The 55,285-nt window shown below is 72.7% G+C and carries 56 protein-coding genes and 1 riboswitch (2 of these 57 only partly in view); of the genes, 32 read left to right on the forward strand and 24 right to left on the reverse strand.

Translation table 11 applies throughout. From position 1 onward, the window contains the following. From AB4091_RS19760 to AB4091_RS19780, 5 genes are all read left to right on the forward strand, one after another. A protein-coding gene (locus AB4091_RS19760; RefSeq protein WP_442294199.1) for a toxin-antitoxin system HicB family antitoxin crosses the window boundary here: on the forward strand, window positions 1-249 show its final stretch. The gene continues 303 nt to the left of window position 1, outside the view; only the last 249 of its 552 coding nucleotides appear in the window; its start codon lies beyond the left edge, outside the window; it ends in the stop codon at window positions 247-249. A gap of 90 nt (window positions 250-339) precedes the next feature. Beyond that, window positions 340-1,209 carry a DUF4097 family beta strand repeat-containing protein gene (locus AB4091_RS19765; RefSeq protein WP_442294201.1) on the forward strand — a complete coding sequence of 290 codons (870 nt, stop codon included), beginning with the start codon at window positions 340-342 and terminating at the stop codon, window positions 1,207-1,209. Next, a complete protein-coding gene (locus AB4091_RS19770) occupies window positions 1,206-1,541 on the forward strand; it encodes a hypothetical protein (RefSeq protein WP_442294203.1) in 336 nt (111 codons plus the stop codon). The genes AB4091_RS19765 and AB4091_RS19770 overlap by 4 nt, the downstream gene beginning before the upstream one ends. Window positions 1,542-1,627: 86 nt before the next feature. Continuing rightward, complete coding sequence (locus AB4091_RS19775) at window positions 1,628-2,251, forward strand: FMN-binding negative transcriptional regulator (RefSeq protein WP_442294205.1); 624 nt, start codon at window positions 1,628-1,630, stop codon at window positions 2,249-2,251. 100 nt (window positions 2,252-2,351) lie between these two features. Further along, window positions 2,352-2,660, forward strand: a complete 309-nt coding sequence (locus tag AB4091_RS19780; RefSeq protein ID WP_442294207.1) for a hypothetical protein — start codon at window positions 2,352-2,354, stop codon at window positions 2,658-2,660. 6 nt (window positions 2,661-2,666) lie between these two features. Here the strand turns inward: AB4091_RS19780 and AB4091_RS19785 are convergent, their stop codons facing one another. Both AB4091_RS19785 and AB4091_RS19790 read right to left on the reverse strand, forming a co-directional pair. Continuing rightward, window positions 2,667-4,352, reverse strand: a complete 1,686-nt coding sequence (locus AB4091_RS19785) for an FAD-dependent oxidoreductase (RefSeq protein WP_442294209.1) — start codon at window positions 4,350-4,352, stop codon at window positions 2,667-2,669. A gap of 57 nt (window positions 4,353-4,409) precedes the next feature. Then, the gene (locus AB4091_RS19790) at window positions 4,410-5,237 is read right to left on the reverse strand and encodes a phosphatase PAP2 family protein (RefSeq protein WP_442294211.1); all 828 of its coding nucleotides are present in this window, start codon (window positions 5,235-5,237) and stop codon (window positions 4,410-4,412) included. A 196-nt stretch (window positions 5,238-5,433) separates the two neighbouring features. Here AB4091_RS19790 and AB4091_RS19795 point away from each other — a divergent pair, with 196 nt between their 5' ends. Next, window positions 5,434-7,095: an HNH endonuclease signature motif containing protein gene (locus AB4091_RS19795; RefSeq protein ID WP_442294213.1), complete on the forward strand. Its 1,662-nt coding sequence runs from the start codon at window positions 5,434-5,436 to the stop codon at window positions 7,093-7,095. A 17-nt stretch (window positions 7,096-7,112) separates the two neighbouring features. Here the strand turns inward: AB4091_RS19795 and AB4091_RS19800 are convergent, their stop codons facing one another. Both AB4091_RS19800 and AB4091_RS19805 read right to left on the reverse strand, forming a co-directional pair. Continuing rightward, window positions 7,113-7,616: a CAP domain-containing protein gene (locus tag AB4091_RS19800; RefSeq protein WP_442294215.1), complete on the reverse strand. Its 504-nt coding sequence runs from the start codon at window positions 7,614-7,616 to the stop codon at window positions 7,113-7,115. Window positions 7,617-7,736: 120 nt separating this feature from the next. Further along, window positions 7,737-8,237 (reverse strand): DUF4385 domain-containing protein, encoded by a 501-nt coding sequence (locus AB4091_RS19805; protein WP_442294217.1) that lies wholly within the window; start codon window positions 8,235-8,237, stop codon window positions 7,737-7,739. A gap of 60 nt (window positions 8,238-8,297) precedes the next feature. On the opposite strand from AB4091_RS19805, the gene AB4091_RS19810 reads away from it, so the two are divergent. After that, window positions 8,298-8,876, forward strand: a complete 579-nt coding sequence (locus tag AB4091_RS19810; RefSeq protein ID WP_442294219.1) for a GNAT family N-acetyltransferase — start codon at window positions 8,298-8,300, stop codon at window positions 8,874-8,876. A gap of 10 nt (window positions 8,877-8,886) precedes the next feature. After that, window positions 8,887-9,474, forward strand: a complete 588-nt coding sequence (locus AB4091_RS19815; protein ID WP_442294221.1) for a DNA-3-methyladenine glycosylase I — start codon at window positions 8,887-8,889, stop codon at window positions 9,472-9,474. On the opposite strand, the gene AB4091_RS19820 is transcribed toward AB4091_RS19815, so the two are convergent. Then, on the reverse strand, window positions 9,471-11,027 hold the full coding sequence (locus AB4091_RS19820; protein ID WP_442294223.1) for a phytoene desaturase family protein: 1,557 nt from the start codon (window positions 11,025-11,027) through the stop codon (window positions 9,471-9,473). The genes AB4091_RS19815 and AB4091_RS19820 overlap by 4 nt on opposite strands. A gap of 73 nt (window positions 11,028-11,100) precedes the next feature. Then, entirely contained in the window at window positions 11,101-12,180 is a 1,080-nt protein-coding gene (locus tag AB4091_RS19825) for an SGNH/GDSL hydrolase family protein (RefSeq protein ID WP_442294225.1), read from the reverse strand. A 265-nt stretch (window positions 12,181-12,445) separates the two neighbouring features. Between AB4091_RS19825 and AB4091_RS19830 the strand changes: the two genes are divergently transcribed. From AB4091_RS19830 to AB4091_RS19845, 4 genes are read left to right on the forward strand one after another with little or no spacing between them, the layout of a single operon-like run. Beyond that, a complete protein-coding gene (locus AB4091_RS19830; protein ID WP_442294227.1) occupies window positions 12,446-12,895 on the forward strand; it encodes a DUF6325 family protein in 450 nt (149 codons plus the stop codon). Next, window positions 12,892-13,197 carry an SHOCT domain-containing protein gene (locus tag AB4091_RS19835; protein ID WP_442294229.1) on the forward strand — a complete coding sequence of 102 codons (306 nt, stop codon included), beginning with the start codon at window positions 12,892-12,894 and terminating at the stop codon, window positions 13,195-13,197. Before AB4091_RS19830 ends, AB4091_RS19835 begins: the two co-directional genes overlap by 4 nt. Before the next feature lie 49 nt (window positions 13,198-13,246). Continuing rightward, entirely contained in the window at window positions 13,247-13,981 is a 735-nt protein-coding gene (locus AB4091_RS19840; RefSeq protein ID WP_442294231.1) for a PH domain-containing protein, read from the forward strand. Window positions 13,982-14,024: 43 nt separating this feature from the next. Further along, complete coding sequence (locus AB4091_RS19845) at window positions 14,025-15,725, forward strand: AMP-binding protein (protein ID WP_442294334.1); 1,701 nt, start codon at window positions 14,025-14,027, stop codon at window positions 15,723-15,725. 3 nt (window positions 15,726-15,728) lie between these two features. Here the strand turns inward: AB4091_RS19845 and AB4091_RS19850 are convergent, their stop codons facing one another. After that, on the reverse strand, window positions 15,729-17,366 hold the full coding sequence (locus AB4091_RS19850) for a metallophosphoesterase family protein (RefSeq protein WP_442294233.1): 1,638 nt from the start codon (window positions 17,364-17,366) through the stop codon (window positions 15,729-15,731). Window positions 17,367-17,469: 103 nt separating this feature from the next. On the opposite strand from AB4091_RS19850, the gene AB4091_RS19855 reads away from it, so the two are divergent. Together AB4091_RS19855 and AB4091_RS19860 are read left to right on the forward strand one after the other, a co-directional pair. Beyond that, window positions 17,470-17,709, forward strand: a complete 240-nt coding sequence (locus AB4091_RS19855; RefSeq protein ID WP_442294235.1) for a hypothetical protein — start codon at window positions 17,470-17,472, stop codon at window positions 17,707-17,709. A gap of 9 nt (window positions 17,710-17,718) precedes the next feature. Next, a complete protein-coding gene (locus AB4091_RS19860) occupies window positions 17,719-18,402 on the forward strand; it encodes a histidine phosphatase family protein (RefSeq protein ID WP_442294237.1) in 684 nt (227 codons plus the stop codon). On the opposite strand, the gene AB4091_RS19865 is transcribed toward AB4091_RS19860, so the two are convergent. The 8 genes from AB4091_RS19865 to AB4091_RS19900 all read right to left on the reverse strand — a co-directional run bounded on the left by AB4091_RS19865 (window position 18,399) and on the right by AB4091_RS19900 (window position 26,802). Beyond that, complete coding sequence (locus AB4091_RS19865) at window positions 18,399-19,049, reverse strand: bacterial proteasome activator family protein (RefSeq protein WP_442294239.1); 651 nt, start codon at window positions 19,047-19,049, stop codon at window positions 18,399-18,401. The two genes, AB4091_RS19860 and AB4091_RS19865, sit on opposite strands and share 4 nt — an antisense overlap. A 100-nt stretch (window positions 19,050-19,149) precedes the next feature. Beyond that, a complete protein-coding gene (locus AB4091_RS19870; RefSeq protein WP_442294241.1) occupies window positions 19,150-22,059 on the reverse strand; it encodes an FtsX-like permease family protein in 2,910 nt (969 codons plus the stop codon). A 1-nt stretch (window position 22,060) separates the two neighbouring features. Beyond that, window positions 22,061-22,798 (reverse strand): ABC transporter ATP-binding protein, encoded by a 738-nt coding sequence (locus AB4091_RS19875; RefSeq protein ID WP_442294243.1) that lies wholly within the window; start codon window positions 22,796-22,798, stop codon window positions 22,061-22,063. Continuing rightward, window positions 22,795-23,415, reverse strand: a complete 621-nt coding sequence (locus tag AB4091_RS19880) for a PadR family transcriptional regulator (RefSeq protein ID WP_442294245.1) — start codon at window positions 23,413-23,415, stop codon at window positions 22,795-22,797. Before AB4091_RS19880 ends, AB4091_RS19875 begins: the two co-directional genes overlap by 4 nt. 103 nt (window positions 23,416-23,518) lie before the next feature. Then, the gene (locus AB4091_RS19885) at window positions 23,519-24,130 is read right to left on the reverse strand and encodes a hypothetical protein (protein ID WP_442294247.1); all 612 of its coding nucleotides are present in this window, start codon (window positions 24,128-24,130) and stop codon (window positions 23,519-23,521) included. 168 nt (window positions 24,131-24,298) lie between these two features. Beyond that, complete coding sequence (locus AB4091_RS19890; protein WP_442294249.1) at window positions 24,299-25,276, reverse strand: NAD(P)H-quinone oxidoreductase; 978 nt, start codon at window positions 25,274-25,276, stop codon at window positions 24,299-24,301. Window positions 25,277-25,285: 9 nt separating this feature from the next. Continuing rightward, entirely contained in the window at window positions 25,286-25,996 is a 711-nt protein-coding gene (locus AB4091_RS19895; protein WP_442294251.1) for a Type 1 glutamine amidotransferase-like domain-containing protein, read from the reverse strand. Window positions 25,997-26,022: 26 nt separating this feature from the next. After that, entirely contained in the window at window positions 26,023-26,802 is a 780-nt protein-coding gene (locus AB4091_RS19900; protein WP_442294253.1) for an IclR family transcriptional regulator, read from the reverse strand. A 93-nt stretch (window positions 26,803-26,895) separates the two neighbouring features. Between AB4091_RS19900 and hutH the strand changes: the two genes are divergently transcribed. Together hutH and hutU are read left to right on the forward strand one after the other, a co-directional pair. Further along, complete coding sequence (gene hutH / locus AB4091_RS19905) at window positions 26,896-28,461, forward strand: histidine ammonia-lyase (RefSeq protein ID WP_442294255.1); 1,566 nt, start codon at window positions 26,896-26,898, stop codon at window positions 28,459-28,461. Between the two features lie 168 nt (window positions 28,462-28,629). Then, a complete protein-coding gene (gene hutU / locus AB4091_RS19910) occupies window positions 28,630-30,285 on the forward strand; it encodes a urocanate hydratase (RefSeq protein ID WP_442294257.1) in 1,656 nt (551 codons plus the stop codon). Between the two features lie 90 nt (window positions 30,286-30,375). On the opposite strand, the gene AB4091_RS19915 is transcribed toward hutU, so the two are convergent. Next, window positions 30,376-30,753: a DUF3253 domain-containing protein gene (locus AB4091_RS19915; RefSeq protein WP_442294259.1), complete on the reverse strand. Its 378-nt coding sequence runs from the start codon at window positions 30,751-30,753 to the stop codon at window positions 30,376-30,378. Window positions 30,754-30,871: 118 nt separating this feature from the next. Continuing rightward, window positions 30,872-31,381: an aminoacyl-tRNA deacylase gene (locus AB4091_RS19920; RefSeq protein WP_442294261.1), complete on the reverse strand. Its 510-nt coding sequence runs from the start codon at window positions 31,379-31,381 to the stop codon at window positions 30,872-30,874. A 35-nt stretch (window positions 31,382-31,416) separates the two neighbouring features. On the opposite strand from AB4091_RS19920, the gene AB4091_RS19925 reads away from it, so the two are divergent. The 3 genes from AB4091_RS19925 to hutI are packed head-to-tail and all read left to right on the forward strand — an operon-like array spanning window position 31,417 to window position 35,242. Continuing rightward, the gene (locus AB4091_RS19925; RefSeq protein ID WP_442294263.1) at window positions 31,417-32,709 is read left to right on the forward strand and encodes an allantoate amidohydrolase; all 1,293 of its coding nucleotides are present in this window, start codon (window positions 31,417-31,419) and stop codon (window positions 32,707-32,709) included. Then, window positions 32,706-34,040, forward strand: coding sequence for a formimidoylglutamate deiminase (locus AB4091_RS19930; RefSeq protein ID WP_442294265.1), 1,335 nt, complete (start codon window positions 32,706-32,708; stop codon window positions 34,038-34,040). Before AB4091_RS19925 ends, AB4091_RS19930 begins: the two co-directional genes overlap by 4 nt. Further along, a complete protein-coding gene (hutI, locus tag AB4091_RS19935; protein WP_442294267.1) occupies window positions 34,037-35,242 on the forward strand; it encodes an imidazolonepropionase in 1,206 nt (401 codons plus the stop codon). Before AB4091_RS19930 ends, hutI begins: the two co-directional genes overlap by 4 nt. Here hutI and AB4091_RS19940 read toward each other — a convergent pair. Continuing rightward, window positions 35,239-35,448, reverse strand: coding sequence for a DUF1918 domain-containing protein (locus tag AB4091_RS19940; RefSeq protein ID WP_045191200.1), 210 nt, complete (start codon window positions 35,446-35,448; stop codon window positions 35,239-35,241). The two genes, hutI and AB4091_RS19940, sit on opposite strands and share 4 nt — an antisense overlap. A gap of 120 nt (window positions 35,449-35,568) precedes the next feature. Continuing rightward, the gene (locus tag AB4091_RS19945) at window positions 35,569-36,999 is read right to left on the reverse strand and encodes an MBL fold metallo-hydrolase RNA specificity domain-containing protein (protein WP_442294270.1); all 1,431 of its coding nucleotides are present in this window, start codon (window positions 36,997-36,999) and stop codon (window positions 35,569-35,571) included. A 160-nt stretch (window positions 37,000-37,159) separates the two neighbouring features. Between AB4091_RS19945 and AB4091_RS19950 the strand changes: the two genes are divergently transcribed. Together AB4091_RS19950 and AB4091_RS19955 are read left to right on the forward strand one after the other, a co-directional pair. Beyond that, window positions 37,160-38,353 carry a sensor histidine kinase gene (locus AB4091_RS19950; RefSeq protein ID WP_442294272.1) on the forward strand — a complete coding sequence of 398 codons (1,194 nt, stop codon included), beginning with the start codon at window positions 37,160-37,162 and terminating at the stop codon, window positions 38,351-38,353. Continuing rightward, window positions 38,350-39,027, forward strand: coding sequence for a response regulator (locus AB4091_RS19955; RefSeq protein WP_442294274.1), 678 nt, complete (start codon window positions 38,350-38,352; stop codon window positions 39,025-39,027). The genes AB4091_RS19950 and AB4091_RS19955 overlap by 4 nt, the downstream gene beginning before the upstream one ends. Window positions 39,028-39,048: 21 nt before the next feature. On the opposite strand, the gene AB4091_RS19960 is transcribed toward AB4091_RS19955, so the two are convergent. Continuing rightward, window positions 39,049-39,516, reverse strand: a complete 468-nt coding sequence (locus AB4091_RS19960; RefSeq protein ID WP_442294276.1) for a DUF4235 domain-containing protein — start codon at window positions 39,514-39,516, stop codon at window positions 39,049-39,051. Window positions 39,517-39,578: 62 nt separating this feature from the next. Next, window positions 39,579-39,694: riboswitch (TPP riboswitch) on the forward strand. An 84-nt stretch (window positions 39,695-39,778) separates the two neighbouring features. Here AB4091_RS19960 and AB4091_RS19965 point away from each other — a divergent pair. The 7 genes from AB4091_RS19965 to AB4091_RS19995 all read left to right on the forward strand — a co-directional run bounded on the left by AB4091_RS19965 (window position 39,779) and on the right by AB4091_RS19995 (window position 47,460). After that, complete coding sequence (locus tag AB4091_RS19965; protein WP_442294278.1) at window positions 39,779-40,393, forward strand: ECF transporter S component; 615 nt, start codon at window positions 39,779-39,781, stop codon at window positions 40,391-40,393. Window positions 40,394-40,415: 22 nt separating this feature from the next. Continuing rightward, the gene (locus AB4091_RS19970) at window positions 40,416-42,743 is read left to right on the forward strand and encodes an ATP-binding cassette domain-containing protein (protein WP_442294280.1); all 2,328 of its coding nucleotides are present in this window, start codon (window positions 40,416-40,418) and stop codon (window positions 42,741-42,743) included. Window positions 42,744-42,798: 55 nt separating this feature from the next. Then, a complete protein-coding gene (locus AB4091_RS19975) occupies window positions 42,799-43,317 on the forward strand; it encodes a hypothetical protein (protein ID WP_442294282.1) in 519 nt (172 codons plus the stop codon). A gap of 2 nt (window positions 43,318-43,319) precedes the next feature. Next, window positions 43,320-43,916, forward strand: coding sequence for a histidine phosphatase family protein (locus AB4091_RS19980; protein WP_442294284.1), 597 nt, complete (start codon window positions 43,320-43,322; stop codon window positions 43,914-43,916). Then, a complete protein-coding gene (gene mptB / locus AB4091_RS19985; RefSeq protein WP_442294286.1) occupies window positions 43,909-45,504 on the forward strand; it encodes a polyprenol phosphomannose-dependent alpha 1,6 mannosyltransferase MptB in 1,596 nt (531 codons plus the stop codon). Before AB4091_RS19980 ends, mptB begins: the two co-directional genes overlap by 8 nt. A gap of 66 nt (window positions 45,505-45,570) precedes the next feature. Then, the gene (locus AB4091_RS19990; protein WP_442294288.1) at window positions 45,571-46,107 is read left to right on the forward strand and encodes a hypothetical protein; all 537 of its coding nucleotides are present in this window, start codon (window positions 45,571-45,573) and stop codon (window positions 46,105-46,107) included. A 138-nt stretch (window positions 46,108-46,245) separates the two neighbouring features. Continuing rightward, window positions 46,246-47,460, forward strand: coding sequence for a pyridoxal phosphate-dependent aminotransferase (locus AB4091_RS19995; RefSeq protein WP_442294290.1), 1,215 nt, complete (start codon window positions 46,246-46,248; stop codon window positions 47,458-47,460). Between the two features lie 55 nt (window positions 47,461-47,515). Here AB4091_RS19995 and AB4091_RS20000 read toward each other — a convergent pair whose 3' ends face one another. Further along, the gene (locus AB4091_RS20000; RefSeq protein ID WP_442294292.1) at window positions 47,516-47,797 is read right to left on the reverse strand and encodes a hypothetical protein; all 282 of its coding nucleotides are present in this window, start codon (window positions 47,795-47,797) and stop codon (window positions 47,516-47,518) included. Between the two features lie 15 nt (window positions 47,798-47,812). Here AB4091_RS20000 and AB4091_RS20005 point away from each other — a divergent pair, with 15 nt between their 5' ends. The 4 genes from AB4091_RS20005 to AB4091_RS20020 all read left to right on the forward strand — a co-directional run bounded on the left by AB4091_RS20005 (window position 47,813) and on the right by AB4091_RS20020 (window position 53,049). Next, entirely contained in the window at window positions 47,813-48,262 is a 450-nt protein-coding gene (locus AB4091_RS20005) for a hypothetical protein (RefSeq protein ID WP_442294294.1), read from the forward strand. Window positions 48,263-48,419: 157 nt separating this feature from the next. Further along, a complete protein-coding gene (locus AB4091_RS20010; RefSeq protein WP_442294296.1) occupies window positions 48,420-51,464 on the forward strand; it encodes an FG-GAP repeat domain-containing protein in 3,045 nt (1,014 codons plus the stop codon). Between the two features lie 81 nt (window positions 51,465-51,545). After that, window positions 51,546-52,556, forward strand: a complete 1,011-nt coding sequence (locus tag AB4091_RS20015) for an LLM class flavin-dependent oxidoreductase (RefSeq protein WP_442294298.1) — start codon at window positions 51,546-51,548, stop codon at window positions 52,554-52,556. A 73-nt stretch (window positions 52,557-52,629) separates the two neighbouring features. Further along, a complete protein-coding gene (locus AB4091_RS20020; RefSeq protein WP_442294300.1) occupies window positions 52,630-53,049 on the forward strand; it encodes an OsmC family protein in 420 nt (139 codons plus the stop codon). A gap of 144 nt (window positions 53,050-53,193) precedes the next feature. Here the strand turns inward: AB4091_RS20020 and AB4091_RS20025 are convergent, their stop codons facing one another. The 3 genes from AB4091_RS20025 to AB4091_RS20035 all read right to left on the reverse strand — a co-directional run. Further along, entirely contained in the window at window positions 53,194-53,424 is a 231-nt protein-coding gene (locus AB4091_RS20025) for a hypothetical protein (protein WP_442294302.1), read from the reverse strand. Between the two features lie 147 nt (window positions 53,425-53,571). Further along, the gene (locus AB4091_RS20030) at window positions 53,572-54,918 is read right to left on the reverse strand and encodes a L,D-transpeptidase family protein (protein WP_442294304.1); all 1,347 of its coding nucleotides are present in this window, start codon (window positions 54,916-54,918) and stop codon (window positions 53,572-53,574) included. A 147-nt stretch (window positions 54,919-55,065) separates the two neighbouring features. Continuing rightward, window positions 55,066-55,285, reverse strand: partial view of a thioesterase family protein gene (locus AB4091_RS20035; protein ID WP_442294306.1) — the 3' portion only. 611 nt of this gene lie beyond the right edge of the window; 220 of the gene's 831 nt are visible here — the last part of the coding sequence; its start codon lies beyond the right edge, outside the window; it ends in the stop codon at window positions 55,066-55,068.

Consider the following 55,285-nt stretch of genomic DNA (forward strand, 5'->3'; position numbering starts at 1 on the left):
GCCGACGAGGAAGGCCCCGAGACCTCCCGCATCACGCTCCGGCTCCCCGAGGTCCTCAAGGCCCGCGCCGAGGAGCTCGCGACCGGCCGAGGCCAGTCGCTCAACACCTGGATCGTCAACGCCGTGCGGGCGGCGACCTCGTCCGGCATCACCGTCAACATCGGCGCCCAGCTCGGCCCGCAGTTCGGGCCCGGCGCACCGGGGCGCAACCGCTCCTCCAACAAGCGGGTCCAGGGCTGGGTCCGCTGACGCGAACCCGCACACGACCCCGGCGCGACAGCACCGGCACCTCAGCACCAGCCACACGGCAAACGCCCTCTTCGAGACAAAGGACACCCCATGAGCACCAACCTCGAGACCCGCTTCGACACGACGGGTCCGATCAACCTCAAGGTCGAGCTCCTCGTCGGCGACGTCACGCTGACCGCGGGCGAGGCAGCGACCACCACCGTGCGGCTCGTCCCGCACGGCCGCAACGGCAGCGAGATGGCCGAGAAGTTCACGGTCGAGGCGCGCGGCAACGACGTCGTCGTCATCGCCCCCAAGATGCGCGAGGGCTTCTTCGCCCTGGGCACCAAGGGGTCGGTCGACGTCGAGGTCGAGCTGCCGGCGAGCAGCACCGTCGAGGCCAAGACCGGCGCCGGCGACGTCGCCGGCACCGGGCTGCTCGGTGACGTGCGGGTCAGCACCGGCGCCGGCGACCTCAGCTTCCACGAGGTCGGCTCGGCCCACCTCAAGTCCGGGTCGGGCGACCTGACACTCCAGTCGAGCCGCGGCGACGTCAACGCCAAGACCGGCTCGGGCGACGTCTCCATCGGCTCGGCCGGCGGGCGCCTCGACCTCATCTCGGGCAGCGGCGACATCGCGATCCGGCGCACCGACGCCGGCGTCAAGGCCCGCACCGGCTCCGGCGACCTGCACATCGACGCGAGCACCGGCGACCTCGAGCTGATGACCGGCACCGGCGACGTCGTGCTCGGCGCCGTGCACGGCGGCCAGATCCAGGCCAAGACCGGCACCGGCGACGTCAGCATCGGCATCGCCAACGGCGTCGCGACCTACCTCGACCTCAACAGCGTGACGGGCGACGTCGACGTCGACCTCGAGAGCGCCGACGGCCCCGGTGAGTCCGAGGCCCGCGCCAGCCTTTCCGTCAACTCCGGCAGCGGAGACATCCGCGTCAAGCGAGCGAAAGTGACCCTCTCATGAGCACCTACCCCGGCACCCTCAGCAGCACCCTCAGCAGCCCCCTCAGCAGCCCACTCAGCAGCACCGTCAGCCTGTCTCCCCAGGAGACCCTCGCCCGCGACCTGATCGTCGAGCGGGTCGCCGCGCGACACCACGCCCCCAGGGCCGCGCGCGTGCGTCGCACCGCCCGGGCCGCGATGCTCCTGCGCAGCCTGGCCGAGCGCCTCGACCCCTCGTCGGCGCGCGAGGCCACCGCGTCTGCGGCGCCGCAGCCGCCCCACGCGGGCAGCCCGCGGCCGTGGTCGGCCCAGCAGCGGCCCGTGGCCCGACGCACCCCGCACCGCCACAGCTGACCGGCCCTCCACGCCGGAGCCCGCCGCCCCCTCCCTGCGGCGGGCTCCGTGCTGCCCCCTCGTGGCGCGCGTGCGACGATCGGGGCATGTACGTCCCCCAGGCCTTCGTCATGGGCGAGCCGGAGATGCAGGACTTCCTCGAAGCGCGGGCCTCCGGCCATCTCGTCACGGTCGGCGCCGACGGGCTCCCCGACGCGACCCTCCTGCCGATCATCGTCGACGGCGACCGCGTGCTCGGCCACCTCGGGCGCAAGAACCCGCAGTGGGGGCGCATCGCGCCGGGCTCTCCGGGCCTCGTCGTCGTGTCGGGCGCTGACGCGTACGTCTCCCCGAGCTGGTATGCCGCCAAGGCCGAGCACGGGCGCGTGGTGCCCACGTGGAACTACACCGAGGTGCACCTGCGCGGAGCGGTGACCGTGCACGACGACCCCGACTGGGTGCTCGACGTCGTCACGCGGCTCACCGAGCGTCACGAGTCCCACCGCGACCAGCGTTGGCACCTCAGCGATGCTCCCGAGAAGTACCTGCGCGGACAGCTGCTCGGCATCGTCGGCATCGAGGTGGTCGTCGAGTCGGTCGAGGGCAAGGCGAAGCTCGGCCAGAACCGGTCGGACGCCGACCGGTTCGGTGCGGTCGAGGGACTCCGGGCCGAGCCGGGCGTGTCGTCCCACGTCGTGGCCGACGACATGGAGGCCGCTCTCGAGCGATGACGCGCGCCAGCGTGGTCGCGGGAACCCTTGCGGTGCAACGCTTGCCGAACGCATGCTGTCAGCACAGACGCCGCACAGGCACCGGCCCGAGGCTCGAGTCATGGACACGACACCCCGCCCCGCTCGCCCCGTTCCCCCGACCTCCGGCGGTGGCTACCGCAGCACGTTGCGCCGCGGTCTCGGTGCCGCCGGTGCCGCCATCGCCGTGGCCTTCGTCGGCACCGCAGCCCTCGGCGCCGGCCAGGCGCATGCCGCCGGGTTGGCCGGTGGGCTCACGCCCGTGAGGTCCGAGACGCAGCCGACGCCTCACCCGCGCCGTCACGGTGCTGCGCACCCGGCCAACCTGCCGGCCGCGACGACCACTGCCCACCGCTACTCGTTCCGCGACGGGCAGCTGATCGAGCTCTGACGGGTCTCACCGGCTCGGGTCGAGCCAGGCGTGCACGAGCGGCACGACCGAGGCGCCCTCGCCGCTCGCCGCCGCCACCCGCTTCATCGACCCGGCACGGATGTCTCCGGCGGCGAAGACACCGGGCACCGTCGTCTCGAGGCTCTCGGGCGGCAGGCCCTGGCGCCAGTGGTCCTGCGGGACGTCGCGACCGGTGAGCACGAAGCCCCGCTCGTCGCGGGCGACGTCGTCGGGCAGCCAGTCGCAGTAGGGCTCGGCGCCGATGAGCAGGAACAGGCCCCGGCACTCGCGCCGGGTCTCGGCGCCGTCGCGGACGTCGCGGGTCGTGACCGAGCCGAGCCGGCCGTCGTCGCCGGCGCCGCCCTCGACCACCTCGCAGCAGGGCTGGATCGTGATGCGCGGGTTGTAGCGGATCTCGCCGACGAGGTAGTCCGACATCGTCTCGGCGAGGCTCTCTCGGCGGACGAGGATCGTGACCGACCGGGCGAAGCGGGCCAGGTGGATGGCGGCCTGGCCGGCGGAGTTGCCGCCGCCGACGACGATGACGTCGGACCCCTCCATCTCGCGGGCGGCGGTCATGGCGCTGCCGTAGTGGACGCCGAGGCCGACGAGACGCTCGATGCCCGGGGCGTCGAGGCGGCGGTACTTCACCCCGGCGGAGATGACGACGGCGCGGGCGCGCACGTCGCCGCCCTCGGTGCAGAGGCGGTGCGGCTGGGGGTTGCCGGCGGCATCGGTGCCGCCGGCGACGAAGGTGGTGACCGGCCAGCCGGTGAAGAACTGGGTGCCGAAGCGGATCGCCTGGTTGCGCGCCCGCTGCGCCAACCGCATACCGCTGATGCCCCTCGGGAAGCCGAGGTAGTTGCGGATCATCGACGACGTGCCGGCTTGTCCGCCAACGGCTTCCGCTTCGAGGACCACCGTGGAGAGTCCCTCGGACGAGGCGTAGACGGCTGCGGCGAGACCGGCCGGGCCGGCCCCGACGATCGCGACGTCGACGACGCGGTCGACGTCGACGTCGGCCGGCCTGCCGTAGATGCGTGAGGCGACGTCGCGCACGCTCCTCGCGCTGCCGACCCGCTTGGCCATGTCCATGACGAGCGGGAACTCCGGCTCACCGCCCTCGGCCGCGAGCAGCTGCAGCACGTGCTGACCCTTGTCGCTGTCGGGCGCGTAGACCCGGTTGGGCATGCCCATGCGGTCGAGGTAGTCGCGGATGCCGAGCGTGAGCGCGTCCTCGACGGGGGAGACGATGGCGACGGCGACCACCTCCGGCTCGGCGACCGTCGAGCCCCAGTCGGAGAGCAGCTCGCAGATCGCCGTGTGGAACTCCTCGTCGCGAGCGCCGCGCGGCATCAGCAGGTACGCGTCGTACTTGCCCTTCGCCATGCCGCCGCGCAGGCGCTCGGCGTCCTCCCTGAAGGTCGACACGTGGGCGGCGATGACCCGGCGCGCGGTCGGCACGGTCTGGCGCCACCAGTGGAAGGCCTGGTGCACGTCGCCGTCGGGCAGCCGCGACTCGGTGACGAACATCGCCACCTGGCCCCCGTCGGCGACGACGCGCTTCGCGGCCTGCTTGGCCTCGTGCGCCGACGTGGCGGTGGGCAGCTCGTAGTCGCGGGCGTAGCGGCTGAACTCGTCGAGCAGCTGCTCGCAGCGCGTCTCGGACACCAGGATGATCGCCGGCTTCACCCTGTCGATCCTAGGAGAGGTGCCCCCGAGAACGTATGCCGTCGGGCTCAGTCGGGCTCAGTCGGTGGACGCCGTGACGCCGGCGGCCGGCCGGGCGTCCTCCGGTCGCTGCCGGAGCGTGAGCCAGAGCCGGTGCGCGGTGATCACCAGGAGCGCCCAGGCGAGGCCGATGAGCCAGCCTGCGACGACGTCGGTGAGCCAGTGGTGGCCGAGGAACACGCGGGAGAGTCCCATCGCGACGACGAACACCGTTGCCGTCGTGATGGTGACGACGCGCTGCCAGGTGGCGGTCGTCTCGATGAGGACGAGGTAGGCCACCACGGTCGTCAGGACCGTGGCGTTCAGTGTGTGCCCGCTCGGGAAGCTCGGCGAGATCTCGAGCGGCGGCACCGCGAGGCTCGCCGGCGGCCGGGCACGGTCGACGAAGTCCTTGCCGACGATCGTCATGGCGAGCGAGCCGACCGCGGCGACCACGGTGAGGACGATCGGCGTCCAGCGACGGCGCCGCCAGGTCACGATGGCGACCGCGACAGCGGCGAGGATCGGCATGCCGACCGGCCCACCGATGTCGGTGAAGGCGGTGACGGCCGAGTCGAGACCAGGGGACCGCAGGCCGACGGCTGCGTCGAGCACCGGCTGGTCGACGGCGGCGAGTGACCGGTTGGCCACGACGCTCTCGTATACGGACTCGATGCCCTCGACGAGCAGCGACATGACGACGATGGCGACGGCGGCGAACACGACGAAGGCCAGGTGCGCCGACGACCACTGCACGACCCGGGTTGCCGCTGACACCAGCCCTCGTCCGGCACGGGTATGCCACGACGTGAGGTCGCGGGCTCCGATCGTGTCGTCGGGAGTTGGCGGCCGGCCGGGTCGGGGCATGGGCCCATCCTCACCCATCCGGGCGCCCGGGTTAGACGTCCGCTGTGTCATCGGTCGCCGTCCCGCTGCCTCCGTGGACTGAAGGAGTCCCGGCCTTGCGAATGTCATTTCGCATCGATGGCTCTCGCCTCTTGATTCTCGCTCGAACTGGTGTTCGAATAGGAGTGAGAGGTGGAGGACGACAGGGGAGGTCGGCATGACGAGCGTCATGAGGACTGGCGCGACGCCGCCGGTGCCGACTGCTGCCCGACACGAGTCGGATGCAGTGCTGGAGCTGTCCGACCTCTCAGAGCTCTATCGCGTCCGGGCGCTGCATCGCGATCCAGTGCGCATCCATGACCGGTCGCCCGCAGAACGTGCCGTGCGGCGCGAGGTGGCCCGGAGCGTCCTGCAGCACCAGCTGCCCGCACTCGTCGCCGAACTCATGGCCGCGGCGACCGACGACCTCGCGGTCGAGCCACTCACCGAGGGTGAGGCGATGGCGAGCAGTGAGCTGCGGGTGATCGAGGCCGTGGAGCGGTGCAAGTCGGTGCTCGACGGTGTCGCGCTCGAAGCGCTGGCGCGGCTGGAAGTGACCATCGAGGCCACCGAGGACGCGAGGTTCGCTGCGCTCGGCCGCCCGCGACCGTCAGGCTGGGTCGGCGCTGCCGAGCTCACCGTGCTCGAGGTCTCCACGGCGACGGGTCTGGGGCCGCAGGAGGTCGGCGCTCGCCTCGACCTCGCGACCACACGCAGCCCGGGAGCGGTCGAGCTCCGGTCTCGCCTGTCGCGCGGCGAGGTGAGCCTCTACCGGGCCTGCGCCATCGAGCACGAGATCCGGCAGCTGCCGTCCGAGGCAGGGCCGGGCATCGTCGAGTCGACCCTCCGAGCGAAGGACGATGCGCCGCCCTCGCCGACGCTGTTCCGTCAGCGCCTCACTCGCACCTGTCTGGCCGCCGATCGTGAGGCCGCGGCCCGCAGACGTGTGGCCAGGAGGCGGCGCGGTGCCCATGCGCGCATCGACGGTGACGGCCTCGGGGTGCTCACCGTGACCAACGACGCCGACAAGGTCATCGCGGCGATGGAGCGCGCCGATGCTGTCGCTCGTGCCGCGCGGCAGGCCGGTGATCCGCGCTCGCTCGACCAGCTGCGCGCCGACGTCATCACAGACACGCTCGTCTTCGGCTGCGTCGACCTGTCACCACGACCCTCCGAACCTGCGGACGCCGCAGGCGCGGCCGGCATCGCGGGCGGCGTGGGCGCCCCGCGGGCGGTCCTTCTCGGACACACCAAGGCGGGACGTCGACCGGCCGCGCACGTCACGATCGTCGTTCCCGTCAGCACGGCCCTCGGGCTCGATGACGCGCCGTGCGAGATCCCCGGCTACGGGTGGGTCACGGCCGAGCATGCTCGGCAGATCATGCTCGGCCCCGACTCGACCTGGCGCCGGCTGCTGGTGGATGCCGAGACGGGCGCGGCGCTGAGGCTCGAGACGAGCGCCTACCGCCCGACCGCCGTGATGCGTGCACACGTCGAGGCCGTCGACGGCACCTGTCGCGGTCCGGGCTGCACGGTCCCGGCCGCGCGCTGCGACCTCGACCACGACATCCCGTGGCCGCACGGTCCGACGACCACCACCAACCTCACCGGCAAGCACCGGTTGCACCACAACGTGCGCACCCACGGTCACTGGCGGGCCGAGCGAGATCCCGACGACCACACGGTCCGGTGGCGCACGGTGGCCGGGCGCCGCTACACGAGCCGTCCCTGCGACTGGCTCGAGGTGCTCCGAGACTCACCGCCGCATGACCGTTCGAGCGATGACTCCGGCGAGCGCTCGCGCGACCCGCAGGAGATCGACGACCCACCGCCCTTCTGACCTTGCTCCGCCCGGGATCAGCCGCCGAAGTCCTGGGTCCAGTAGGCGCCGTAGGGGCCGCCGGTCGCGTAGCCCACGCCGATGGCCGTGTAGCGGCAGTTGAGGATGTTGGCCTTGTGACCCGGGCTCTTCATCCACGCCGCCATCACGGTCGACGGGGTGCGGTAGCCGGCCGCGATGTTCTCGCCGAGCCGCGAGCCGGTGTAGCCCTGCGCCCGGATCCGCTGCACGAAGGTGCGCCCGTCGGGCGAGGTGTGCGAGAAGTACCGCCGCTTGGCCATGTCGGCCGAGTGGGCCTGGGCCGCGCGGGCGAGGCGCGCGTCGGAGACGAGGCCGCGGCACCCGACCTTGGCGCGCTGCGCGTTGACGAGCTGGACCACCTGCTGCTGATAGGTGAGGGCGGCGCTCGCCGGTGCCGCCGCGGTCGCCAGCGGGGCCGCGGCCAGCAGGACGGTCAGGCCGGCGAGGACGGCCGGGCGGGTGCGACGCGAGCGGTCGGTGGGGGCGGGCGTGGTCTTCATGGTGCCTCCGGGTGGCGTGACTCCGGCCGTATGCCGTCCGGCCACGGTAGGCGCGTACGCGTCGGCGCGCCCGCGAAAGCGACAAAATGGACACCTCGAGTGCGGCTCCCGCTGTCGGCGTCAGCCGTGGCGCTCACGGTGCTCGGCCCGCCACGACGTGTACGCCTCGACCCGCTCCACGGCGTCCCATGCGTCCTTGAAGATGCGGGCCGACTCGGCCTTCACCGGGTCCTCGGGCCCGCGCTGGAGCTGGCGCCTCCCGTGCGATCCGCTCTGCCCGCGCCGTTCGGGCGGCACCGGGCCGTCGTACTTCTTCCCGTCCGGGTGGTTGGCGTAGCGCCGAGCCCGGGTGAACCCCATCTGGAGGTACTTGCGCGCGAGGTCCGCCCCCACGAAGTCGCCCGCGGCCAGGTAGGAGTCGAACCTGGACCGGATCGCCGCAGCGCTCTCACGCGCGACGTCGGGCGTGCGGAAGCGCCACAGCGGCAGCAGCTCGTCCTTGTACGGCTGCGCCCGCAGCACCCCCTGCTCGCCGCGCCCCACGCGGTAGAGCTCCGGATGGGCTCGCAGGTCGACGGCCGAGAGATCGAGTCCCTCGTACGGGTCAGCAGGCGGCGTCACCCCCTGACCATTCCCGCTCGAGCACCACCACCGTCGGTGCGGCTGGCTAGCGTGCCTCCCATGACCATCGAGGTGCGCCCCGCCACGCACGCCCGGTTCGACGACGTCGCCACGATGCTCGGCCCGACGAACCCGGCGAGCACCGTCTGCTGGTGCCTGAGCCACCGCCTCGACTCGAAGACCAGCAGGGCGCTGGTGGGCGCCGCTCGCGGGGAGTACGTCGAGAAGCTGACACGGCGCCGCGTCGCTCCGGGCGTGCTCGCCTACGACGGCGACGAGGTCGTCGGCTGGGCCGCGGTCGCGCCGCGCTCCGAGCTGCCCTTCGCGCGCTCGACGAAGATCCCGCACGTCGACGACCTGCCGGTCTGGTCGGTCTGGTGCATCCGCGTGCGACCCGGCCACCGTCGGCGCGGCATCTCCCTGCCACTCCTCGAGGGCGCCGTCGACTACGCCCGTCAGAAGGGGGCGCCGGCCGTCGAGGGCTACCCCGTCGACAACCACGGAGCCAAGGTCGACCTCACGATGGCCTACGTCGGCACCCGCGGGCTCTTCGAGCGTGCCGGCTTCACGAAGGCCGCCGACACCGACTCCGTCTCGGGTGGCTTCCCCCGCGTGGTCATGCGCCTGGCGCTGTCCTAGGGTCGGCGCCATGACGGTCGTCGGTGCAGACGGACTCGCCCGCCCCACGTGGGCCTCGGTCGACCCGCTCCTCATGGAGTACTACGACACCGAGTGGGGCGTGCCGATCCGCGACGAGCGCGGCCTCTACGAGCGCATCTGCCTCGAGGGGTTCCAGGCCGGGCTGTCCTGGGCGACCATCCTGCGCAAGCGTCCCAACTTCCGCGCTGCCTTCGCGGACTTCGACCCCGACGTCGTGGCCGCCTTCACCCAGGGCGACGTCGAGCGGCTGCTCGGCGACGCCGGCATCATCCGGCACCGCGGCAAGATCCAGGCGACGATCACCAACGCCCGGGCCACGATCGCGTTGCGCGACGAAGGCGGTCTCGTCGACTTCGTCTGGGGCTTCCAGCCCACCGACACGCCGCGCCCCGACACCCACGCCGACGTGCCGACCGTCTCCGACGAGAGCAAGGCGCTGTCGAAAGCCCTGCGCAAGAAGGGCTTTGCCTTTGTGGGGCCCACGACGATGTATGCCCTCATGGAGGCGGTCGGAATCGTCGACACGCACCTGCTCACGAGCCACCGCCGCGGCAGCTCCGGCGTCTGGCCGGCCTAGCCGAGGATCGCCTTCGCGGCGTTGTGGCCCGGGATCGAGCTCACTCCGCCGCCACGCCGGGCGCCGGCGCCGCCGAGCAGCATGTTGGCGTATGCCGTCTCGACCCCCCAGGTGCCCACCTCGGCGTCGCGCTCCGCCCAGGGCCACTGCAGCGAGCGGTGGAAGATGTTGCCGCCCGGCAGGCCCACGGACTGCTCGAGGTCGACGGGGCTCTTCACCTCGATGCAGGGGTTGCCGTCCGTGTCGCGCAGGAGCACCGACTCGATCGGTTCGCCGAGCACCGAGTCGAGCGACCGGATCGTCGCGAGCAGCGCCTCCTTGGTGGCGGTCTCGTTGTCCTCGCGGAAGAGCCGTGCCGGCAGGTGCAGGCCGAACAGCGTCAAGGTCTGCGCCTCGCTCGAGGCGAGCTCCGGCCCGAGGATCGAGCGGTCCGACAGCGTGTGGCAGTAGATCTCGCACGGTGGCAGGTCGGGGATGTTGCCGGCCGCCGCCGTGGCGTACGTCTGCTCGAGCTGGCCGTAGCCCTCGTTGATGTGGAAGGTGCCGGCGAAGGCGGCAGCCGGGTCGACGGCCGCATCGCGCAGGCGGGGGAGCCGGGTCAGCAGCATGTTGACCTTCAGCTGTGCGCCCTCGACGTCGGGCTCGGTCTCGACCGGGGCGGTGCCGGACGCCGCGAGCAGCCGGTTGAGCACCGTCGGGGCGCACGCGGCGACGAGCGACGCTCCCGACGCGCTGCCGCTGCCGGCCGATCCGCCGGCCCACGCCACCTCGCCCGTCGACGGGTCCACCGACGTCACGTCAGCCCCGGTCACGATGGTCGCGCCGGCCGAAACAGCCGCTGCGGCAAGGGAGTCCGTCAGGGCCCCCATGCCACCCACCGGCACGTCCCAGTCGCCGGTGCCCCCACCGATGAGGTGGTAGAGGAAGCAGATGTTCTGGCGCAGGTCGGCCTCGCCCAGCGAGGCGAACGTGCCGATCAGCGCGTCCGTGGCGATGATGCCGCGCAGGGTGTCGTCGCTCGTCACCGACTCGATGAGCTCGCCGATCGGCTGCGTCGTCAGGGCGTCGAAGAGGGCGTCGTCGCCGGCCAGCGCCCGCACGTCGTCGCGTGACCGCAGCGGCTCGAGCACCGTCGGGAAGAGGCGCTCGGCCACGCGCCCCATGCGTGCGTAGAAGTCGGTCCAGCCGGCATACGCGTCGTCGCTGCCGGTCAGCCCGCGGAAGGCCGCTCGGGTGGCCGCCTCGTCGGCGTTGTCGACGAGGAGCCCGCGGTCGGGGTCGGCCGGCACCGGCGTGTAGGAGGAGAACCGCCGCCGGATCAGGCGCAGGTCGAGGTCGAGGTCGGTGAGCACCTGCCGCGGCAGCAGCGACACGAGGTAGGAGTAGCGCGACAGTCGGGCGTCGACGCCCGTGAAGGCCTGGGCGGACACAGCAGCGCCGCCCACCCGGTCCGAACGCTCGAGGAGGAGGACGGTCCTTCCCGCGCGGGCCAGGTAGGCGGCGGCCGTGAGGCCGTTGTGACCGGCCCCGATGATGATGTCGTCGTAGCGCACCCGGTCAGACTAGGTGGCCCGACCGGGCTGCGCCCGACGACCTCATCACGACTTCATCGCGACCTCGTCGCGGTCACCGCGTCGTCGCGGCCTGCCGCTGCGACCACGCGCGGTCGGCCGCGTCGATGCTCGCACGGCTGCGCAGGTCGACCCCGGCCCGCTTGGCCGCGGCCTTCGCCCGGGCGGTCGTGAGGTCGGGGGTGGCGACCTTCTCCGGCGTGATCGTGCGGTCGGCGGCGGCATACCTCCTGTTGCCCGCGGCGATGGCGTCGGCCGAGTAGGTGGTGGCGCCCGCCCTGGCGGCGAGCGTGACCCCGAACGCCGGCTTCGTCACGACGGCATACCCGTCGCGGTGGCCCGCGACGTTCGGGTGGTAGCTCTCGCTGATCGGGTTGGACAGTCCGTTGAGCCACTCCGGGCTGTCGCAGACGGCGTGCCCGACGAACTTCTGGGCCGGGTTGACGAAGGTGAAGCCACGGGCCGCGGCCGCGCTCGACGTGCGCGAGTTGAGCAGGTCGGCGGTCGCGTTGAGCCGTGACTCCTCCGTCGGGGAGAACCACGTGAAGGCGTTGCAGTCCTCGCCGTTGAAGATGTGCGGGTAGCCCACGACGATGACTTTCGCGTTCGGCGCCTTGGTGCGGATCGAGGAGTAGAGCGTCGACAGGCGTCCCGGCAGCGTGTTGTTGATGACGCTCTGCGCGCCGTCGATCGCACCGTTGCAGTCGCTCATCCAGGCCGGCTGCGCGCACTCGGTCAGCACGTCGGCGAAGCCGGCGTCGTTGCCGCCCACCGAGATCGTCACGTATGCCGTCGAGCTCGAGAGCGCCGACAGCTGGGTGTTCGTCACGTCGGCGACCGTGGCGCCCGAGCAGGCGCGGAAGGTGAGCGCGAGGCCGAGCGAAGCCGCGTCGAGCGACGGGTAGGCGTAGACGGAGCGCTGGCACGAGGTTCCGTCGCTGATGTAGGTGCGGGTGCCGGTGCCCGACGAGTACGAGTCGCCGAGGGCGACGTAGGAGCCCCCCGCAGCGACGGCCGGCGGGCTGAGGGCGAGGGCCGCACCGATGCCGACGAGGCTGGTGAGGCCGGCCCCGAGGGCTCGCCTGCGGCTGGTTGAGGTGGGGGAGCTGGAGGACCTGACGGACTTGCTCTTCACGACACACTCCTTTGTGGGTGGAAGGCTGATGACGCCGAGCACTGCAGACCACGCGAAAGGGCGCCGACCCTCGCTGGTGTGCTGCGGGTCACACGTCCCGTACCGGACAGTAGGGCCCGGCGGCCCACCCCGCGAGCCGAACTTCCCCCTGCTGCGCCGCGGGGCGGCCGTCACCCGTCCGGGGTGATGCCGGGCGGGTGCGTCCCGACCGACGATGAGGGCCGACGGCCTCGCCCCGACGTCGTCACGACATCGGAGGGATTCCATGACCACCCTGAAGGAAGGGCCGATCGGGCCAGTCGACCTGGCCGTCATCGGGTTCCGCGGAGACCTGCAGCAGGGCGGCATCCGGGACGCCGTCGCCAGAGCCGTCGACCGCGGTGCCGTGCGAGTGCTCGACGTCCTCCTCGTCCACAAGGACGACGCGGGCCGCGTCGTCCTCCACGACGCCGAGTCGCCGGAGGGCGCGGAGGATCTGCTGGGCTTACCGACGCTGATGCCCGATCTCGTCGGCGAGGACGACGCGATGGCGATCGCGGCGGAGATGGACCCGGGCACGACGGTCCTCGTCATCGCCTGGGAGAACGCGTGGGCCGCCGAGATCGCCACCGCGGTGCGCGACCTCGACGGGGAGCTGCTCGTGCTGGAGCGGCTGCCGCGCGAGGACGTCGAGGTGGCGATCGGCGCCGTCGACCCGAGCAGGGAGAGGTCATGAGAGGACGCAGAGGAAGGCCGGGCCTGCTCGGGCTCGCAGCCCGGACGGCCGTCGTGGCCGGCACGGCAAACGCCGTGAGCGGCGCCATGCAGCACAACCAGCAGGCGAGGGCCCAGGCCGCGGCTCCTCCGCCGATGGCCGCGCCGGTCGCCGCGCCGGTCGTCGCGCCGGTCGCCGCGCCGGCGGCCCCCACGACCGAGGACCTGCTCGGTGCTCTCGAACGCCTTGGGGTCCTGCGTGCGCAGGGCATCCTCACCGACGACGAGTTCGCTCAGCAGAAGACCCGTATCCTGGCGGGCTGACCGCGGCGCTTCCTCACCCGCCTCCTGACCGGATCGGCCTAGGCTGGCCGTGGACTCGTGGCCCGACTCGGGGCCCGACCCGTGGCCCGAGGGGGTCGTGGCGACAGGAGGACTGACCGTGGGCTTCCCCGAGAACGTGCTGGCCAAGAGCGAGAAGGTCGAGCGCGACCTGCACCCGCACTGGCTCACCGTGGTCGTGCCGACGATCTTCGGCGTGCTGCTCGCCGCGGCCTGCATCGCCATCGCGGTGGTCACCCCCGACGACACCGCCGGCAACCGCATCCAGTGGGTCGCGATCATCGTGCTCGTCGTCGTCGCGGTCCCGGCCGTGGTGGTGCCCTACCTAGGGTGGCGCACCACGCACTACGTCATCACGTCGCACCGTGTCATGGTGCGGCGCGGCATCCTCACCAAGAACGGCAAGGACATCACCCTCTCGAAGATCACCGACGTGAGCTTCGAGCAGACCGTGCTCGACCGCCTCATCCGGTCGGGGTCGCTGCACATCGAGTCCGCCGGCGACAGCCCCGACGAGAACCTCGCGAACATCCCGCGCAGCAACGAGGTGCAGCAGCTGATCAACCGGCTCATCGACGAGGACGACCTGCGGCGCCGGCGCCACGGCAGCGGGGCTCTCGGGGACGACTACGACGACGCCTCCGACGACGGCCCCGACGTCGGCGCCTACGAGCGCCCCGACGACACGACCGCCATCCCGCGCTCGCGCCCCGAGCTCGCCGAGGAGCGCCGTCGCCGACCCCGCGACACCGAAGAGCAGGACTGAGACCGTGGATGCCACCAGCGCCTACCGCGCCGCTCGTGACCAGATGCTCGAGCTGAGCGGCGACCACGCCCGGGCCGTGCAGGAGTTCACCTTCCCCGACGTCGGCGACCGGTGGAACTGGGGCGTCGACTGGTTCGACGCCATCGCGCGCGGCAACGACAAGCCGGCCCTCACGATCGTCGAGGAGGACGAGTCGTCGGCGACGGTCAGCTTCGACGAGATGGCTCGCCGTTCCGACCGTGTCGCGGCGTGGCTCGGCTCGCTGGGGGTCGGCCGCGGCGACTCCGTCGTGCTCATGCTCGGCAACCAGGTCGAGCTGTGGGAGACGATGCTCGCCGTCATGAAGCTCGGCGCCGTCATCGTGCCGACGACCACGGCCGTCGGCCCCGGCGACCTCGCCGACCGGATCGAGCGGGTGTCGGCGCGCGCGATCGTCACGAACGCCGCCGAGGTGCACAAGCTCGACGACCTGCCCGGTGACTACGTACGCGTCGCCGTGGGCACCGACGCCGCCGGCGGCACGCTCGAGGGCTGGCACGCGTACGCCGACGCCCATGCGTCCGACGCCGGTCCGACGGTGCACCCCGGCACCGGGCCGGAGGACCGGCTCCTGCTCTACTTCACGTCGGGCACGACGAGCCGCCCCAAGCTGGTCGAGCACACCCAGCGCTCCTACCCGGTCGGCCACCTCACGACGACCTACTGGATCGGCCTGCAGCCCGGTGACGTCCACCTCAACATCAGCAGCCCGGGCTGGGCCAAGCACGCGTGGTCCTCGTTCTTCGCGCCCTGGATCGCCGAGGCGACGATCTTCGTCTACAACTACGCCCGCTTCGACGCGGCGGCCCTGCTGCGCATCCTGCGCGAGCACCAGGTCACCTCGATGTGCGCGCCCCCGACCGTGTGGCGGATGCTCATCAAGAGCGACCTCTCCGGTGGGTCCGGATCGCTCCGCGAGGTCGTCGGCGCGGGCGAGCCGCTCAACCCGGAGGTCATCGCGCAGGTCGAGAAGGCGTGGGGCCTGACGATCCGCGACGGCTACGGCCAGACCGAGATGACCCTGTCGGTGGGCAACACCCCGGGCTCCGTCGTGAAGCCCGGCTCGATGGGGCGCCCGCTGCCCGGCTACCCGGTCGTCGTCGTCGACCCCGTGACGAACGAGCCCGTCACGGAGGCTGATCCGGCGGGCAACCGCGAGGGCGAGATCTGCCTCGACCTGGCCCAGCGACCCGTCCCGCTCATGACCGGCTACCAGGGCGACGAGCAGCGCAACGCCGACGCGATGGCGGGCGGTTTCTACCACACGGGCGACGTCGCGTCGGTCGACGCCGAGGGCTACATCTCCTTCGTCGGCCGCACCGACGACGTCTTCAAGGCGAGCGACTACAAGATCAGCCCGTTCGAGGTCGAGTCGGTGCTCATCGAGCACCCGGCCGTCGCCGAGGCCGCGGTGGTCCCCACCCCCGACCCGGTGCGCCTGGCGGTGCCCAAGGCGTACATCGCCCTGGCTCCCGGCCACGAGCCGGGTGAGGAGGTGGCGCGCTCGATCCTCGCGCACGCCCGCGAGAAGCTCGCGCCCTGGCAGCGCGTGCGGCGCATCGAGTTCTTCGAGCTGCCCAAGACGATCTCGGGCAAGATCCGCCGGGTCGAGCTGCGCGGCCGCGAGCGTGACCTCCAGGCTCTCGGCGGCAGCCAGCCCGACCTCGAGTGGCGCGACGACCAGTTCCCCGACCTCAAGGGCTGACCGTCACGGGGCGATGGTCGAGGTCGAGGTCGTCGACGGCTCCTGGGGGATGGGCCGCAACGTCGTCTCCTCGATGCGGCTGCAGATGCGCTTCTTGGGTTCGGGCTGCGGCTGGCCCGGCTGCTGGACCGTGGCCGGCGGCCGGTAGGGGTCGATGCGGGCGCCGCTGACGACCTGCACGCTGTCGTAGGCCGGGCGCCCCTCGAGAAGGTTGCGGAACGAGTAGCGGGTCAGCGAGGTCAGCTCGCACGAGGTGCCGAACTGCGCGACGTCGAAGGAGTAGGGCTGCCCGTTGAGCTCCTGACCCGCGCCCTCGGAGTAGTGCGAGACCACTCCCCCGCCGGTGAACGTGCCGACCTGGATGCGGTTGCCCTCCAGGGCGGGGGTGTGGATGTGCCCGTTGACGAGAATGCGTCCGCGCTCGACCTGCTCGGCGGCATACGGCTCGTGGGTCACGACGACGTCGGGCTCGGGCTCGTCGGCCACGGCGGCGTTGTAGCGGTCGACCGCCGGCTTCGCCTTGCCCGTGGGGTCGGCGTTGTCGTCGCCGAAGTAGCGCGGGTCGTTGAAGCCGGTGATCCGCAGGCCGTGGAAGGAGAGCTCACGCAGTGCGCCCGCCGGGTCCTCGAGGAGCACGACGTTGGGGATGCGCGCCATCCGGGCGAGGACGGCGCGGTCGGTCGGCGAGGACTGGTCGTGGTTGCCACTCGTGAAGATGTAGGGCACGCCGAGCGACTGGATCGACCGGTAGATGCCGGCGGCGTCGCCCTCCTGCACGCGCCCGAAGTTGACGAGGTCGCCACTGTCGATGACGGCGTCGATGTCCTCCTCCTGGATGATCGTGCGCATCAGGGCGTACTGGTTGGCGCCGTGGATGTCGGAGACGAGGAGGAAGCGGGCGGAGGCGGGGCTCTCGACGGTGCCGGCGACGTACTTCTGCTGGAGCGCCTGGGTGACGGCGAGCAGGTTGCGGAAGTACGGCGTCACCTGTGTGGCGCGCGCCTCGACGTCGGCGAGCAGGCCGGCGTTGCGCTGGACCACGCCCAGCACGCCGCTCGTGCGGTACTCGGCGAACCGCGCCGGCTGGTAGGTCACGGCGATCCCCGCGAAGGTGCCGGCTGTCGCGACGACCATGGCCGAGGCGACGAACGCGACGTGGTGACGGCGGGTCTGGCGCTGCCGGATGTAGTGCGACGCGAGGGAGAGCAGCACCGCGATCGACCCGGCGCCCAGGACGAAGCGGATGCCGACGCCCGTCGCGGCCTGGCCGATGGCCTCCGAGATCTCGTCGTTCGAGGGCTGCAGCGCCTTGATGTCGACGTTGGGCCGGGTGAAGAGGTTGGTGATCTCCTCGCGGACCGCGACCTGCACGTCGAGGCCGGGCGCGACGACGGGTGAGGCGAACTGGACGTCGACGTCACCGACGATCGTGGGTGCGTGGAGGATCGGCGAGTGGCGCGGCACGGGGTCGAGCCGCAGCACGGCGCGGTACTGCGACGTCTCGGCTACCGTGGGTGCGAGGTTCGTCGCGGCCACCCCGCCGAGGTAGCAGGCGGCCAGCACGGCGAGCCATTTGAGCACGTGCGACCCGCGGCGCAGCCACGGGCTGTCGCGGGCCAGCAGGCTCCCCACCTGTCGCATCGCCTCACCCTAACCGGACGGCGACCCGTCACCTCGGGAGCACCCACCGTTCACGTCGGCATGCTGCCATGGGCCCATCCCGGCGACGACGCGAGGAGGAGACGTGGGACCCGTTCGCCGCAAGGCCGTCGTCGGCGCGCTCCTGATGGCGTATGCCGTCCTGCTCGCCTTCGGACAGCGCCTCCTCGGCGGGTCGGCAGGCATCGTCATCCTCGTCGCGAGCTTCGTCGTCGGGTTCGCGTGGCTGCTGCTGCTCGTCGCGCCGTGGGCCGCCCGCGGCCGGTCCGGCCGCCCCCGCCACGGTCAACGTCACCAGGCCCGGGCGCGGCAGCCGCACCCGTAGTCTGGCGGCGTGAGCCTCGAGCACCGGCCGAACCGGATCATCCTCGTGCGACACGGAGAGTCGGAGGGCAACCTCGACGACACCGTCTACGAGCGGGTTCCCGACCACCGGATCAGCCTGACGCCCAAGGGTTTCGAGCAGGCGCGGTCGACGGGCGAAAGCATCCGTGCGGTGCTCGACGGTGAGTCGGTCGAGGTGTACGTGTCACCGTACGTCCGCACGCGCCAGACGCTGGAGGCGCTCTCGCTGCCGGTGCCCGAGCGCGACGTGCGGGTCGAGCCGCGCCTGCGCGAGCAGGACTGGGCCAACTTCCAGGACCCGGCCGACATCGCGGAGCAGAAGGAGCAGCGCGACCGCTACGGCCACTTCTACTACCGCTTCACCCACGGCGAGTCCGGCTCCGACGTCTACGACCGCGTCTCCACGTTCCTCGAGTCGATGCACCGCAACTTCGAGACGCCCGCGGCCCCGCGCAACGTCGTCATCGTGACCCACGGCCTCACCATGCGGTTGTTCTGCATGCGCTGGTTCCACTGGAGCGTCGAGTACTTCGAGTCGCTCGACAACCCGGAGAACGCCGAGCCCGTGGTCCTGTTGCGCCAGCCGGACTGCCGCTACAAGCTCGAGCGGCCGTTCACGCAGTGGAACACCGAGGTCGTGCCCACCGAGCGCGAACGCTCCAGCTGGCTCTAGAGGTACTGGCCGGTCGGGCCGGCCTCACCGGGCTGCTGGTCGGGGTGGGCGCCCGGCGGGGTGCCGTAGGACGAGCCCGGGCCCGGCGGTAGGGCCCGCATCTGCTGGAGCTGCTGCTGCGCGGCCATCTGCTGCGCGACGAGCGCCGTCTGGATGCCGTGGAAGAGGCCTTCGAGCCAGCCCACGAGCTGTGCCTGCGCGATGCGCAGCTCGGCGTCGCTGGGGGAGTCGTCGCGGAACGGCAGTGCGATGCGGTCGAGCTCCTCGACGAGCTCGGGGGCGAGGCCGTCCTTGAGCTCCTCGAGCGAGCGGTGGTGGATGTCGGCGAGGCGTCGGCGGCCGGCCTCGTCGAGCGGGGCGTTGCGCACCTCCTCGAGCAGCTGCTTGATCATCGAGCCGATGCGCATCACCTTGGCCGGCTCCTCGACGAGGTCGGCCGGGTTGGTGCGCTCGCGCGGCTCGTCGGAGTCGCGGTGGTCACCGTGGCCGGCTTGCCCGCTGTGTCCGCTGTGGTCGCCATCCGCGCCGTGGTCGGTGAGGGGTGTCGCGACGCCCATGCCGTCGGGCGTCACGACGACGATGCGCGGGTCGTCCCGCGTCGCGTCGTCGTCGGTGGCCTCACCCTGGCGGCTCGCGTCGTCACTCATGAGCTCCATCCTGCCTCACTCCGGCGGCTTGGGGTCGGGGCGCGTGCGTCCCCCGTCAGGTCGCACGGGCCCCGAGTTCGAGGGGTGTGCCGGCTCGCCGTCAGGCGGTTCGCCGCACCACCGTGGGCGCCTGTCGGATCGACACCCAGGCGAGCGCCCCGGCCACGAGCGGCACGAGCAGCACCGGCGACAGGATCTGCAGCCACGGGATGCTGATGATGACGGTGCTGAAGTCCATGCCCGTGTCGGTGTAGCTCGCCGTGAGGATGCGCGAGACGGCGATCCCCGGGGCGAGGCCGGCGACCAGACCGAGCACGGCGCCGAGGAGGGCGAGGTAGAGCGCCTGCGAGGCGGCGAGGGCCCGACGCGTGCGACGCGTCGCACCGACCGCTGCGAGGGTGCCGAGCAGGGGCGCCGCCTCGGCCTGGCCCAGCGCCGTCGCGATGAGCGTGGCCACGAGGATGATGAGCGCGATGACGCCGATGACGAGGCCGACCACGAGGGCGTCGTCGCGGACATAGCCACGCTCGACGGTGACTGTGGCGTCGGGGTCGCGCTCCTGCAACGCTGTCCGCAGGGCGCTCTCCTGCTCCGGTGTGATGCCCGTGGCTCGGCGCACGATGCTCTGGCCGGTGGAGATCGAGATGCCGAGCCGCTGGGCGGCACTCGTCGCGAGGAAGGCGCCCGGCCCGCCGTTGTCGGTCGTGACGGCGCGCACCCACTGGTCGTGCGTCAGCTCGACGACGGGCATCGTGACCAGCGTCGGTCGCTCACCGGTGCTCTCGACCAGGCCTTGGGCGTCGTAGCGCAACGTGTAGCGGTGCCACGTGCTGACGCCTCTGTTCGTCGGGACGTCCACCGGGCGCAGCCTCATGATGTCGGCGGCGGGAGCGGCGTAGCTCGTGGTCACCGGCAGCCGTGACGCGACGTCGGGGTCGAGCACAGCCACGGCGCCCCCCGCCACCGCCCGTCGCTGCTCGTCGTCGAGACCGACGAAGTCGGCGAACTCGTCGGCGTCGACGAGCTGCAGCGTCGTGCCGGGAACGGACGACTCGGTCGCGACGGTCGAGCAGCGGGGCAGCACCCCGCCCTCGATCGTGAGGCCGTCGCGGTAGGCGATCTCGGGTGCGGTCTGCGGGAAGCTGCAGCCGGGATGGACGGAGGCGAGCCGCACGAAGTTCTCGGGTCCTTCGCCGCCGGCTCGCTCGAGCGTGAGCGCCCGCAGGTCGGGATCGACGGAGGCCAGGGCTCGTGCGAGCTCGTCGGGTTCTGAGGCGGACGGCCCGCCGAAGACGAGCGCCTGGCCCGCGAGCGTCATCGGGCTGTAGCTGCGGGCGGCGCGCTCGGTGTCGGCCTGCAGCCCGATGCAGACCGTCGTCAGCACAGCGGCGCCGCCGAGGATCGCGGCCACCGTCGGGGTGGCCCGCCCGCGCAGCCGGCCGGCCTCACGGGCCGCCATCCGGGTCGGCAGCGGCAGCAGGTGGCCGAAGCGCGCCACCACTGCGAGGACGAGCGGCACGAGCAGCAGTGCACCGACGACGATGAGCAGCACCCCGCCGAGGAAGACGTAGAACCACACGTCGGCGGGGTGGTACGACGCGACCAGGACGGCAGCCACGCCGAGGGCCGCCAGGACGGCCCCGGCGACCGGCACGCGGCGACGCAGCGGGGGCGAGACGTGCTGTCCCTTGAGCACCGATACGACGTCGAGCCTGCCGAGGCCACGGCTCGGCACGAGCGCGGCGACGACGGAGCTGACGACGCCGGCCACGGTCACGATGGCGACGGAGGCCCATGACACCTCCGCCGGCGCGAAGAAGTGCGTAGGCGACACGTGGTGGACGACGCGCGTGGCGACGAGGCCGAGCAGCACGCCGGCCGCGGAGCCGACGCAGGCCGAGAGGGCGCCCAGCACCAGCGCCTGCCCCAGCACGGTGCGGCGCAGCTGGGCGCGGGTCGCGCCGTTCGACGCAGCGAGCGCGAGGGAGTGCCGCTGCCGGGCCGCGCCGACGGCGAAGGCCGGCCCCGCGAGCAGGCTCGTCAGCAGGAGAAGCGCGAACGACGCCGCGAGCACGAGGAAGAGCTTGTTCGTGGTGCCGCCGAGCGTCATGTCGGGCGGGAGGGTGACCGTCTCGGGATGCTCGACGACGTGGCGGCCGAGCACGCCCACGCCGTAGGTGTTGAGCCGCTGCACCTCCGCCCACGTGATCGGCGCCGAGCGCTCGACGAGCCACTGCCGCATGGCGCCTTCGGCCTCGGGCAGCCCGACGAGTGCGACGGGGCGCACCTCGTCGGAGCTCCAGTTCGTGAAGCCGGTGCCCACCCCGACGACGACGAGCGTGCGTGAGGACACCTCGTCGGGCCGGGCGCTCGTGCGCAGCTCGAACGAACCCGTGCGGGGCAACCCCGCGGCGATGCCGGCCTCGGTGACGACGACCTCGTTGGACGCGGCGGCCCAGCGCCCGGACTCGAGCGAGACGCGTGGCGCGAGCGTCGTCTCGACCCCGCGGGGGTCGATGCCGAGGATGCCGACGGTGGCGGAGGTGCGACCCATCCGGGCCGTGCCGCCCGAGAAGGTCGCGACGTGCAGCGTCGCCCCGACGAGGCGGCTCAGGGCGGCCTCCTCGCGTCCGGGTGCGTAGCCCGGCACGGGTGTGGCGGGGCGGTCCGCCATCGGACCGTCGGGGCCGGTCCCGTAGGAGCTCTGCGGGTCGACGAGCTGGTGGAGGGCGATGTCGAGGGGGTCGACGAGGTAGCCCTGCGTCCGGCCGAGCTGCAGCGGCAGGCGCTCGGCGGCGTCGACGTCCTCGCTGAACCAGAGGGTGCTCCCGGCCGTCAGCAGCAGCACCGGCAGGCCGACCATGATGACGACGAGCAGGCTGCGGCCGCGGTGACGGCGGACGTCGCGGCGCGCCATACGGAGGGCCACGCGCCAGCCCGCGCGCCAGCGGGCGAGCCGCGACGCCGACGCGGTGGGTAGCAGGGCGTCGGTGTCGTGCGAGTCGGACACGTCAGAGCACCTCTGCGAGAAGCGAGTCCGCGGAGTCGGGTGACCCGGTCTCGTCGACGACGACTCCGTCGCGCAGGAACACGACCCGGTCGGCCCAGGCCGCGTGCCGGGCCTCGTGCGTGACGAGCAGACCGGCCGCACCGGCATCGCACCGCTGGCGCAGGATCTTGAGCACGCCCTCACCCGTGTGGGAGTCGAGGGCGCCGGTGGGCTCGTCGGCGAGCACGAGCGACCGCTGCCCGACGAGGGCCCTGGCGATGGCCACGCGCTGCTGCTGCCCGCCCGACATCTGGTCGGGGTAGCGGTCGGCGAGCTCGCGCAGGTGCAGCTGGTCGAGGGCGTCGAGCGCCTGGCCACGAGCACGCCGCACCGACCAGCCGTCGAGCTCGAGCGGCAGCCCGATGTTCTCGGCAGCGGTGAGGCTGGGGATGAGGTTGAGGTCCTGGAAGACGAACCCGATCGACCGGCGACGTAGCGTTGCAAGGCCGTTCGCGTCGAGGGAGGCCACGTCGGTGCCGTCGACGACCACCCGGCCGGTCGTCGCGCGGTCGAGGCCACCGGCGAGGTTGAGCAGGCTCGACTTGCCGGAGCCGGAGGGTCCCATGACGGCGACGAGCTCGCCGCGGGCCACGGTCAGCGACGCGTGGCTGAGCGCGACGACCTCGGTCTCGCCGGTGCCGTGCACGCGGGAGACGTCGTCGAGCACGAGCACGGGACCGGCAGCAGCCCCGGCGCTCATGACCGGCCCCCCTTCAGGGACGCGGTCGCGCGGGGCGCGTCGTCGACGTCGGCCGAGCGCTCGGCGACACGCACGCCTCGAGTGGGGGCTGCCGGCATACGCGACAGGGTGGCCTCGACGTGGTCGAGCCAGCGGACCTCGGCCTCGGCGGCGAAGAGGAGGTTCTCGAGGACGAGCAGCCAGGCGAGGTCGTGCGCGTCGGGCTCGTCGGAGGCGCGGCTCTTGAGCCGGGTCAGGTCGCGCAGGTGCTTGAGGGTCGCCGTGCGCTGGGTCTGGACGACCCGGGGCACGTCGATGCCCGGCGACGTCACGGCGAGGGCGAGCTTGATGACGAGCTCGTCGCGTGGTGTGGAGTCGCGGTCGACCGGTGTGAGCCACCAGGCCGCGATCTCCTCGCGACCGGCCGCTGTCAGCCGGTAGGCGATGCGCCCCTCGTCGTCACTGCCGCCCACCGGCTCGACGAGACCGTCGCGCTCGAGCCGCGCGAGGGTCGTGTAGACCTGCCCGACGTTGAGCGGCCAGGTGCCTCCCGTGCGTGCCTCGAACTCGCTGCGCAGCCGGGCGCCGTACATCGGCTCCTCGGCCAACAGTGCCAGCATCCCCTGCTTCACGGACATCCGCGAACCCCCTGCATACTCGGTATTCCCTCAGGTCAGGGCAATGTATACCCGGTATGCACTGGGTTCGCAAGCGATGTCGCCGGAACGCGTCGTCCCGGCGTCAGCGGCTACCCGCCGACGCGAACCACGGGCGGTGGAGGTCGTGGTACTGCACGTCGCTCATCGCCTTGTCCATGTCGCCCATCTGCTCCATCACCTCTGGCGGCATGGGCTTCTTCTCGCCCTCGCGCGCCTCGGCCTCGGTGCGGAAGGCCATCGTCTGCGTGAACCAGCCGTCCTTGTCGACGGCGATGGTCCCGCCGAGGATGTCGGGGCGCTCGGTGTGGAGGGTGTCCATCGGCATGTCGCGCATCATCCGGAACTTCTCCTGGTCGCTGATGCGGCCCTGGATGACCTGGACGAACTGCGCGTCGTCCGAACCGCCGTCGAGCATCATCGTCACGTCGTCACAGTCGTGGAAGGTGACGTCGCCGTCGAAGCACTTCTCGGTCTCGGCCCACCACGTGCCCTGCTCCGGCCGTTCGCTGTTGCGCATCGCCGACTCGCGCGAGTCGAAGCGCACCACGCCGATGAACTCGTTGTCGTCGTCGATCCCGTAGGTGCCGCCCAGCCAGCCGTCGGCGCCCCGCTCGAGCTCGTCGCGCCAGGCGTCCATGCGGGCGTGGAGCCGGTCCGCGTCGTGGGTCTTGCCCTGAATCACTTGGATGAACACTGCAGGTGCCTCCCGGTACTCGTGTGGTGGGAGGGCCGCTTCGTGGCGAAGTGGTCCACCTGTCGACGGTACGCCGGTGGGCGGAGGTCGTCACGGGACGAGTCGGACACTCCCGCATCGTCCCGTGCGACAAGGCTGCTCAGGTCAGGCGTGCATCCGCCCGTGCGGTCAGACGGTCAGCAGGATCTTGCCGATGTGCCCCGAGGCTTCCATCTCGCGGTGCGCCTCGGCGGCGTGCTCCAGGGGGTGGCGGGAGTGGATGACCGGTCGCACGTCGCCCGCCTCGATGAGCGGCCACACGTGCTCGCGCACGGCCGCGACGATCGCGGCCTTCTCGGTGGCCGGGCGTGTCCGGAGCGAGGTCGCGATGACGGCGGCCCGCTTGGCGAGGAGCATGCCCATGTCGAGCTCGCCGCGCCTGCCGCCCATCAGGCCGATGGTGACGAGGCGCCCGTTCGTGGCGAGTGCCTCCACGTTTCGGCCGAGGTACTTCGCGCCCATGTTGTCGAGGATGACGTCGGCGCCGTGCCCCTTGGTCAGGTCGCGCAGGCGCTCGACGAAGTCCTCGTCCTTGTAGTTGACGAGGACTTCGGCGCCGAGCTCGCGGCACGCGTCGAGCTTCTCCTGGCTGCCTGCCGTCACCGCGACGTGCGCGCCCACGGCCTTGGCGAGCTGGATCGCCATCGTGCCGATGCCCGAGCTGCCGCCGTGGACGAGCAGCACCTGGCCGGGCTGGATGTTGGCCACGAGGAAGACGTTCGACCACACCGTCGCGGCCACCTCGGGAAGACCCGCTGCGTCGACGAGGGACACGCCGCGCGGCACCGGCAGCACCTGCTCGGCGGCCACGACCACCTTCTCGGCGTAGCCGCCGCCCTCGAGGAGGGCGCAGACCTCGTCGCCGACCTGCCACTGCTCGACGCCCTCGCCCACGGCAGCGACGCGTCCACTCACCTCGAGGCCGAGGAGCTCCGAGGCTCCGGGTGGGGGCGGGTAGTGGCCGAGCCGCTGCATGACGTCGGCGCGGTTGACGCCCGCGGCCACGACGTCGATGAGCACCTGGCCGGGACCTGCCTCGGGGTCGGGCACCTCGTCGAGGACGAGGCTGTCGGCGTCGCCGGGCTCGGGAATCGTGATCGCGCGCATGCCCTGAGCCTATTGACCGGCCGACCGGCGGCGCACGGCGACCGCCGCACCAGAGGCGGGCTCGACCTCCCAGACGTGGCCGCCCCCGCGCACGACACCGTCCGCTCCGAGCACCGTGTTCTCGTCGACGGCGACGCCGTGCGGTGCGAGTCCCGCCTGCACGACGGCGACGAGGCGTGACACGTTGCCCCAGTGCGCGGCGTGGACGTCGACCGCTCCCTCGACCAGGCCGATGCCCTCGACGACGGTCACGGGGTCGAGGTCCTCGTTGCTCTCGTCGGGGCAGACGGCGCGCCCCTCGATGCGCCAGCCGCCGATGACGGCGTGGGTGGCCGCGATCGCGGCGCCCGCCGAGAAGCCGGCAAACGGCATACCGGCGCGGACGCGCTCGGCGATCGCGGCGTACGCGGGGGACAGCGACGCGTGGTACTCCGGCGTCGGGCCGCCTCCGACGAAGAGCCCGTCGACCCCGTCGAGGCGGGCGGCGTCGAACGGGGTGCCCATCGGCACCCGCTCCACCGCGAGCTCGTGACCACCGACGCGCCCGAGCATGTCGAGGTAGCGCTCGTGGTACTCGAGCGACTCGGGGTCGGTGCCCATGACGACGAGCAGGATGCGCGGCGTGCCACCGGCCGCGCGCGCCGTGGCCTCGACGAAGCCGCCGTAGAGCTCCGTGGCGAGCCCCTCGTCCCATCCGCCGCCGACCAGGAAGACGTCCATTCCCGCACCCTAGGAGGGTGCGGCCCTCAGCGGCGCGAAACCGTGCTGCTCGGGCTCAGCCGACGTCCGATGTCCTCGGCGGCGACCCGCGCTCGGGCCACGAGGTCGCCGACGTGCTCGCTCGTCGCGTCAGCCGTGCGCAGCGTCAGCGCGATGGCCGCGAGCGGGCGCGAGCCGCGGTCGAGCACGGGCACGGCGACCGACGACAGGTCGGGGGTGACGGTGCCCTCCTCGCGCGCGTGGCCCTCGGTGCGGGTGCGGGCGAGGACGCTGCGCAGCTCGGCGAGCGACCGCGGCCCACCACCGCCGCTGCGTTGCACGAACGAGGCCCGGTCGGGGTAGAGGGCACGCACCTGGGTGGCCGGCAGCGCCGACAGCATCGCGAGCCCGCTCGCCGTGAGGTGGGCGGGCAGGCGTACGCCGACGTCGGTGACGAGCATCGGCTGGCCGGGGGCGCGTTCCTCGAGCAGGTAGATGACGTCGCGGCCGTCGAGCGTGGCGAAGTGGGCGTTGCGCCCGCACTGGTCGACGAGCCGGCGCATCGCGGCGCGCGCGACCCGGGCGAGCGGCGCCTGCCGCTGGTAGGCCGAACCGAGCTCGTAGGCCGCCTGGCCGAGCCCGAAGCGCCGCTCCTCCACGTAGTGGGTGACGTAGCCGCGGCCGTGCAGCACCTTGAGCAGGTGGTAGACCGAGCTGCGCGGCAGCCCGAGGTCGCGCGCGATCGACGCGGCGGGAAGCGGTTCGGCGTGGCGCGAGAGGTGCTCGAGGACGTCGAGCGCGTTGGCGGCGGCCGGGGCGTTGGACACGTGGGTCCACCTCCTGTCCGCACTCGACGTCGTCTCGCATCTGAGACAATTGTGCGCCTCTCTGGGCTGCCGCGCCAGTGCGTCGACGGTTCGATGGGACCCATGAGCGAACGCCCCTCAGCCACTGTCACCATCGGCACCGGCCCCCTGACCGTCGACGAGGTCGTGGCCGTCGCCCGTCACGGCGCCCGCGTCGACCTGTCCGCCGAGGCCGAGGCCGAGATCGCCCGCAGCCGTGAGGTCGTCGAGGCGCTGGCCAACGACACGGTGGCGCACTACGGCGTATCGACCGGCTTCGGCGCGCTCGCGACCAGGCACATCCCGACACCGCTGCGGGCCCAGCTGCAGCGCTCGCTCGTGCGCTCGCACGCCGCCGGGACGGGCCCGGAGGTCGAGCGCGAGGTCGTTCGCGCCCTCATGCTGCTGCGCCTCTCGACGCTCGCCACCGGCCGCACCGGCGTGCGCCTCGAGACCGCCCGGGCGTATGCCGCCGTGCTGAGTGCCGGCATCACCCCGGTCGTGCACGAGTTCGGGTCCCTCGGCTGCTCCGGCGACCTCGCGCCGCTGTCGCACTGCGCGCTCGCGGTCATGGGTGAGGGGCCTGTGAGGCTCGAGGACGGCACCGTCACCGATGCCGCAACCGCTTTGCGCGACAACGGGATCGAGCCCATCGTCCTGGCCGAGAAGGAGGGGCTCGCCCTCATCAACGGCACCGACGGCATGCTCGGCATGCTCGTGCTCGCCATCCACGACCTGCGCCACCTGCTCAAGATCGCCGACGTCTCCGCCGCCATGAGCGTCGAGGGCCTGCTCGGCACCGACGACGTCTTCGCGGCCGACCTGCACACGCTTCGGCCGCACCCGGGCCAGGCCGCCTCCGCCGCGAACATCCTTGCTGTCATGGCGAACTCACCGATGCGTGAGTCGCACCGCACCGAGGAGTGCACCCGCGTCCAGGACGCCTACTCGCTCCGGTGCGCTCCTCAGGTGCACGGCGGCGCCCGCGACACCGTCGAGCACGCCGCACGGGTCGCCGACGCCGAGCTCGCCTCCGCCGTCGACAACCCAGTCGTGACGCCGGACGGCCGCGTCGAGTCGAACGGCAACTTCCACGGGGCACCGGTCGCCTACGTGCTCGACTTCCTCGCGATCGTCGTCGCCGACGTCGCCTCGATGGCCGAGCGCCGCACCGACCGGTTCCTCGACCAGGCCCGCAACCACGGCCTGCCGCCGTTCCTCGCCGATGACCCCGGCGTGGACTCCGGCCTGATGATCGCCCAGTACACCCAGGCCGCGATGGTCTCCGAGATGAAGCGGCTCGCCGTCCCGGCATCCGTCGACTCGATCCCGAGCTCGGCCATGCAGGAGGACCACGTGTCGATGGGCTGGTCGGGCGCCCGCAAGCTGCGCCGGTCGGTCGACGCCCTGGGCAGGGTGCTCGCGATCGAGCTGCTCACGGCGGCACGCGGCATACGGCTCCGGGCGCCCCTGGTGCCGGGTGCCGCGGCCGCTGCCGTCATCGCCGCCCTCGACACGCACACGAACGCCGGTCCCGGACCCGACCGGTTCCTCGCGCCCGACATCGAGGGCGCGCACACGGCGGTCGTCACCGGTGACGTGCTCGCGGCGGCCGAGTCCGCCACCAGCCCCCTCCGCTGAACCGTCGAGAGGCCAAAGTTCGCGGGTGGTGACGAGTCGAGTGGCCAGAGTTCGTGACGAGAACTGGCCTCTCGACTGGCCAAGACCCGCAAGAAATGGCCACTCGACGGTGGACGATCGACGAAGCACACGGCATACCAACGTTTCTCGCACTCGAAGGAGAGTGACATGGAAGGTGCACGACCCGTCCGCGCAGTGCGTGGGACGACCCTGACCGCGCAGTCGTGGGCCACCGAGGCCCCGCTGCGGATGCTCATGAACAACCTCGACCCCGAGGTCGCCGAGCGCCCCGACGACCTCGTCGTCTACGGCGGCACCGGGCGGGCAGCGCGCGACTGGAAGTCCTTCGACGCGATGGTCCGCACGCTGACCACCCTCAAGCAGGACGAGACGATGCTCGTCCAGAGCGGCCGGCCGGTCGGTGTCATGCAGACGCACGAGTGGGCTCCGCGCGTGCTCATCGCCAACTCCAACCTCGTCGGCGACTGGGCCACGTGGCCCGAGTTCCGCCGTCTCGAGCACCTCGGCCTGACGATGTACGGCCAGATGACGGCCGGGTCGTGGATCTACATCGGGACGCAGGGCATCGTCCAGGGCACCTACGAGACCTTCGCCGCGGTCGCCGAGAAGCGCTTCGGCGGCACCCTCGCAGGCACGCTGACCCTGACCGGTGGCTGCGGCGGGATGGGTGGCGCGCAGCCGCTCGCCGTCACGATGAACGACGGCGCCTGCCTCATCGTCGACGTCGACCCGGCCCGGCTGCACCGCCGCGTCGAGCACCGCTACCTCGACGAGGTCGCCACGGACCTCGACGACGCGATCGACAAGGCGCTGGCAGCCAAGCGCGAGCGCCGCGGCTGGTCGGTCGGCGTCGTCGGCAACGCCGCCGAGATCTTCCCGGAGCTGCTCCGCCGCGGCGTCGAGATCGACATCGTCACCGACCAGACGTCGGCGCACGACCCGCTCAGCTACCTGCCCGAGGGCGTCGCGCTCGAGGACTGGGCCGAGTACGCCGAGAAGAAGCCCGAGGACTTCACCGACCGCGCCCGCGCCTCGATGGCCAAGCACGTCAAGGCCATGGTCGAGTTCCAGGACGCCGGCGCCGAGGTCTTCGACTACGGCAACTCGATCCGCGACGAGGCTCGCCAGGGCGGCTACGACCGGGCGTTCGAGTTCCCCGGCTTCGTGCCGGCCTACATCCGCCCGCTCTTCTGCGAGGGCAAGGGCCCGTTCCGCTGGGCCGCGCTCTCGGGCGACCCGCGCGACATCGCCGCGACCGACAGGGCCGTGCTCGACCTCTTCCCCGACAACGACCGCCTGCACAAGTGGATCCGCGGCGCGCAGGACCGGATCGCCTTCCAGGGCCTGCCTGCCCGCATCTGCTGGCTCGGCTACGGCGAGCGCGACAAGGCGGGGCTCGCCTTCAACGAGCTAGTCCGCACCGGCGAGGTGAGCGCCCCGATCGTCATCGGCCGCGACCACCTCGACAGCGGCTCGGTCGCTTCCCCGTACCGCGAGACGGAGGCGATGGCCGACGGCTCCGACGCCATCGCCGACTGGCCGCTGCTCAACGCCCTCGTCAACACGAGCTCGGGCGCCAGCTGGGTCTCGATCCACCACGGCGGCGGCGTCGGCATCGGCCGCAGCCTGCACGCCGGCCAGGTCTCCCTCGCCGACGGCACCGACCTCGCGGCGCAGAAGCTCGCCCGGGTGCTCACCAACGACCCCGGCATGGGCGTCATCCGTCACGTCGACGCCGGCTACGACATCGCCGACCGGGTCGCGCACGAGTGCGGCGTCCGCATCCCGATGCAGGAGGGCTGAGGGTCCGTATGCCGTCCCCGTCGTTCGATGTATGGCGTGGTCACTGGTGACCGCGCCATACATCGAACCGCGCGGCGCGCAGGGGCGGCGTCAGCGCGGGCGGCGCACCGTGATCGGGCCCTTGGCGTGGTCCGGGTCGATGACCCGGCCGCCCTGGACGATCTGGGCGCGCCCGGTGGAGGCGAGCCGCCGGGCTGCGTTGCGGGCAGGCTCGACGAGCTCCTCCCACGCGGCGCCGCCCACGGCCCTGGCCGCCTCGGAGGGGTCGACCGACCCCGAGGCCGCGTGCGCCCGGACGAGTGCGGTCAGCCGGTCCTCCAGCTCGATGTCGACCGGCGTCAGGCCGCGCTTGCGACAGTTGTCGGAGCACCAGCGCACGGTTGCCCAGTCACGCTCCCAGGCCTTGCGCCAGGTGATGGTGCGGCCACAGCGGGCGCACGGCTTGGTGGGCAGCGGGGTGCGGGGCATGGTGACCAGTGTCCGCCATCGTGACCTGTCGACCCGCCACCGGTGGCACGCCGTGGCCTCTCGACAGTCGGAAAGGGGCCGAACGTGGCCTCTCGACGGTGGAGACGTGGGCGCGTGCTCAGGGGTTCTTGCGGGTCTCCTCGTCGGAGATGTCGGCCACGGTCGCGTCGAAGATCCGGATGACGTCGTCGCCGTTGACCGTCAGGCCGACGCCGTGACCTCCACCGCCGAGCGAGATGGTGCGTCCGACGAGGTGGCTGTCGGCGATGACGGGCAGCGCGGTCGCCGAGCCGAAGGGTGTGATCGTGCCGCGCTCGTAGCCGGTCACGGACTTCGCGGCCTCGGCGTCGGGCATCGAGATGCGGTTCGTGCCGAGCAGGGCCCGCACCTTGGCCCAGGAGAACTTGCGGTCGCCCGGCACGAGCACGAAGACGTGGTCGTCCTCGGCCCGCCGCACGACGAGCGTCTTGATGAGGTCGCGCGGCTCGATGCCCCGGGCAGCCGCCGCCTCCTCGAGGCTCGAGACGCGACCATGACGGGTCACCGTGTGCTCGATGCCCGCCGCTCGCGCCGCCTCGACGGCCGGTGTCGAGACCTGGTCGGCGGTGGAATCGCGGTCGGCATCCATGGAGTGAGCCTAGTGACGAGGAAGGGTGGTCGACCATGACGACGAGGCCGACGACGAGCACGACGAGCACGACGAGCACGACGAGCTTCGACCGGATGTGGGGCGACCTGGCACCGCTGGGGCGTGACGGCGGCACCGGCGGCTACCGCCGGTACGCGTGGACCCGCACCGACCACGACCTGCGCGAGTGGTTCGCGGGGGAGTGCGCGGCCCGCGGGCTGGACGTCGTCGAGGACCGCGCCGGCAACCAGTGGGCGTGGTGGGGCGACCCCGACTCGACGCCCGGCGTCGTCATCGGCTCGCACCTCGACTCGGTGCCCGACGGCGGCGCCTTCGACGGGCCACTCGGTGTGGTGAGCGCCCTCGCGACCGTCGACGCGCTGCGCGCGGCCGGCGTCGAGCCCGACGTGCCGCTCGGAGTCGTCAACTTCGTCGACGAGGAGGGTGCCCGCTTCGGCATCGCCTGCGCCGGCTCTCGCATCATCACCGGCGTCCTCGACGCCGACCGAGCGCGCGCGCTCACCGATGCCGACGGTGTCACCATGGCCGAGGCCTGGCAGCGGGCCGGCCGCGACCCCGCCGGACTCGGCCGCGACGACGAGACCGTCCGCCGCATAGGCACCTTCGTCGAGCTGCACGTCGAGCAGGGGAAGGCCCTCGCCCTCGCCCCCGACGGCACCGACGACCTCGACGACCCTGCTCGCGCCGTGGCCATCGGCACCGACATCTGGCCGCACGGACGGTGGCGCATCGACCTGCCCGGCGAGGCCAACCACGCCGGCACCACCCGCATCGAGGACCGCCACGACGCGATGATCGGCCTCGCCGGCGTCGTGCAGGCAGCCCGGGCGTATGCCGTCGCGCAGGGCTGCGTCGCCACCGTCGGCAAGGTCGTCGTCGAGCCCGGCGGCGTCAACGCGATCCCCAGCCACGTGACGGCCTGGCTCGACGCCCGTGGCCGCGACGAGGATGCCGTGCGCGCCACCGTCGATGCCGTCACCGCCGAGGCGGGCGCCCACGGCGCCACCACCACCCTCGAGTCGTGGACCCCCACCACGACCTTTGACGCGGGACTCGTCGACCGCCTGCACGGCATACTCCCCGACGCCCCGCTGCTCGGCACGGGCGCCGGGCACGACGCCGGCGTCCTCGCGACCCACGGCGTGCCCAGCGCGATGCTCTTCGTGCGCAACCCCACAGGAATCTCACACTCACCCGCCGAGTCGGCGGAGGCCACAGACTGTCACCATGGGGTCACGGCGCTCACCGCCGTCGTGACCGAGCTGTGCTCCCGGAAGGACCTCGACCCCATGGGTGATGCCCGATGACCGCGTTCTGGTGTGAGAGCGCTTGGCTGACAGGCGGATTCGCGCGGCGGGTGCGGCTGGTGACGCAGGACGGTCTGCTCAAGGACGTCCTCGTCGACGCCGACCCCCAGCCCGACGACGTGCGGCTGGCCGGCGTGACCCTGCCGGGCATGGCCAACGCCCACAGCCACGCCTTCCACCGCGCGCTGCGCGGTCGCGTCAACGGTGGCGGCGGCAACTTCTGGAGCTGGCGCGAGCAGATGTATGCCGCCGCGGAGCAGCTCAACCCCGACACGTACTTCGCGCTCGCGCGGGCGGTGTTCGCCGAGATGGTGCAGGCCGGCATCACCGTCGTGGGGGAGTTCCACTACGTGCACCACCGCCCGGGTGGGCACCCGTACGGCGACCCGAACGCGATGGGTCTCGCCGTGCGGCAGGCGGCCGACGAGGCCGGCATCCGGCTCACCCTGCTCGACACGTGCTACCTCGAGGGCGGCCTCAACGGCGGTGGGCACGTCGAGCTGCACCCCGGACAGCGCCGGTTCAGCGACGGCACCGTCGAGGCCTGGGCTGCCCGCATGTCCGAGCGCCGCCCCGAGACCGACCGCGTGCGGCTCGGTGCCGCGATCCACTCCGTGCGGGCCGTGCGCCGCGAGGACCTGCCGCGCGTCGTCGAGGCCGCCGGCGACCTGCCCCTGCACGTGCACCTCTCGGAGCAGCACGGCGAGAACCTCGCCTGCCAGATGTTCTACGGCGCGAGCCCCACCCAGCTGCTCGACGAGGCGGGCGCCCTCGGCGCCCACTCGACCGCGGTCCACGCCACGCACCTCGAGGACCGCGACATCGGCCTGCTCGGCGGCACCGGCACCGGCGCCTGCTTCTGCCCCACGACCGAGCGCGACCTCGCCGACGGCATCGGTCCCGCGCGCGCCCTGCACGACGCCGGCAGCCCGATCTCGCTCGGCTCCGACCAGCACGTCATCATCGACCCCTTCGAGGAGCTGCGCGGCCTCGAGATGCACGAGCGGCTCGTCACCAACGAGCGCGACCGGTTCTCGGCCAACGACCTGCTGCTCGCCGCCTCGTTCAACGGCTACCGCTCCCTGGGCTGGTCCGACGGCGGCCACCTGAGCAAGGGCGCGCTCGCCGACTTCGTCACGGTGCGCACCGACACGGTCAACACCGCCGGCGCCGCCCACGACCAGATCATCTACGCCTGCGTCGCCTCCGACGTGTCGACCGTCGTCGTCGGCGGCGACGTGGTCGTCTCCGACGGGAGGCACCGGATGGGCGACGTCGGCCGCATGCTCGTCGGCGCCATCGACCGCGTCGCCGGAGGGGTGCCCGCGTGAGCCTGCTCCTCACGGGCATCACGGAGCTGACGACGAACGACCCGGCCCGGGGCGACGGTGACACCGACCGCGCTGACCGAGGCGACGGCCTGCTCGGCATCGTCCGGGACGCGGCGATCGTGGTCTCCGCCGACGGCGTCATCGAGTGGGTCGGCCCGGCATCCGGGGCGCCCGAGGCCGACGAGCGCCGCGACCTCGAGGGCCGCGCGGTCATTCCGGGCTTCGTCGACTCGCACACGCACCTCGTCTTCGCCGGCGACCGCTCGGCCGAGTTCGCCGCCCGCATGACCGGCACGCCCTACGACGGCGGCGGCATCGCCGTCTCGGTGGCGGCGACCCGTTCCGCCGGCGACGACGAGCTGCGCACCCTCGTGGCGGCCCGGGTCGCCGAGATGCGCGCCCAGGGGACCACCACCGTCGAGATCAAGAGCGGCTACGGCCTCACGCTCGAGGACGAGCTCCGCAGCCTCCGCATCGCCCGCGAGGTCACCCCACACACGACGTTCCTCGGGGCGCACGTCGTGCCGCGCGAGTACTCGTCGGACCGGGCGGCATACGTCGACCTCGTCACCGGCCCGATGCTCGAGGCGGTCACCGCCGACGGGCCCACGAGCCTGGCCGAGAGCATCGACGTCTTCTGCGAGCCGCACTCGGCGCACGCCTTCGACGGCGACGAGGCGCGCACCGTCCTCGAGGCGGGCCGGGCTGCCGGGCTCGCGCTGCGCGTGCACGGCAACCAGCTCGGCCACGGCCCCGGCGTGCGGCTCGCGTGCGAGCTCGGCGCGCGCAGTGTCGACCACTGCACCTACCTCGACGACGACGACGTCGAGGCGCTCGCCGCCGCGCGCGGCACGACCGTCGCCACCCTGCTGCCCGGCGTCGAGTTCTCGACCCGCTCGCCGTATCCCGACGCGCGGCGCCTCATCGACGCGGGCGTCGACGTCGCGCTGGCCTCCGACTGCAACCCGGGCACGTGCTACTCGTCGTCGATCCCGTTCGCGATCGCGCTCGCCGTGCGCGAGATGGGCATGACGCCGGCCGAGGCGCTGCACTCGGCCACCGCCGTCTCAGCGCGCTCGCTGGGGCTCGACCGCCGGGTCGCGCAGGGGCAGCCGGCCGAGCTGGCGGTCATCGACGCGCCGAGCCACCTGCACCTCGCCTACCGGGCCGGGGTGCCGATCGTCAGGGCGCTCGACCTCTAGGAGCCCGCCGCGTCCTCCGCGGGGTGCTCGCACTTGAGCACCGAGCCCGGACCGGGGTGGATGATCCCGGTGTGGCCGTCGGACCACTCGACGACGTACGGCGGCCCGCCGCCCTCGCCCTTCACCTCGCGGATCGTGCCCTCGCGCGTGCCTTGACCGACGTGCTCCGCGGCCATCGTGATGCGGTCACCGACCCGTGCCTCCATGGCACACCTCCTCAGGGCTCCACCCCAAGCACACCACGTCGCGGCCCTCTCGGAAAGGCCTTCACGAAAGGCCCTGCCCGAAAGGCCTCTGCGGCAAGGAATCCGCAGGCACGCCATCGATCAGTCGAGCAGCACCCGCTCGCCGTAGCGGGGCACCGACACGGCGCAGTCGAACCGCTCGCGTATGCCGTCCGCCAGCGCCCGCGCCGACGCCGGCTCCCCGTGGACGACGTGGACCGACTCCGGTGCGTGCGGCATCTCGCCCAGCCAGGCGAGCAGCTCGTCGGCGTCGGCGTGCACCGAGAAGTCCTCGAGGGTCACGACCTCGGCGCGGACCGGCACGTAGCGCCCGGCGATCTTGACCTCGCGGACGCCGTCCTGCAGGTCGCGACCGCGCGTGCCGATCGCCTGGTAGCCGGTGAGCAGCACCGTGTTGCGTGCCTGGGGGAGCAGGTAGCGCAGGTGGTGCACCACCCGACCGCCGCTCGCCATCCCCGACGCCGACACGATGATGCTGGGCGTGCCGGGGTTGTTGAGGCGCATCGACTCCTCGGCGGTGTGGGCGGTGCGCAGGCCCGACAGGCGCCGCAGCCGGGCGAGCGCCTCGGGCCGCACCTCGCTCTGGTGCGCGGGGTCGCGGTAGATGTCGAGGGCCGCGAGCGCCATCGGGCTGTCCACCCACACGGGCACGTCCGGCACGGCGTCGCTCTCGACGAGGTCGGCGAGGGCGAGCAGCACGATCTCGGTGCGGTCGACCGCGAAGGCCGGGATGACGACGCTGCCGCCCCGGCGGATGGTGCGCCGGATCGCCTCGGCCATGACCCGGTGCTCCAGGTCGACCTCGGGGTGGCTGCGGTCGCCGTAGGTCGACTCGACGACGACGGTTCGTGCGGCGGGCGGGCGTGCGCGCGGGAACAGCACCGGGTGGTCGTCGCGACCGAGGTCGCCGCTGAAGAGCACGCTCGCGCCCCCGGTCTCCACGAGCACGCTGGACGAGCCGAGGATGTGCCCCGCTCGCACGAAGGTCACGGTCGCGCCTGCTGCCGCCGCCGAGCCGCCCTCGCCGACCGGCTGCAGGGCCGCCACGGCGCGCTCGGCGTCGGCCACGGTGTAGAGCGGCAGGGGAGGGTCGTGCTTCGACCAGCCTCCGCGGCGGGCGCCCTCGGCCTCCTCCTCCTGCAGGTGGGCGCTGTCCCGCAGGATCACGCCGGCGAGGGCCGCGGTCCCCGCCGTGGTGTGCACCGGGCCAGCGAAGCCTCCGCGCACGAGTGCCGGCAGGTAGCCGCAGTGGTCGAGGTGCGCGTGCGTCAGCGCGACGGCGTCGACGCTCGCGGGGTCGACGGGTGGCGCCTCCCAGTTGAGCGCTCGCCAGCGGCGCTCGCCCTGGTAGAGGCCGCAGTCGACCATCAGTCGCCGGGACCCGTCCTCGACGAGGAACTTGCTGCCGGTGACGGTGCCGGCCGCGCCGAGGAAGGTGAGAGCCGGGGCGTGAGCGCGTCGCCAGTCCTTCCCTGCCACGTGCTGCCGCCCGGGCTCCTGATGACGTCCCATGACCCCTCCTGACTTCGCTGCCCCTCCCCGAGGACACTTCCATCGTCCTCCCGCGGGCTCCGCGGGTCTCGGCGTCGGGGTCCGTCAGGACGTGATGATCCAGACACGTGTGCGACCACGGTCTGACGACCGCACCGCCCCGCCCTCGTAGGCTCTGGGCGTGACCGAGGGCAACGTCTACGACTGGCTGCAGCGCCGGCCGCTGCTCCTCGACGTACCGCTCGCCCTCGTGCTCGCGCTCCTCGGGCTCGTGGTCCTCGGTGAGGGCCATGGCATCGGCTGGGCCGTCGTGGGCGTCGCGAACCTTGCCCTGGTCTGGCGGCGCAGCCGCCCGGCCCTCGCCTTCGCGGTCGTCAGCCTCGCGCTCGCCCTCCGCGTCATCGCGACGAGCAACCTGCTGCCCGGCGACCTCGCGTTCCCCGTCGTGCTCTACTCGCTGGCTGCCTACGACCCGCGCCGAGGCGTGCGCTTCGCGGGCCTGGGGGTCGCCGCGCTCGGCTCGGCCATCGCCGGCCTGCGGTTCAACGCGGTGAGCGGGCGGGCCCCGGGGGCAGGCGAGTTCGTCTTCACCTTCATGGCCTGTGCCGCCGCGTCGCTCGCAGCGTGGGCGCTCGGTGACCTCAAGCGCGCCAGGCTGCAGCGACTCTCCGACCTGCAGGACCGGGCCGAGCGCATCGAGCGCGAGCGCGAGCAGGAGCTGCGCCTCGCCGCCAAGGACGAGCGCGCCGCGATCGCCCGCGAGATGCACGACGTCGTCGCGCACGCCCTGTCGGTCATCGTCGTGCAGGCCGACGGCGCCGCGTATGCCGCCGAGCGCAGTCCCGAGGGCGCGCTCGCCAGGTCGGTGGGCGCGCTCGAGACCATCGGCTCGACGGCCCGGGACGCCCTCACCGAGACCCGTCGCCTCGTCGGCGTGCTGCGCGACCCGGAGTCCGGCGCCGAGCTCGCACCGACCGGTGGCATCGGCCAGCTCGACGACCTCGTGTCCCGCGTCCGCGATGCCGGCGTGCCGGTCACGCTGGCGGTCCATGGCGCCGAGCGCGATCGGTCCGTGGGCCTCGACCTCGCGGCCTACCGCGTCGTCCAGGAAGCCCTCACCAACGTCATCAAGCACGCCGGCCCGGGCGCCAGCGCGGTCGTCGACGTGCACCAGACACCCGACCGGCTGCGCATCAGCGTCACCGACGACGGCTGCGGGGCCGACGGTGGCGGCAGCGTCGACGACAGCCGCGGGCACGGGTTGCCCGGCATGCGCGAGCGCGTCGCCGTGCACGGCGGCACGCTGACGGCCGGACCGGGCCCGCGCGGCGGGTTCGAGGTGCTCGCCACGATGCCGACGAAGGAGGAGCCGTGACGAGCCCCAGGACGAGGGTGATGCTCGTCGACGACCAGGCACTCGTGCGCGCCGGGTTCCGCATGGTGCTCGACGCCGAGCCCGACATCGACGTCGTCGCCGAGTGCGCCGACGGGCAGGCCGCGCTCGATGCGCTGCCGGGCCGCGACGTCGACGTCGTGCTGATGGACATCCGGATGCCGAGGCTCGACGGCATCGAGGCGACGCGCCGCATCGTGGCCCGCGGCGAGGTGCCGAAGGTGCTCGTGCTGACGACCTTCGACCTCGACGAGTACGTCTACGCGGCCCTGCGTGCGGGCGCGGCCGGGTTCCTGCTCAAGGACGCGGGGCCCGCTGAGCTGCTCGCCGCCATCCGGGCCGTCCACACCGGCGATGCCGTCGTCGCCCCCGGCCCGACCCGGCGCCTGCTCGACCGGTTCCTGCCCGTGCTCGCGGCACCCGCCTGGTCGACGGGCACCGAGCGTCTCGACGTGCTCACCGAGCGCGAGCGCGAGGTCCTCGAGGCGGTCGGCAGGGGCCTCAACAACACCGAGATCGCCGCGGCCTTCTTCGTCGCCGAGGCCACGGTCAAGACGCACATCGGGCGCATCCTCGCCAAGCTGGGACTGCGCGACCGCGTGCAGATGGTCGTGCTCGCGTACGAGACGGGGCTCGTGCGTGTGGGCGACGCCTGAGCGACGCCGACCGACGGCTCGCTAGCGCGTGCCGGTGGCCTTGTCGATGGCCTTCCGGGTCGCCTTCTCGGCCTTGGCCTTCGCCTTGTCGAGCTTCTTCGCCGACTTCTTGTCGGTGGGCTTCACCTGGTCGTCCTCGAGAGCCTTGGGCAGGTGGCCGGTCGAGCGGCGGTAGTAGGTGGCGGCGCCGCGCTCGGCGGCGACACGAGCGGCAGAGACGGCCATCGACGAGATCGCCGTGAAGAGGATGACGTCGCGGGTGCGCTCGCGCTCGTAGTCACCCTTGACCGGCACGTTGCGGCCGGTCGCGAGCTTCCAGCCCTTCTGCGCGGCGTCGGTGGCGAGCTTCGTCGCGACGAGCGTCGTGCCGACGCTGAGGATCTTCCAGACCGGCCCGCCCATCGGGGTGCGCGGGGCGGCGGCCGCCTTGGCCTTCTCCTTCGAGCGGGAGAGCTGCTTGGCGGCCTTCGTCGAGTCCTTGGAGCCCATGGCGTGACTGTACCCATGGCGGCCGGAGTAGAGTCACCCCCACAACTGAACAGCACCACCACCCATCACGACAGGGGAGCGCGAGACGCGCTGAGAGTGCGGCAGCCGGACGGCCGAGCCGCAGACCCTCGAACCTGCTCCGGTTAGCACCGGCGAAGGAAGTCGGTATTTCTCAGGTCACCTGACGGCCCACGCCATCGGCGTGCCCGTCGAGGTGCCCTCCCCCAGGTATCCATCCCTTCTGGAACCCGGGAGACCCATCATGACCAGCACCATCACCGCCAGCGGGCCGCTGACCCGCTGGCGCACCATCGACCTGCTCACCTGCGCCTTCCTCGGTGTCGCCTTCGGTGTCGCCTACTGGGCGTGGGGGCTGGTCTACGCAGCACCATCGGCCGCCGTGTCGGCAGGCTTCCCGCCCCTGGCCGCGCTCTTCAGCTGGCCGTGGCTCGTCGCCGGCATCGTCGGCATGCTCATCATCCGCCGCCCCGGCGCGGCCGTCTTCACCGAGCTGCTCGCGGCCGTCGTGTCGGCGCTCATCGGCACCCAGTGGGGCCTGACGACGCTCGTCTCGGGCCTCGTCCAGGGGCTCGGCGTCGAGCTCGGCTTCGCCGCCTTCGGGTACGCCGTCTACCGCTGGGCGCCGCTGCTGCTCGGTGGCTTCCTCGGCGGTGCGTTCGAGGCCGTCTACGAGTGGTACTCCTACTGGACCGACTGGGCCTGGGACTACAAGATCGCCTACCTGCTGCTGCTCGGCGGCTGCGTCGCGGTGCTGGGCTCGCTGCTCTCGGTCGGCCTGACCCGAGGGTTGGCCACGGTGGGTGCGCTCAACCCGTTCCCGCCCGGGCAGGAGGTGCGCGAGCAGCGTGCCGCCTGACCCGTTCGAGGTGGACCCGCGGGTGAGACCACGAGCCGAGCACGTCGAACCGGGGGCGTATGCCGTCTGCTCCGGGGCGGAGGTCCGCGTCGAGAACCTGACGTGGCGGCCTTTCGGGCGCGCGCGTCCGGTGCTCGACCACCTCGACCTCACGATCGCGCCGGGCGAGCGGGTGTTGCTCGCCGGGCCGAGCGGGTCGGGCAAGTCCACGCTGCTGCGGGCGGTGGCCGGGCTGCTGCTCACCGCCGACTCCGGAGAGCTCGACGGCGCGGCGACCGTGGGCGGCCTTGCGCCGCAGGCGGTTCCGGGCTCGGTGGGCCTCGTGCTCCAGGACCCGGGAGCCGGCGTCGTCGCCTCGACCATCGGACGGGACGTGGCCTTCGGGCTCGAGAACGTGCGGGTCCCGTCCTCCGAGATGCCGCCGCGGGTGCAGGCCGTCCTCGACGAGGTCGGCCTCACCATGCCTGCCGACAGCTCGCCGACCACGCTCAGCGGGGGCGAGTCCCAGCGGCTCGCCCTCGCGGGGGCGCTCGTCATGGAGCCCTCGGTGCTGCTGCTCGACGAGCCGACGGCGATGCTCGATGCCGACACGGCAGCGGGCGTGCGTGCGGTCGTCGCCGACGTCGTGGACCGGCGGGCCCTCACCCTCGTCGTCGTCGAGCACCGCCTCGACGAGTGGCTCGACCTCGTCGATCGCCTCGTGGTGATCAGTGCCGAGGGCTCGGTCCTGGCCGACGGAGAGCCACGACGAGTCCTGGCTGAGCACGGCGAATCGCTTGCTGCGCAAGGCATCTGGGTGCCGGGAGTGCCTGACCCGGAGCCGCTCGACATAGCCCTGGAGCCCGCCCCGGGCGGGGCGGCCGGCAGTGTGGGCCACGGGCGTGTCGTCGCGGCCGCCACCGGCGTACGCGTGGAGCACCGCGCCCGACGCCTCGGCGAGCCGTCGCGCGACACCGTCGCCGTCGACGGCGCCGACCTCGACGCGCGCGCGGGCCGCACCGTGGCCCTCGTCGGCCCGAGCGGCGCCGGCAAGTCCTCACTGATGACGGCCCTGGGCGGCCTCGTGGCCCCCTCCGCGGGCACGGTCGAGCTGGCACTCCCGCTGACGCCCGCCGAGGGCGACCGTGGCACCGCTCGCGATCGCCTCTCCCCGCCGCACGAGTGGGCCTCCACCGACCTGGCCCGGGTCGTCGCCTGGGTGCCCCAGCGCGCCGCGACGAGCCTCGTCGGCCGCACCGTTCGCGACGACGTGCTGACGACGCCCCTGGCCCTGGGGCACGACCCCGAGGCCGCCGGGCGGCGTGCCGACGCGTTGCTCTCGTCCCTGGGGCTGGCCCACCTGGCCGCGGTCGACCCGCGACAGCTCTCCGGTGGCGAGCAGCGCCGGCTCGCGATGGCCTCCGCCGTCGCCCACGGCCCGGCCCTCGTGCTCGCCGACGAGCCGACCGTCGGTCAGGACCGGCTCACCTGGGCCGCCGTCACCGGCGTGCTGGCCGCCGCGCGCGACGAGGGCTCGGCCGTGGTCGTCACCACCCACGACCCTGCTGTCGTCGACGACGCCGACCGGGTCGTCCGGCTCGAGCCGCCGGCCCAGCCTCCTCCGGACCCGGAGCCCGAGCGGCGCTCGCTGCTGGCCCGCGTGGGGCCGCTCGCGCTGCTGGCGGCAGCGCTGTGCGTGCTGCCGCTCCCGGCGCTGCTCGACAGCTGGCGCCAGGGCCTGCTCGTGCTCGGCGTCGAGGTGCTCCTCGGCCTCGCCGGGCTGCTCGCCCCCGGCAGTGGCCGGGCGCCGCAGGGCCGGCTGCGTGGCGTGCTGCGCCGACTGGCCCCGGCCACCCTCGCCGTCCTCGGGGTGGCATGGTCGGCCTGGCTGCTCGGCGGACGCGACCTCGAGGTGGCGGCCGGGGCCGCCCTCCGCGTGCTCTGCCTGCTCGTGCCGTCGGCCGTCGTCGTCGGCTTCCTCGATCCCGAGCAGCTGGGCGACCACCTGGCCCAACGGGTGCGGCTGCCGGCCCGCCCGGTCGTCGCGGCGACGGCCGCACTGCAGCGCGTGCAGGCCTTCGACACGCTCTGGACCGAGCTCATGACGACCCGCCGGGTGCGCGGCACCCGGGCCGACCGGGGCCCGGCGGCCCGGGCGCGTGAGGCGGTGGTGGTCACCGGTGGCCTGCTCGTCGGCGCACTCGGGCAGGCCTCGGCGCTGGCGCTCGCCATGGACGCCCGTGGGTTCGCCGGCGCGACCCGCCGCACGTGGGCCGGTCCCGCCCCGTGGCGGCTGCCCGACACCCTCGCGCTCGCCGGTGGCCTGCTCGTGGTCGCCGCCGCCGTCGCGGCCCGGCTGACGCTGACCTGACGGTTCGCCGGGGCACAATGGGCGGCGCAGACCCAGCGACAGGAAGGCGCCTCCCGTGCCCATGCCAGGCCGACCCCTTCGGGCGCACGCCGTCCCTCGCCCCCGCGCGCTCGCCGTCCTGGTGCTCGCGCTCGGACTGGTCGTGACCTCGCTGGCCGGGTGCGGGCAGCCGGGCCCGTCGTCGTCCGACGACTCGGTGGCGCCCACCGTGAGCGTCCCGGTGCAGCCGACGATCACGGCCGAGACCCCGACCGACGACGCCGTCGACCCGTCCGTGGAACCGACCGACGGCGGACTCTTCGACGCCTCGTCCAGCCTCAGCGGCGTCTCGTGCGAGCCGACCGGAGACTCCTGGAGCTTCACCGGCACCCTGACCAACTCCGACACCGAGGAGCACACGTTCACGGTGGCCGCCTTCATCGTCAAGCTCTCCGACGGCTCCTACCTCGCCGACAAGGAGCTCGACGTCAAGCTCGCAGCCGGGGCGAGCGCGCCCGTCGCCATCCGCGACTTCCACACCGGCCCCAAGGCCGGCGTGGAGTGCCTCAACGGCGTCACCGTCAAGGGCCTCTGACCATGCGGCTCTTCCTCGTTCGGCACGGCCAGACCCACGCCAACGTCGCGCGTCAGCTCGACACCGCCGTGCCCGGCCTCGACCTCACCGCGGAGGGCCGTGCGCAGGCTCGGGCGCTCGCCGACCGGCTCGCCGGCGAGGACCTCGGCGCGATCTACACCTCCGACCTCGTGCGGACCCAGCAGACGGCTGCGCCCCTCGCCGAGCTGCTCGGCCTGGAGATGGTGGTGCTGCCGGGGCTGCGCGAGATCCAGGCGGGCGACTGGGAGATGACGACCGACTGGCAGCCCTACATCGACGCCGTCGTGCGTTGGCGCGAGGACCCCGACCACACCATCCCGGGCGGTGACAGCGGGGCCGGTTTCATGCAGCGTTACGACGAGGCCATCGCGCAGATCGCCTCCGACGGCCACGCGTCCGCGGTGGCCGTCAGCCACGGGGCCGCGATGCGCGTGTGGTGCAGCGCGTCGCTCGGGCTGCCTGCCGACTTCTTCGACGAGCGCCGCCTCGACAACACGCACGTCGTCACCATGGAGGGCGACCCCGCCACCGGCTGGAGCCTGCTCGCCTGGGGCGACGAGCCGGTCACCCATGGCTGAGCCCGCGTCCGGCGCGGTGCCGATACCGGCCCGGACCTCCCGCGCCAAGCGCACCGCCGGCCCCGGCACCTGGCGGTGGGTCGGTGCTGCGGGTGGCGTCCTGCTGGCGGCCGCCTCGTGGGGCGCCGGCGCGCTGCCCCGCCCCAACACCGGCATCCTGTGGCCCGGCGTCGCCTGGTCGACGCCGAAGGGCGGCTCCCCGCTCCTCGCGTCGGTGTCGGTGCTCGCCCTGGCCGCGCTCGTGCTCGCCTGGTGGCGGCTCCGGTCGGCGCCGGTCACGGTGCGCTGGTGGTGGGTCACGGTCGCGGTGTGGTTCGCCCCCCTCGTCCTTGCCATGCCGCTCTACAGCCGGGACCTCTACTCGTATGCCGCCCAGGGGCTCCTGTGGGACCAGGGGCTGAGCCCCTACGACCACGCCGTACGCGAGCTCGACTCCCCGTGGCGCGACTCCACCGCACCGACGTGGCTCGACAGCCCGACCCCCTACGGCCCCGTGTGGCTGCTGCTCGCCCGGGCGGTCGCGTCCGTGTCGGGCGAGCTGTGGGTCGCGCTGCTGCTGCTGCGCCTGCTCGCGGTCGCGGGCGTCGCGGTGCTCGCCTGGGCCGTCCCCGACGTCGCCCGTCGCCTGGGCTGGTCGCCGGTGCGGGCGGTCTGGCTAGGGGTCGCCACGCCACTCGTCGGAGCCCACTTCGTCGGGGGAGCGCACAACGACGCGCTGATGGTCGCAGCAGTGCTCGGCGGCCTGTCGCTCGCCCTGAGGGGCCGGTTCGTCCTCGCCTGCGTCGTCGTCGCGCTCGGCGCCATGGTCAAGGTGACCGCCGTGGTCGCGCTGCCGTTCGTGGCCATCCTGTGGGCCCACCACGTCGTGACGGCACGGCCGAGCGGAGCGCGCGAGACGGCATACGGCTGGGGTCGGGTCATCCGGGCGGGAGTGCTGACGCTGCTGTGCGCCGGGGTGCCGATGGCGCTCGGCGGCATCGTCACCGGTCTCGGGTTCGCCTGGCTCAACCCCGCGTCGACGCCTGGCAAGAACGAGCAGTGGACCTCGCTGCCCACATCGGTCGGCATCGCGGTCGGTGCCGTCGGTCACCTGCTCGGCCACGACGAGTGGCGCGACACCGGCATCGCCGTCGCGCGGGTCGCCGCAGTCGTCCTGCTCGCGCTGCTCCTCGTCGTCATCTGGCTCGCCGCCCTCAAGCCCGCCGGAGGCGCGGACCCCGAGCCCCGGGTGCGGGCCGTTCGCGGCCTCGCCTGGGCCATGCTCGCCGTCGTCGTGCTCGCCCCGGTCTTCCTCGGCTGGTACTACCTCTGGATGCTGCCGGTCTTCGCCGTGTCCCTCGGCCACCACTGGGCCGAACGGCTCGAGGTGCCCCTCGCCGCGGTGGCGACCGTCGTCTGCTTCGCCACCCTCCCCGAGGGCTACAGCCTCGGCCTCACGACGACGGTCGTCGGGGTGCCGTTCGCCCTCGTCGTCGGCGTCCTGCTCGCCCGCCGCGGGCTGCGCAGCACGTGCCGCGCAGACTGGCGCCACCTGCTCGACCTCGACCGTCCGCTGCTGCCACACGCCGGGGCGACGCCCGGGCGGTAGTCACGGAACGGCGACAGGTTGCTCGCGACGCTTCCGGCCCGCCACGGCGTGTCCCACACTGTCCCGGTGAGCGACTTCGGCTTCGCCGACGAGGCCCGTCCCGTCCGCCCGAGAGCGGTGCGGACGAGCCCGGACGGCGGTCCGCCGCCCCGGCGGTCCCGTCGCAGGCCGAGCCTGTTCGCGGTCGTCTTCGTCGCCATCCTCCTCGTGCTGCTCGCCTTCATCGCCTGGGCATGGTCGGGCCGGTTGCACAGCGACGACGTCGCAGCGTGGACGGCGACGGCGAAGGAGGTCGAGGAGCTCGACCACAGCCTGACCCCGTTGGGGCACAGCGAGATCGCGCCCTGTCGTGAGTCCACCGACGGCCACGTCACCCGCACCTACCCGCCGTCGACAGGGCCCCAGGCGGCCGAGCTCGTCGGCTTCCTCACGCAGAAGGGGTGGACGCAGACGGCGGCGACACCACCGACGTACGCTCGCCTCACCCGCACGCTCGTCGGGCACGAGGTGAGCATCGACGTCGCCGCCGCGAGCGGCGCCTCGCTCGTCGACTCGCTCACGGCCACCAGCCCCGCCTCGGCCTTCGGCTGCCTGCTGCGCTGACGGCGCTGAGGGCGCTGAGACGCGGCTGAGGGGGGCTGACAGCCGGACGGGCGTCGTGAGACCGACGTCACCGAAGCGGCGGGCCACATGGTGGGAATTGCGCGGTCGGCGGCATACGGGAGTGCGACGCTTGGCCTCATGCGCAAGGTGACCCAGAGCAAGAAGCTGCAGAACGTCTGCTACGAGATTCGGGGTCCCGTGCTCGCCGAGGCCAAGCGGCTCGAGGAGGAGGGTCACCGCATCCTCAAGCTCAACATCGGCAACCCCGCCCCGTTCGGCTTCGAGGCGCCCGAGGACATCCTCGTCGACGTCATCCAGGAGCTGCCGACCGCGCAGGGCTACAGCGACAGCAAGGGCATCCTGTCGGCCCGTCGAGCGGTCAAGCAGCACTACGAGGTGCGCGAGTTCCCGCCCCTCAACGTCGAGGACATCTACCTCGGCAACGGCGTCAGCGAGCTCATCGTGATGGCCATGCAGGGCCTGCTCGACGACGGCGACGAGGTGCTGATCCCCGCGCCCGACTACCCGCTCTGGACGGCGGCCGCCAGCCTCGCCGGCGGCACGCCCGTGCACTACGTCTGCGACGAGCAGGCCGACTGGGCCCCCGACATCGACGACATCCGCAGCAAGGTCACCGACCGCACGCGAGCCATCGTCGTGATCAACCCCAACAACCCCACCGGGTCCGTCTACCCGCGCGAGGTGCTCGAGGCCATCGCGCAGGTCGCCCGCGAGCACGAGCTGATCGTCATGGCCGACGAGATCTACGACAAGATCCTCTACGACGGCGCGACCCACACCTCGATGGCGGCGCTCGCCCCCGACCTGCTCTGCCTGACGTTCAACGGCCTGTCGAAGGCCTACCGCGTCGCCGGCTTCCGCTCCGGCTGGCTCGCGATCACCGGCCCCAAGGAGCACGCGCGCAACTACCTCGAGGGCCTCGACATCCTCGCGAACATGCGGCTCTGCGCCAACGTGCCGGCGCAGCACGCGATCCAGGTCGCGCTCGGCGGCTACCAGTCGATCAACGAGCTGATCCTCCCCGGTGGTCGGCTGCTCGAGCAGCGCAACGTCGCCTGGGAGATGCTGAACCAGATCCCGGGGGTCTCGGTGACCAAGCCGCAGGGCGCGCTCTACCTCTTCCCGCGGCTCGACCCGAAGGTCCACGACATCCGCGACGACGAGCGCTTCGCCCTCGACCTGCTGCGCGACCAGAAGATGCTCGTCGTGCAGGGTACCGGGTTCAACTGGCCGACGCCCGACCACTTCCGGCTCGTCTTCCTGCCGCGCGTGGAGGACCTCGGGGAGGCCGTCGGCCGCCTCGAGAAGTTCCTCTCGACGTACTCGCAGTAGGGGTCGGTCGTCTGTGTCGTCGCTGTCGTCGTTGTCGCCGCGGGTGGAGCGGGTCTCAGCGGGAGGTGGCCCACCACTTGAGCAGCAGGCCCAGCACGACGGCCCAGACGGCGGTGAACGCGAGTGCGAGGGCGGCCGCGAGGATCGCCGGCCGTCGTCCCTGCGGCTCGCGCCTGGCGAGGCTGAGGCCCGCGAGCGCCAGCCCCAGCAGCTGGGGCACGAAGACGAAGCCGAAGACGGCCCCCGACAACGAGACGAGCACCGCGCCGCGGGCCAGTGGCGCCTGCGAGGCGAGCTGCGCCGCAGTGGCGTCGCGGGGACGATCGGTGTCGCTCACGCGTTCAGCCTAACGATGGATCCCCTGACCGGCGCCGCTGCTCCACGCCCGTATGCCGTCGCGCGGCGGCGCGTCCGCGCCCTCGCCGTGCTGGTGGCCCTGGTCGCGACCGCGACGCTGGCGGGCTGTGGCGGGTCCGACCCGACCATCGCCGACGTCCCGTCCGACGTCGCCAGCGCCCGGCCGTCGATCTCGGCGGAGGAGGCGCAGTTCGTCATCGACGCCCGCACGCTCGGGGCGACGGTGACGGGGGCGAGCGTCGCCGACGACATCGAGACCGGCACCACGACCTGCTGGGCGCTGCGCAACGGCGGCGTCCAGCTGCGCGAGATCGCGGTCGACGACGCCTCCAAGCCGCTCGGCAACACCGGTGACGCGCTGCGCACGAAACAGCTGATGGCCGCGGGCGTGCAGGCCTTCTGCCCCGACTACGACGACCAGGTCGGCCAGCTCGGCCTGCCGTGACGGCGCACACCGGGGGAATCCGCACACATCGTTGACACGGCGGTGCGCAGCCGCGATATTGGGCGCGCCGACGGGGGACGGAGTGTCCGACGAGGCGCCCATCTCGTCTCTCGTTGGAGTGCCCGTGCGCCCTCGTCGACTCTCTCGTCCGCCTGTCATGTCCGGCGCAGCCGCCCTCGCGGTGGTGATCTGCTGTACGGCTCAGGCCGGCGTCAGCGCCGCGGCCTCGGCCGACCCGGTCGGGACCGTCGTCCTGCCCGCCGCCGTGAGCGCCCAGTCGTTCGACAACCTCACGGCGCTGGCCTCGTCGGCGGCGGGGACGCTCGTGGACGCCGGCGGCGGCGCCAGTCCCTCGGCCTTCGTCTGGGTCACGCGTGACGGCGTCAGCCACCCGCTGCCTGACCTGGCCTTCGGCTGGAACGGCCGCGCGCTTGTCGGCTCGGAGCTGACCTCGATCGACGGTACGACGCTCCACCGGTACGACCTCGCCTCCGGGACCGTGCTGGCCGGTGACGGGACCACGTTGACCGACGTGTTCCTCGGCGCGACGTCCCGGGGCTGGGTGACCGTCGGCTCCCGCGACGGAGTGGTTCAGATCACCTACTCCGTGCCGGGTCAGCCGGACCTCTCCTACCCCTACCCTTCGGGAACCGACCAGCGCGTGGACGGTGAGTCGCTGGTGTGGGCCGAGGGCGACGTCAACGTCGACACCGGCAAGGTCATGCGACTCGACCTGCTCACGGGCGAGACGTCCGTGACGGCGTCCCTGCCGCACGCTCCGCTGGCCGTGCGCTGGACGCCGTCGAGGATCGTGTGGGCGCAGCAGGCCGCCCCCGCCGACGGGATGCAGCAGTTCACCGTGTGCAGCCTCGAGCGAGTGGCGCTCGACGGGCAGCCACGCTGCAACGACGTCGGCCCGAGCTTCGCGAGCAGCACCCTGCGCGCCACCGACTCGGCGGTGGCGTGGACGGCAGGCCTGGGGACCTCCGTCTCCGACACCGCTCCCGGCACCGCAGTGCGTGAGGTCAGCAGCGGCTCACTGCGCGTCGTGTCCGTCGACAGCGCCGCCCAGGTGGCCGGTGAGCGCTTCGTCGGCGTCACGGAGTCGGGTTCCGCCGTCGTCGACTTCGACGGCTCGGCCGAGCCGCCGCATCTGCTGCGTGCTGCCGGCGCCCATCCCGCTGAGGACCTCGGGCTCTCCCTCGGCCCCGGTCGGCTGGTGGGCTCCGACGACAGCGCCGTGACGCGGGGCGACGTGCTGACCGAGGTCTACGACGACACGTACCCGGCTTGGTCGCGGGCCCTCACGACCTCGCCCACCCTGGCGCTCGGTGCCGAGCAACCCTTCACCGGACCGATAGCGCGCGAGTACCACGGCTCGGCCATCGGCGTCTCCGGACCTCGCGTGGTCCTGCGCAGGGTCCTGTCGAACGGCACGGGGATGTGTCCGTTCGTCGTCGTCCGGGACGGCGCCGCGCCCGTCGACCTGCCCAGGTACGCCTGCGACTTCGGGGTGAACCTGTCGGGACGGCGCTATCTCGCCACGACCTCGTTCTACCAGGGGATCTCGGCGTTCGATCTCGACGGACGGAAGCTCGCGACGTTCGAACAGCCCATCCCGGGCACGGCCGACATCTACGGACCGTACGTGGCCTACGTGGCCGACTCCGGGGACGTCATGCTGCGTGACCTGAGGCTGGCTGTGGGAGCGTCGAACCCGCGGCGTCTCCTCGCCTCGACGTGTGGAGGCTCGTCGTACGACCGTGTCTCCGTCTGGGGCCGCTTCGTCGTCGCGGTCGCCGCCTGCGACGGACGCACGACGGTCATCGACCGGCAGACGGGAGCAACCCGCGGCGTTCCGCAGATGCATCACCCCCAGGTCATGGACGGGGCTGTCGTCTGGCGCGAGCCCTCAGGCACGGGCCTGTTCGCCCTCGACCTCACGACGTCGTCCTCGACGCCCGTGCGCCTCGGTGACGTGCGGTCGGGAGTCAACACGTGGAACGACTCGCCCTGGTTCACCACCGACGACCATCTCGTCGCGTGGCAGGACGCAGGCACGGGAGAGACCAAGGTCGCCGGGCTCCCCTTCCAGGCCGGCAGCGCGCACCCGCCGCGGCTGCTCGACCAGCTCACGCCGACGAGCCTCGCTGCCGCGGCGTCGGGAGCCGTCAGCCCCTGGCACGCCGAGTTCGACGCGACCAAGGTCCTCGGGTCCTGGCGCCTCGACCTGCGCAACGCGAGCGGAGCCGTCGTCCGCACGTGGACCGGCTCGGCGCCGCACGGAGGCGTACGCCTGGACTGGGACGGGCGCCTCGGTACGCGTTGGGCGCCCGGAGGGCGCTACACCTGGACCCTCACGGGATCGGCGGCCGACGGGGAGGGCGCCCTGCGCGACGTCGACGGCGCTCAGGTCCCCCTGACCGGGTCGTTGGTCGTCAAGGACGCCAAGGTGCGTGACCTGGGACCGGACCGCGTCGCGGACCTGCTTGGCACCGACGCCAAGGGTGGCTTGTGGCGCTGGGACGGCACCGGCGTCGGGACGCTCAAGCCGCGCGTCCAGATCGGCAGCGGGTGGGGTGGCCTGGCCGTCGCCGGCGCCGGCGACCTCACCGGTGACGGTCGGCCCGACCTGCTGGCCCGCGACGCATCGGGCGGCTTGTGGCGATACGACGGCAACGGCGCCGGCGGCTTCCGACCCCGGGTCAAGGTGGCGACCGGGTGGAACGTCTACTCCGCGATCGTCGGGGCGGGCGACCTCACCGGCGACGGGCGCGTCGACGTGCTGGCGCGCGACACCTCGGGTCGCCTGTGGCGCTACGACGGCACCGGAACCGGTGGTCTGCGCGCGCGGGTCAGCCTCGGCACCGGCTGGAACGGCTTCACGGCGATCATCGCGCCGGGCGACCTCACCGGCGACGGGCGCTCCGACCTGCTCGTCCGCGACGCGAAGGGCAACCTGGCCCGCTATGACGGCACCGGTTCGGGGTCCTACCGGCCCCGGGTGGCCTTGGGCGCCGGCTGGAACGGCTACCCCGTCCTCACCGGAATCGGTGACGTGACCGGCGACGGCGCCCCCGACCTGCTCGCCCGTGACGCGGCCGGCACGCTGTGGCGCTACCCGGGCAACGGCCGGGGCGGGTTCACCGCCCGTGCCGTGACCGGCGCGAGCGGGTGGCAGGCGTTCCCGAGACTCTTCTGACGACGGGCGCCCCGGTCGAGGCGATCCGTCGCGGCGGGTCGCGGCGGAATACCTCGCCCCGAGGCGTCGGTTGGCACCCACGTGAGTCCTGCCAGAGCCCAGCTGAACATCCTCGACCTCGTCCCCGTCATCGACGGGGGCACCGCGACCGATGCGATCGCCTCGACGGTCGACATCGCCCGCCACGCCGAGAAGTGGGGCTACCAGCGCTACTGGATGGCTGAGCACCACAACATGCGGGGCGTCGCCTCGAGCTCGACCGCGGTGCTCATCGGGCACGTCGCCGACCACACCGAGACGATCCGGGTCGGCGCCGGCGGCATCATGCTGCCCAACCACGCGCCGTACGTCGTCGCCGAGCAGTTCGGCACGCTCGCGACGATCCACCCCGACCGCATCGACCTCGGCCTCGGGCGCGCCCCGGGCACCGACCCCTTCACGACGCGCGCCCTGCGCCGCAACGAGGCCGCCGCGATGAACTTCGCAGGCGAGGTCGAGGAGCTCATCGGCTACCTCGGCGACCCCGACCCCGACGCCAAGGTGCGCGCGATCCCGGGCGAGGGCACCCGGGTGCCGATCTGGATCCTCGGGTCGAGCCACGGTGGCGCGCAGGTCGCTGCCGCCCTCGGTCTGCCCTACTCGTTCGCCTCGCACTTCGCCCCGGCCGCGCTCATGAGTGCGCTCGAGGTCTACCGGTCCCGCTTCACGCCCTCGACCGAGCCCGGCGGCCTCGACACCCCTCGCTCGATGGCCGGCGTCAACGTCATGGTCGCCGACACGACCGAGGAGGCCGAGCGCCTCTTCACCAGCGTGCTCCAGCGCTTCCACGGCATCGTCACGGGCAGGCGTACGGCCCTGCCCGAGCCCAGCGGCGACATCGCCGGCCTCATGGCGCATTGGTCGCCGGCCGAGCGCCAGGCCGTCTCCGACATGACGCGGGTCTCGCTCGTGGGCACGCCCGACGCGGTGCGCGACGGACTGGCCGGGTTCGTCGAGGCCACGGGCGTCGACGAGGTCATCGTCACGTGCGGCGCCCACGACCACGAGGCCCGCCTGCGCTCCTACGAGCTGCTCGCCGACGCCTGGCTGTGACCCCGTTCTGCGCGACGGCTCGCCGCGTGACCTCACCCGACCCACCGCAGGCACTTCTGGAAGGCTGCACCCCATGAGTTCCGACGACCTGCGCCAGATCACCCTGACCCGCGACAGCCAGGGCCGCTACACGGCTCGCAACCGCCGGGGCGGATCCATCACGACCAGCTCCGGCACCGACGAGCTCTCGCCGGTCGAGCTGCTCCTCGCCGGCATCGCGGCGTGCACCGCCGTCGACGTCGACACCGTCACGAGCCGGCGCGCCGAGCCCGACGACTTCGAGGTGGTCGTCACCGCCGACAAGGTCAAGGACGAGCACGGCAACCACCTGCAGGACATCAACGTCAGCTTCCGCGTCCGCTTCCCCGACGGCGACGGCGGAGACGCGGCCCGCGAGATGCTGCCCAAGCTCGTCAAGCGCTCGCACGACGAGTGGTGCACGGTCAGCCGCACGATCGAGCTCGGCACGCAGATCACCGCCACCGTCGACTGACACCAGGCGCGCGCCCCGCCCGGTGGGCGAGGCGCGCGCCTGGACTGGCTGGACCCGGCCGCGGTCATCCACCCCTCTGTGGTTGCCGCGGTCGCGTCCGAGCCCGGTCCCCTCCAGGTCGTCGTTCCCGGCCTGTGCGCGTGGTCAGCGCGCGGCGGAGCCGACGTTGACCAGCAGGCTGATCTCGTTGTGGATGGCGTGCTTCTGGGCCGTCGTCGCGAGGCGGTACTCCTGCTGCAGCGACCGGAGGGGGGTGCTGACCGTGCCCACGTGGGCGGCTGGCCGCGGGTCCGGGGCCGGGACCGCACGGGCGACGGCGGGAACTGCGAGTGCTCCGAGGGCGACCAGGGTGGTCGCCACGATGCGAGTGTTCATGGTGCTCCTCGTGAATGCGTGCACCGGCACGATGCCGACACATCCACGATCTGCTCGCGGCCCTACGGGGCACATCGGGAGGACTACCAGTTCTCGCCGTCGGACCTCCCTAGGTCCACTCGCGGCAGCCCCGGGGGCTGCTCGCCGTCAGTGGTGGACGACGACCTTGTCGCCGACCCGCACCAGGAAGAAGAGCGTCTTGATCTGGGCGTGGTCGGCGATGTTCACGCACCCGTGGCTGGCGCTGGCGTAGCCGAGCCGCGCGAAGTTCGACGAGTAGTGCACGGCCTGGCCGCCGGAGAAGAACATCGAGTAGGGCATCGGGGTGAAGTAGAGGTTCGAGATGACGTACTCGTACATGCGCGAGACCCGGAACGTGCCTTCGCGGGTCTCCTTGCCGGGACGACCGAACCGAGCCCACATGACCATCAGCGGCTTGCCGTCGACGACCCACGTCAGGGTGCGGGTGGCCTTGTCGACGCACATGACACGCCCGGTGCGGCAGCGACCGTCGAGCGAGCCCACCGTCGGCATGACCGGACGGAGGCCCGCGTTGAAGCGGTGCTGGTCGAAGGTGCCCGGCGCGTAGGTCAGGGCGACGAGGCGGGACCAGGTGCGCTGGTCGATGACTCCGGACTGGGGCAGGCCGCGCTTCTGCTGGAAGGTGAGCACGGCGCCGTCGAGCGCCGACCAGTAGACGCCGGTGATGCCGTAGCTCCACGAACCCAGGGCCCGAAGGCGCAGCTGGACCTCCTTGAGCTGGGCGGTCGAGGCCGTGCGCCCGATGGCGACCGGGCTGGCGGTCACGGCCTTGAGCCGGTCCCAGGTGCGCTGGTCGACCACGCCGGTCTGCGGCAGGTCGTAGAGGATCTGGAAGGTGAGGACCGAGCGGTCGACGGCCGACCAGTAGACGCCGGTGATGCCGTACGCGAAGCGGCCGTTGGCCTTGAGACGCGCCTGGAGGTCCTTGACCCGTAGCGCGGTGGCGGTGCGTGGCAGCACGACCGGGCTGTTGGTGAGGGCGCGCAGGCGGTCCCACGTCGGCTGGTCGACGACTCCGGTCTCGGTGAGCCCGCGGGCGTGCTGGAAGGCGAGGACCGCGCGGTCGACGGCCGACCAGTAGACGCCCGTGATGGCGTACGGGAACTGCCCGACGAGCTTGAGGCGGACCTGGAGGTCCTTGACCCGGCTCACCGGAGCCGTGCGCGGGATGACGGCGGTGGGCGCCGCTGCGGCCGCCGCCGCTCGGGCCGGCGGAGGCGACGACGTCGCCGCCTGGGCCGGTGCCTGGGTTCCGGCCTTCGTGCCGGACTGCGTGGTGGGCGGAGCCGTCGGAGCCGTCGTGGCCGTCGTGCTGCTCGTGCCCGTCGGTGCTGGCGTGCCCGTGGCGTCGTCGGCGCGCGCGGCTGGCGCGCCCACCGTCAGGGCGACGACCGCGAGAGTGGCGGCGATGGTGGTGGTGGTGCGCTTGTAGTCCATGCGGATCGTCCTCATGGTGTCCCCTGGTCTCTGACCGCGCTGCGGCGTGTGTGAGTCGGCGCGATCGCGCCCCTCATTGTGGCAGCCACCCACGCATTTCGCGCGACGTGCCCGCACCTCCCAGACGCACCCGGTCGGCGGAAGGTTGTCGCGGGGTGGGGATCAGCTTCCGGGCAGTCGTCGCACGGTGAGGACCTGCTCGGCCCGTCCGACGGGCCCCTGCACGTCGTGGAGCGTGGTCGACGTGAGCCCGAGGCCGGTGGGGCCCATCGTCACCCGCGTGTCGAAACCGACCCAGCCGCGCACCGGCTCGCGGAAGAGGTGTACGGCCAGGTCGACGTTCGGAAACATCCACTCGCGCGGCGAGACGCGCACCGCGATG

The organism is Terrabacter sp. 2RAF25, assembly GCF_052115265.1.
Lineage (GTDB): Bacteria > Actinomycetota > Actinomycetes > Actinomycetales > Dermatophilaceae > Terrabacter.

What these genes read in the sequence shown, in the direction of transcription:
- AB4091_RS19765 (WP_442294201.1), top strand. Translation starts at nt 340, where the DNA reads ATGAGCACCAACCTCGAGACCCGCTTCGACACGACGGGTCCGATCAAC.
- AB4091_RS19770 (WP_442294203.1), top strand. Translation starts at nt 1,206, where the DNA reads ATGAGCACCTACCCCGGCACCCTCAGCAGCACCCTCAGCAGCCCCCTC.
- AB4091_RS19775 (WP_442294205.1), top strand. Translation starts at nt 1,628, where the DNA reads ATGTACGTCCCCCAGGCCTTCGTCATGGGCGAGCCGGAGATGCAGGAC.
- AB4091_RS19780 (WP_442294207.1), top strand. Translation starts at nt 2,352, where the DNA reads ATGGACACGACACCCCGCCCCGCTCGCCCCGTTCCCCCGACCTCCGGC.
- AB4091_RS19790 (WP_442294211.1), bottom strand. Translation starts at nt 5,237, where the DNA reads ATGCCCCGACCCGGCCGGCCGCCAACTCCCGACGACACGATCGGAGCC.
- AB4091_RS19795 (WP_442294213.1), top strand. Translation starts at nt 5,434, where the DNA reads ATGACGAGCGTCATGAGGACTGGCGCGACGCCGCCGGTGCCGACTGCT.
- AB4091_RS19800 (WP_442294215.1), bottom strand. Translation starts at nt 7,616, where the DNA reads ATGAAGACCACGCCCGCCCCCACCGACCGCTCGCGTCGCACCCGCCCG.
- AB4091_RS19810 (WP_442294219.1), top strand. Translation starts at nt 8,298, where the DNA reads ATGACCATCGAGGTGCGCCCCGCCACGCACGCCCGGTTCGACGACGTC.
- AB4091_RS19815 (WP_442294221.1), top strand. Translation starts at nt 8,887, where the DNA reads ATGACGGTCGTCGGTGCAGACGGACTCGCCCGCCCCACGTGGGCCTCG.
- AB4091_RS19830 (WP_442294227.1), top strand. Translation starts at nt 12,446, where the DNA reads ATGACCACCCTGAAGGAAGGGCCGATCGGGCCAGTCGACCTGGCCGTC.
- AB4091_RS19835 (WP_442294229.1), top strand. Translation starts at nt 12,892, where the DNA reads ATGAGAGGACGCAGAGGAAGGCCGGGCCTGCTCGGGCTCGCAGCCCGG.
- AB4091_RS19845 (WP_442294334.1), top strand. Translation starts at nt 14,025, where the DNA reads ATGCTCGAGCTGAGCGGCGACCACGCCCGGGCCGTGCAGGAGTTCACC.
- AB4091_RS19850 (WP_442294233.1), bottom strand. Translation starts at nt 17,366, where the DNA reads ATGCGACAGGTGGGGAGCCTGCTGGCCCGCGACAGCCCGTGGCTGCGC.
- AB4091_RS19865 (WP_442294239.1), bottom strand. Translation starts at nt 19,049, where the DNA reads ATGAGTGACGACGCGAGCCGCCAGGGTGAGGCCACCGACGACGACGCG.
- AB4091_RS19875 (WP_442294243.1), bottom strand. Translation starts at nt 22,798, where the DNA reads ATGAGCGCCGGGGCTGCTGCCGGTCCCGTGCTCGTGCTCGACGACGTC.
- AB4091_RS19880 (WP_442294245.1), bottom strand. Translation starts at nt 23,415, where the DNA reads ATGTCCGTGAAGCAGGGGATGCTGGCACTGTTGGCCGAGGAGCCGATG.
- AB4091_RS19890 (WP_442294249.1), bottom strand. Translation starts at nt 25,276, where the DNA reads ATGCGCGCGATCACGATTCCCGAGCCCGGCGACGCCGACAGCCTCGTC.
- AB4091_RS19895 (WP_442294251.1), bottom strand. Translation starts at nt 25,996, where the DNA reads ATGGACGTCTTCCTGGTCGGCGGCGGATGGGACGAGGGGCTCGCCACG.
- hutH (WP_442294255.1), top strand. Translation starts at nt 26,896, where the DNA reads ATGGGACCCATGAGCGAACGCCCCTCAGCCACTGTCACCATCGGCACC.
- hutU (WP_442294257.1), top strand. Translation starts at nt 28,630, where the DNA reads ATGGAAGGTGCACGACCCGTCCGCGCAGTGCGTGGGACGACCCTGACC.
- AB4091_RS19915 (WP_442294259.1), bottom strand. Translation starts at nt 30,753, where the DNA reads ATGCCCCGCACCCCGCTGCCCACCAAGCCGTGCGCCCGCTGTGGCCGC.
- AB4091_RS19920 (WP_442294261.1), bottom strand. Translation starts at nt 31,381, where the DNA reads ATGGATGCCGACCGCGATTCCACCGCCGACCAGGTCTCGACACCGGCC.
- AB4091_RS19925 (WP_442294263.1), top strand. Translation starts at nt 31,417, where the DNA reads ATGACGACGAGGCCGACGACGAGCACGACGAGCACGACGAGCACGACG.
- AB4091_RS19930 (WP_442294265.1), top strand. Translation starts at nt 32,706, where the DNA reads ATGACCGCGTTCTGGTGTGAGAGCGCTTGGCTGACAGGCGGATTCGCG.
- AB4091_RS19940 (WP_045191200.1), bottom strand. Translation starts at nt 35,448, where the DNA reads ATGGAGGCACGGGTCGGTGACCGCATCACGATGGCCGCGGAGCACGTC.
- AB4091_RS19945 (WP_442294270.1), bottom strand. Translation starts at nt 36,999, where the DNA reads ATGGGACGTCATCAGGAGCCCGGGCGGCAGCACGTGGCAGGGAAGGAC.
- AB4091_RS19960 (WP_442294276.1), bottom strand. Translation starts at nt 39,516, where the DNA reads ATGGGCTCCAAGGACTCGACGAAGGCCGCCAAGCAGCTCTCCCGCTCG.
- AB4091_RS19965 (WP_442294278.1), top strand. Translation starts at nt 39,779, where the DNA reads ATGACCAGCACCATCACCGCCAGCGGGCCGCTGACCCGCTGGCGCACC.
- AB4091_RS19980 (WP_442294284.1), top strand. Translation starts at nt 43,320, where the DNA reads ATGCGGCTCTTCCTCGTTCGGCACGGCCAGACCCACGCCAACGTCGCG.
- mptB (WP_442294286.1), top strand. Translation starts at nt 43,909, where the DNA reads ATGGCTGAGCCCGCGTCCGGCGCGGTGCCGATACCGGCCCGGACCTCC.
- AB4091_RS19995 (WP_442294290.1), top strand. Translation starts at nt 46,246, where the DNA reads ATGCGCAAGGTGACCCAGAGCAAGAAGCTGCAGAACGTCTGCTACGAG.
- AB4091_RS20005 (WP_442294294.1), top strand. Translation starts at nt 47,813, where the DNA reads ATGGATCCCCTGACCGGCGCCGCTGCTCCACGCCCGTATGCCGTCGCG.
- AB4091_RS20010 (WP_442294296.1), top strand. Translation starts at nt 48,420, where the DNA reads ATGTCCGGCGCAGCCGCCCTCGCGGTGGTGATCTGCTGTACGGCTCAG.
- AB4091_RS20020 (WP_442294300.1), top strand. Translation starts at nt 52,630, where the DNA reads ATGAGTTCCGACGACCTGCGCCAGATCACCCTGACCCGCGACAGCCAG.
- AB4091_RS20025 (WP_442294302.1), bottom strand. Translation starts at nt 53,424, where the DNA reads ATGAACACTCGCATCGTGGCGACCACCCTGGTCGCCCTCGGAGCACTC.
- AB4091_RS20030 (WP_442294304.1), bottom strand. Translation starts at nt 54,918, where the DNA reads ATGAGGACGATCCGCATGGACTACAAGCGCACCACCACCACCATCGCC.